51 protein-coding genes and 1 riboswitch (1 of these 52 running past the window's edge) are annotated in these 57,671 nt (G+C 43.6%); of the genes, 24 read left to right on the top strand and 27 right to left on the bottom strand.

What is annotated here, in order from left to right; genetic code table 11:
* Window positions 1–159: the 5' portion of an NAD(+)--rifampin ADP-ribosyltransferase gene (gene arr, locus ACTWPM_RS16585; RefSeq protein WP_443134141.1), read on the bottom strand. It extends 258 nt beyond the left edge of the window; the window shows 159 of its 417 coding nt (coding positions 1–159); the start codon lies at window positions 157–159; the stop codon falls past the left edge of the window.
* Window positions 160–365: 206 nt separating this feature from the next.
* Entirely contained in the window at window positions 366–1,952 is a 1,587-nt protein-coding gene (locus ACTWPM_RS16580; RefSeq protein ID WP_443134140.1) for a solute:sodium symporter family transporter, read from the bottom strand.
* 403 nt (window positions 1,953–2,355) lie between these two features.
* Here ACTWPM_RS16580 and ACTWPM_RS16575 point away from each other — a divergent pair, with 403 nt between their 5' ends.
* The 6 genes from ACTWPM_RS16575 (at window position 2,356) to ACTWPM_RS16550 (ending at window position 8,648) form a co-directional block, all read left to right on the top strand.
* Entirely contained in the window at window positions 2,356–4,614 is a 2,259-nt protein-coding gene (locus tag ACTWPM_RS16575; protein ID WP_443134139.1) for an alpha-galactosidase, read from the top strand.
* 85 nt (window positions 4,615–4,699) lie between these two features.
* Window positions 4,700–5,260, top strand: coding sequence for a maltose acetyltransferase domain-containing protein (locus ACTWPM_RS16570; RefSeq protein WP_443134138.1), 561 nt, complete (start codon window positions 4,700–4,702; stop codon window positions 5,258–5,260).
* A 192-nt stretch (window positions 5,261–5,452) separates the two neighbouring features.
* Complete coding sequence (locus ACTWPM_RS16565; RefSeq protein WP_443134137.1) at window positions 5,453–6,715, top strand: MFS transporter; 1,263 nt, start codon at window positions 5,453–5,455, stop codon at window positions 6,713–6,715.
* On the top strand, window positions 6,669–7,292 hold the full coding sequence (locus ACTWPM_RS16560; protein ID WP_443134136.1) for a TetR/AcrR family transcriptional regulator: 624 nt from the start codon (window positions 6,669–6,671) through the stop codon (window positions 7,290–7,292). Before ACTWPM_RS16565 ends, ACTWPM_RS16560 begins: the two co-directional genes overlap by 47 nt.
* A 132-nt stretch (window positions 7,293–7,424) precedes the next feature.
* Window positions 7,425–7,796, top strand: a complete 372-nt coding sequence (locus ACTWPM_RS16555) for a VOC family protein (RefSeq protein ID WP_443134135.1) — start codon at window positions 7,425–7,427, stop codon at window positions 7,794–7,796.
* A 57-nt stretch (window positions 7,797–7,853) separates the two neighbouring features.
* Entirely contained in the window at window positions 7,854–8,648 is a 795-nt protein-coding gene (locus ACTWPM_RS16550) for an alpha/beta fold hydrolase (protein ID WP_443134134.1), read from the top strand.
* 298 nt (window positions 8,649–8,946) lie between these two features.
* On the opposite strand, the gene ACTWPM_RS16545 is transcribed toward ACTWPM_RS16550, so the two are convergent.
* Window positions 8,947–9,927 carry a sodium:calcium antiporter gene (locus ACTWPM_RS16545; RefSeq protein ID WP_443134133.1) on the bottom strand — a complete coding sequence of 327 codons (981 nt, stop codon included), beginning with the start codon at window positions 9,925–9,927 and terminating at the stop codon, window positions 8,947–8,949.
* A gap of 449 nt (window positions 9,928–10,376) precedes the next feature.
* Between ACTWPM_RS16545 and cls the strand changes: the two genes are divergently transcribed.
* Window positions 10,377–11,879, top strand: a complete 1,503-nt coding sequence (cls, locus tag ACTWPM_RS16540) for a cardiolipin synthase (protein WP_443134132.1) — start codon at window positions 10,377–10,379, stop codon at window positions 11,877–11,879.
* Window positions 11,880–12,172: 293 nt separating this feature from the next.
* Here cls and ACTWPM_RS16535 read toward each other — a convergent pair whose 3' ends face one another.
* The 3 genes from ACTWPM_RS16535 to ACTWPM_RS16525 all read right to left on the bottom strand — a co-directional run bounded on the left by ACTWPM_RS16535 (window position 12,173) and on the right by ACTWPM_RS16525 (window position 13,481).
* Window positions 12,173–12,316 (bottom strand): hypothetical protein, encoded by a 144-nt coding sequence (locus ACTWPM_RS16535; protein ID WP_443134131.1) that lies wholly within the window; start codon window positions 12,314–12,316, stop codon window positions 12,173–12,175.
* Between the two features lie 103 nt (window positions 12,317–12,419).
* The gene (locus ACTWPM_RS16530; protein ID WP_443134130.1) at window positions 12,420–12,599 is read right to left on the bottom strand and encodes a hypothetical protein; all 180 of its coding nucleotides are present in this window, start codon (window positions 12,597–12,599) and stop codon (window positions 12,420–12,422) included.
* A gap of 48 nt (window positions 12,600–12,647) precedes the next feature.
* Complete coding sequence (locus tag ACTWPM_RS16525) at window positions 12,648–13,481, bottom strand: type II toxin-antitoxin system SpoIISA family toxin (protein ID WP_443134129.1); 834 nt, start codon at window positions 13,479–13,481, stop codon at window positions 12,648–12,650.
* Window positions 13,482–14,247: 766 nt separating this feature from the next.
* On the opposite strand from ACTWPM_RS16525, the gene ACTWPM_RS16520 reads away from it, so the two are divergent.
* Window positions 14,248–15,750: a malate:quinone oxidoreductase gene (locus tag ACTWPM_RS16520; RefSeq protein ID WP_443134128.1), complete on the top strand. Its 1,503-nt coding sequence runs from the start codon at window positions 14,248–14,250 to the stop codon at window positions 15,748–15,750.
* Between the two features lie 76 nt (window positions 15,751–15,826).
* Here ACTWPM_RS16520 and ACTWPM_RS16515 read toward each other — a convergent pair whose 3' ends face one another.
* Window positions 15,827–16,663, bottom strand: coding sequence for a MurR/RpiR family transcriptional regulator (locus ACTWPM_RS16515; RefSeq protein WP_443134127.1), 837 nt, complete (start codon window positions 16,661–16,663; stop codon window positions 15,827–15,829).
* Window positions 16,664–16,832: 169 nt separating this feature from the next.
* Between ACTWPM_RS16515 and ACTWPM_RS16510 the strand changes: the two genes are divergently transcribed.
* Genes ACTWPM_RS16510 through ACTWPM_RS16495 form a run of 4 tightly spaced genes read left to right on the top strand, consistent with a single transcriptional unit; the run spans window position 16,833 to window position 20,997 of the window.
* On the top strand, window positions 16,833–17,708 hold the full coding sequence (locus ACTWPM_RS16510; protein WP_443134126.1) for a cell division protein FtsQ: 876 nt from the start codon (window positions 16,833–16,835) through the stop codon (window positions 17,706–17,708).
* Complete coding sequence (locus ACTWPM_RS16505; RefSeq protein WP_443134125.1) at window positions 17,705–19,414, top strand: ABC transporter ATP-binding protein; 1,710 nt, start codon at window positions 17,705–17,707, stop codon at window positions 19,412–19,414. The genes ACTWPM_RS16510 and ACTWPM_RS16505 overlap by 4 nt, the downstream gene beginning before the upstream one ends.
* Window positions 19,401–20,225 (top strand): energy-coupling factor transporter transmembrane component T family protein, encoded by an 825-nt coding sequence (locus ACTWPM_RS16500; RefSeq protein ID WP_443134124.1) that lies wholly within the window; start codon window positions 19,401–19,403, stop codon window positions 20,223–20,225. The genes ACTWPM_RS16505 and ACTWPM_RS16500 overlap by 14 nt, the downstream gene beginning before the upstream one ends.
* A 25-nt stretch (window positions 20,226–20,250) precedes the next feature.
* Complete coding sequence (locus ACTWPM_RS16495) at window positions 20,251–20,997, top strand: PHP domain-containing protein (RefSeq protein WP_443134123.1); 747 nt, start codon at window positions 20,251–20,253, stop codon at window positions 20,995–20,997.
* An 857-nt stretch (window positions 20,998–21,854) separates the two neighbouring features.
* Here the strand turns inward: ACTWPM_RS16495 and ACTWPM_RS16490 are convergent.
* From ACTWPM_RS16490 to ACTWPM_RS16480, 3 genes are all read right to left on the bottom strand, one after another.
* Window positions 21,855–22,652 (bottom strand): C40 family peptidase, encoded by a 798-nt coding sequence (locus tag ACTWPM_RS16490; RefSeq protein WP_443134122.1) that lies wholly within the window; start codon window positions 22,650–22,652, stop codon window positions 21,855–21,857.
* Between the two features lie 259 nt (window positions 22,653–22,911).
* On the bottom strand, window positions 22,912–24,360 hold the full coding sequence (locus ACTWPM_RS16485; protein ID WP_443134121.1) for an esterase/lipase family protein: 1,449 nt from the start codon (window positions 24,358–24,360) through the stop codon (window positions 22,912–22,914).
* Between the two features lie 159 nt (window positions 24,361–24,519).
* Window positions 24,520–24,873 (bottom strand): hypothetical protein, encoded by a 354-nt coding sequence (locus ACTWPM_RS16480; RefSeq protein ID WP_443134120.1) that lies wholly within the window; start codon window positions 24,871–24,873, stop codon window positions 24,520–24,522.
* Between the two features lie 149 nt (window positions 24,874–25,022).
* On the opposite strand from ACTWPM_RS16480, the gene ACTWPM_RS16475 reads away from it, so the two are divergent.
* Window positions 25,023–25,715 carry an LppM family (lipo)protein gene (locus tag ACTWPM_RS16475; RefSeq protein WP_443134119.1) on the top strand — a complete coding sequence of 231 codons (693 nt, stop codon included), beginning with the start codon at window positions 25,023–25,025 and terminating at the stop codon, window positions 25,713–25,715.
* Between the two features lie 99 nt (window positions 25,716–25,814).
* Here ACTWPM_RS16475 and ACTWPM_RS16470 read toward each other — a convergent pair whose 3' ends face one another.
* Both ACTWPM_RS16470 and ACTWPM_RS16465 read right to left on the bottom strand, forming a co-directional pair.
* Window positions 25,815–26,720, bottom strand: coding sequence for a ferritin family protein (locus ACTWPM_RS16470; protein ID WP_443134118.1), 906 nt, complete (start codon window positions 26,718–26,720; stop codon window positions 25,815–25,817).
* Window positions 26,721–26,841: 121 nt separating this feature from the next.
* The gene (locus tag ACTWPM_RS16465) at window positions 26,842–27,468 is read right to left on the bottom strand and encodes an NUDIX hydrolase (protein ID WP_443134117.1); all 627 of its coding nucleotides are present in this window, start codon (window positions 27,466–27,468) and stop codon (window positions 26,842–26,844) included.
* A 97-nt stretch (window positions 27,469–27,565) separates the two neighbouring features.
* Between ACTWPM_RS16465 and ACTWPM_RS16460 the strand changes: the two genes are divergently transcribed.
* The gene (locus ACTWPM_RS16460; protein ID WP_443134116.1) at window positions 27,566–28,075 is read left to right on the top strand and encodes an O-acetyl-ADP-ribose deacetylase; all 510 of its coding nucleotides are present in this window, start codon (window positions 27,566–27,568) and stop codon (window positions 28,073–28,075) included.
* An 86-nt stretch (window positions 28,076–28,161) separates the two neighbouring features.
* Here ACTWPM_RS16460 and ACTWPM_RS16455 read toward each other — a convergent pair whose 3' ends face one another.
* The 5 genes from ACTWPM_RS16455 to ACTWPM_RS16435 form a co-directional block, all read right to left on the bottom strand.
* The gene (locus tag ACTWPM_RS16455; RefSeq protein WP_443134115.1) at window positions 28,162–30,102 is read right to left on the bottom strand and encodes an FtsX-like permease family protein; all 1,941 of its coding nucleotides are present in this window, start codon (window positions 30,100–30,102) and stop codon (window positions 28,162–28,164) included.
* A complete protein-coding gene (locus tag ACTWPM_RS16450) occupies window positions 30,092–30,853 on the bottom strand; it encodes an ABC transporter ATP-binding protein (RefSeq protein WP_443134114.1) in 762 nt (253 codons plus the stop codon). The genes ACTWPM_RS16455 and ACTWPM_RS16450 overlap by 11 nt, the downstream gene beginning before the upstream one ends.
* 221 nt (window positions 30,854–31,074) lie before the next feature.
* Window positions 31,075–32,079, bottom strand: a complete 1,005-nt coding sequence (locus ACTWPM_RS16445; protein WP_443134113.1) for a sensor histidine kinase — start codon at window positions 32,077–32,079, stop codon at window positions 31,075–31,077.
* A complete protein-coding gene (locus tag ACTWPM_RS16440; RefSeq protein ID WP_443134112.1) occupies window positions 32,076–32,765 on the bottom strand; it encodes a response regulator transcription factor in 690 nt (229 codons plus the stop codon). The genes ACTWPM_RS16445 and ACTWPM_RS16440 overlap by 4 nt, the downstream gene beginning before the upstream one ends.
* Before the next feature lie 111 nt (window positions 32,766–32,876).
* The gene (locus ACTWPM_RS16435; protein ID WP_443134111.1) at window positions 32,877–33,125 is read right to left on the bottom strand and encodes a hypothetical protein; all 249 of its coding nucleotides are present in this window, start codon (window positions 33,123–33,125) and stop codon (window positions 32,877–32,879) included.
* Window positions 33,126–33,439: 314 nt separating this feature from the next.
* Here ACTWPM_RS16435 and ACTWPM_RS16430 point away from each other — a divergent pair, with 314 nt between their 5' ends.
* Window positions 33,440–34,507 (top strand): branched-chain amino acid aminotransferase, encoded by a 1,068-nt coding sequence (locus tag ACTWPM_RS16430; protein WP_443134110.1) that lies wholly within the window; start codon window positions 33,440–33,442, stop codon window positions 34,505–34,507.
* An 84-nt stretch (window positions 34,508–34,591) separates the two neighbouring features.
* Here the strand turns inward: ACTWPM_RS16430 and ACTWPM_RS16425 are convergent, their stop codons facing one another.
* Window positions 34,592–35,398 carry a LysM peptidoglycan-binding domain-containing protein gene (locus tag ACTWPM_RS16425; RefSeq protein WP_443134109.1) on the bottom strand — a complete coding sequence of 269 codons (807 nt, stop codon included), beginning with the start codon at window positions 35,396–35,398 and terminating at the stop codon, window positions 34,592–34,594.
* Window positions 35,399–35,595: 197 nt separating this feature from the next.
* On the opposite strand from ACTWPM_RS16425, the gene ACTWPM_RS16420 reads away from it, so the two are divergent.
* The gene (locus tag ACTWPM_RS16420) at window positions 35,596–36,501 is read left to right on the top strand and encodes a hypothetical protein (protein WP_443134108.1); all 906 of its coding nucleotides are present in this window, start codon (window positions 35,596–35,598) and stop codon (window positions 36,499–36,501) included.
* A gap of 660 nt (window positions 36,502–37,161) precedes the next feature.
* Here the strand turns inward: ACTWPM_RS16420 and dapA are convergent.
* Window positions 37,162–38,055 carry a 4-hydroxy-tetrahydrodipicolinate synthase gene (gene dapA / locus ACTWPM_RS16415; protein ID WP_443134107.1) on the bottom strand — a complete coding sequence of 298 codons (894 nt, stop codon included), beginning with the start codon at window positions 38,053–38,055 and terminating at the stop codon, window positions 37,162–37,164.
* 118 nt (window positions 38,056–38,173) lie between these two features.
* Window positions 38,174–38,352, bottom strand: a riboswitch (Lysine riboswitch).
* A gap of 440 nt (window positions 38,353–38,792) precedes the next feature.
* On the opposite strand from dapA, the gene ACTWPM_RS16410 reads away from it, so the two are divergent.
* On the top strand, window positions 38,793–39,620 hold the full coding sequence (locus tag ACTWPM_RS16410) for a SurA N-terminal domain-containing protein (RefSeq protein WP_443134106.1): 828 nt from the start codon (window positions 38,793–38,795) through the stop codon (window positions 39,618–39,620).
* 60 nt (window positions 39,621–39,680) lie between these two features.
* On the opposite strand, the gene ACTWPM_RS16405 is transcribed toward ACTWPM_RS16410, so the two are convergent.
* The 3 genes from ACTWPM_RS16405 to ACTWPM_RS16395 all read right to left on the bottom strand — a co-directional run bounded on the left by ACTWPM_RS16405 (window position 39,681) and on the right by ACTWPM_RS16395 (window position 42,605).
* Window positions 39,681–40,280, bottom strand: a complete 600-nt coding sequence (locus ACTWPM_RS16405) for a response regulator (protein WP_443134105.1) — start codon at window positions 40,278–40,280, stop codon at window positions 39,681–39,683.
* Entirely contained in the window at window positions 40,277–41,413 is a 1,137-nt protein-coding gene (locus tag ACTWPM_RS16400; protein ID WP_443134104.1) for a sensor histidine kinase, read from the bottom strand. Before ACTWPM_RS16400 ends, ACTWPM_RS16405 begins: the two co-directional genes overlap by 4 nt.
* A 142-nt stretch (window positions 41,414–41,555) precedes the next feature.
* Complete coding sequence (locus tag ACTWPM_RS16395; RefSeq protein ID WP_443134103.1) at window positions 41,556–42,605, bottom strand: fatty acid desaturase; 1,050 nt, start codon at window positions 42,603–42,605, stop codon at window positions 41,556–41,558.
* 251 nt (window positions 42,606–42,856) lie between these two features.
* On the opposite strand from ACTWPM_RS16395, the gene ACTWPM_RS16390 reads away from it, so the two are divergent.
* From ACTWPM_RS16390 to ACTWPM_RS16380, 3 genes are all read left to right on the top strand, one after another.
* Window positions 42,857–43,234, top strand: a complete 378-nt coding sequence (locus tag ACTWPM_RS16390; RefSeq protein ID WP_443134102.1) for a YbaN family protein — start codon at window positions 42,857–42,859, stop codon at window positions 43,232–43,234.
* A gap of 824 nt (window positions 43,235–44,058) precedes the next feature.
* A complete protein-coding gene (locus ACTWPM_RS16385) occupies window positions 44,059–44,385 on the top strand; it encodes a PadR family transcriptional regulator (RefSeq protein WP_443134101.1) in 327 nt (108 codons plus the stop codon).
* A 2-nt stretch (window positions 44,386–44,387) separates the two neighbouring features.
* Entirely contained in the window at window positions 44,388–45,140 is a 753-nt protein-coding gene (locus ACTWPM_RS16380; protein ID WP_443134100.1) for a DUF1129 family protein, read from the top strand.
* Between the two features lie 87 nt (window positions 45,141–45,227).
* On the opposite strand, the gene ACTWPM_RS16375 is transcribed toward ACTWPM_RS16380, so the two are convergent.
* Window positions 45,228–45,605, bottom strand: a complete 378-nt coding sequence (locus ACTWPM_RS16375) for a hypothetical protein (protein ID WP_443134099.1) — start codon at window positions 45,603–45,605, stop codon at window positions 45,228–45,230.
* Between the two features lie 267 nt (window positions 45,606–45,872).
* Complete coding sequence (locus ACTWPM_RS16370; RefSeq protein ID WP_443134098.1) at window positions 45,873–47,549, bottom strand: CoA-disulfide reductase; 1,677 nt, start codon at window positions 47,547–47,549, stop codon at window positions 45,873–45,875.
* 234 nt (window positions 47,550–47,783) lie between these two features.
* On the opposite strand from ACTWPM_RS16370, the gene ACTWPM_RS16365 reads away from it, so the two are divergent.
* Window positions 47,784–48,218, top strand: coding sequence for a universal stress protein (locus ACTWPM_RS16365; protein WP_443134097.1), 435 nt, complete (start codon window positions 47,784–47,786; stop codon window positions 48,216–48,218).
* Between the two features lie 136 nt (window positions 48,219–48,354).
* On the opposite strand, the gene ACTWPM_RS16360 is transcribed toward ACTWPM_RS16365, so the two are convergent.
* Window positions 48,355–49,623, bottom strand: a complete 1,269-nt coding sequence (locus ACTWPM_RS16360) for an MFS transporter (RefSeq protein ID WP_443134096.1) — start codon at window positions 49,621–49,623, stop codon at window positions 48,355–48,357.
* Window positions 49,624–50,484: 861 nt separating this feature from the next.
* Between ACTWPM_RS16360 and ACTWPM_RS16355 the strand changes: the two genes are divergently transcribed.
* Window positions 50,485–51,651: a lactate 2-monooxygenase gene (locus ACTWPM_RS16355; RefSeq protein WP_443134095.1), complete on the top strand. Its 1,167-nt coding sequence runs from the start codon at window positions 50,485–50,487 to the stop codon at window positions 51,649–51,651.
* 71 nt (window positions 51,652–51,722) lie between these two features.
* On the opposite strand, the gene ACTWPM_RS16350 is transcribed toward ACTWPM_RS16355, so the two are convergent.
* Both ACTWPM_RS16350 and ACTWPM_RS16345 read right to left on the bottom strand, forming a co-directional pair.
* Window positions 51,723–52,946, bottom strand: a complete 1,224-nt coding sequence (locus tag ACTWPM_RS16350; protein ID WP_443134094.1) for a dicarboxylate/amino acid:cation symporter — start codon at window positions 52,944–52,946, stop codon at window positions 51,723–51,725.
* An 856-nt stretch (window positions 52,947–53,802) separates the two neighbouring features.
* Window positions 53,803–55,230, bottom strand: coding sequence for a sodium/glutamate symporter (locus tag ACTWPM_RS16345; RefSeq protein WP_443134093.1), 1,428 nt, complete (start codon window positions 55,228–55,230; stop codon window positions 53,803–53,805).
* A 168-nt stretch (window positions 55,231–55,398) separates the two neighbouring features.
* On the opposite strand from ACTWPM_RS16345, the gene ACTWPM_RS16340 reads away from it, so the two are divergent.
* Both ACTWPM_RS16340 and ACTWPM_RS16335 read left to right on the top strand, forming a co-directional pair.
* Complete coding sequence (locus ACTWPM_RS16340; protein WP_443134092.1) at window positions 55,399–56,832, top strand: NAD(P)H-binding protein; 1,434 nt, start codon at window positions 55,399–55,401, stop codon at window positions 56,830–56,832.
* Between the two features lie 86 nt (window positions 56,833–56,918).
* Window positions 56,919–57,092, top strand: a complete 174-nt coding sequence (locus ACTWPM_RS16335) for a hypothetical protein (protein WP_443134091.1) — start codon at window positions 56,919–56,921, stop codon at window positions 57,090–57,092.
* Window positions 57,093–57,671: the final 579 nt, after the last annotated feature.

The following is a 57,671-nucleotide window of genomic DNA, read 5'->3' as shown; positions in this document are numbered from 1 at the left end:
CTTGGCAGCTTCCAAGGTAGCGGTAAAATAAATATAGTTCGATTTTTTGGCCTGATAGTTTGAGAGATATTGAGGTTTTAACAGGTCACTAACATTCAGTTCAGCTTTTGTACCGTGAAAGAAAGGACCATGATCTAAGACATCTTTTTTGTCATTCATATGGATACACCTCTCAGGTTATTAGACTTGTCTATAACAGTATAGAGCAGGGTTCATAGAAAGAGTAGTCTATAATTTAGTACCAGCTCGCGGTATAATGGAAGTAGAGAGAGGGATGCCAGCCGTTCTCAATTAAAGGGTATTTATTACCATAAAAAGGGAACTCAAAAATATTGAGTTCCCTTTTGTGATAGATTGAATTCGTTTTATAAAATTCCAACCGGTGATAGTAGGGTGTAGATAATAATCATCGCGATGGTTGCGGCAATTCCAACTGGATATAACAGCTTCCACGGCGTCATATCTACTTTTGATTGTTCTTCCAGATAGAAGTCTTCGTTTCTTGGATAAAGCTTTCCGATAATTAACATAAGCGTTGCACATACAACGAACAATATACCCAGGATATGAAGGAAATGTAACCCGGTATCCCACACTAACTGCGTGGTTGCGTATGTGGAGATAAATACAAACAAGGATATTTTCGCTGCAATGGCTGGCACCCGTTTGGTCAGATAACCCACGATCATAATCGTGAAGATGGGTACGTTATAAAAGCCATTGACCATCTGCAGGTATTGGAAAAACCCTTGGGGTACTAAATCGATTAATGGCGCAATACTGATCGCGAATAAAGCAATGACCGTACCAACGTACTTACCTTTACGAACCACTTCTTTATCGGACGCTTGTGGTTTGAAATAGGGCTTGTATATATTTAAAGCAATCAAGGTAACGGATGAGTTTAACGCTGAGTTGAATGAAGATAGGATAGCTCCAAATAACACTGCAGCGAAAAAGCCTACTAAAGGTGTCGGCAGAATCTCATTCACCAGTCTTGGATAAGCATTAGTTGGTTCCATATCAGGACCGAACATATTGAAAGCGATGATTCCTGGTAAAATAAGAAAAACGGGTCCCAGCAGTTTTAAAAATGCCGCAATCAGGACTCCTTTTTGTCCTTCTTTCAAGCTTTTAGCTGAAATAGCCCGCTGCATAATATGCTGGGCCGTACCCCAGTAAAACAGGTTCACAAGCAGCATCCCGGTAAACATGGTACTGAATGGGACGGGGCTGTCAGAATCGCCGATGGAGTTCATCTTCTCTGGAGAATTTTCCAGAATCGTAGAGAAGCCGGCACCAATGGAACCATCACCGAGGACAAACAGCCCAATGACCGGGATCATTAATCCGCCGAATAAGAGCCCGATTCCATTAATCGAATCGGAGACGGCAACCGCTTTCAAACCTCCGAAAATGGCGTAAATAGAGCCGACAATCCCTATAGCTAATACGGTCACATATAAAGAGGGGATTCTGCCTATGCCAAGCGCTTCCGGGATGTTGAATAATCCGTTCATGGCAACGGCTCCGGAGTATAGAATCGGTGGTAACAGATTTAATATATAACCAAATAAGAACAAAATCGTTACAATTTGCTTGGTACCAAAATCATAGCGGTCTTCCAGGAAGTCCGGGATCGTTGTAATGCCGCCTTTTAAGTATCTTGGTAAAAGGAAAAAGGCCACGACGACTAATGCAATAGCAGCACCTACTTCCCAGCCCATTACCGCAATGGTGTCGGAATACCCTTGAGCGTTCAGCCCAATTAGTTGTTCCGTTGACAGGTTGGTTAACATGAGAGAACCTGCAATCGTCCATGCCCCCAGGCTTCTACCTCCTAAGAAATAGCCATCCTGCGAATTCAAATCTTCTTTTCTAGTAATAAAATAGGAAATCAGAGCAACTAAACCTGTGAAAAATAAAAACGATAGGATCGTAAATGGATTCATATTTTCCTCTCCTTTTATTGGGGTGTAAATTTTCCTTTTATGTACGCGAGCACTGAATTTCCTATACCACGTATGTAACGCTGCCTCGGTACATGGGGTTGTTCGTGTTTCTACTGCAAACTTTCTAGACCATTTTTGTTCTATAAGTACCCTTTCGTTTTACTCTAAACTCAGATATACTGAATGCGTTTGCAAAGAAGTTTATAAATTTATTTAATTAACTACATGCAAAAGTAACATATGAAGCAATTATTTAAAAGGTTTTATCAAAATTTTTGGATATTTCCCAAAATATTGTTGCTAGCTTTGTTAAATTACTTTACTTTTAATATATGATACAGGTCCTTAAACGGAAGACCTGGAGCGGTTATTTCAATGAATAATAAAGGAAGGTGTAGAGGGCATGATTCTAGTAAATGAAAATAAAAAACAATTTCACCTACAAAACGATCAAGTAAGTTATATTATCCATATATTAAAGAATGACCACGTAGGACATCTCTATTTCGGTAAGCGCATAAGCCATTCAGAGGATTTTTCTTATCTGTACAACGAGGGAGAGAGAGCTGCCACCTCTTATGTTTATGAAGGGGATCTAAATTTTTCATTAGATTTAGTTCAACAGGAATATCCTGTTTATGGCACGACGGATTATCGTTATCCTGCCCTGCATATCGAACAGGAAAATGGCAGCCGCGTTAGTAATTTCACCTATCAATCACACCAAATCTATCAAGGGAAGCCTGAACTAACAGGACTTCCTCAAACCTATACAGAGGATGAAAGTGAAGCAGAAACGCTGGAAATCTTATTGTATGATTCTCTACTTCAAGCAGAGCTAGTGTTATGTTATACGATTTTTAAGGACTATGGGGTGATTACCAGGTCTTCCAGGATAATAAACAAAGGCCCGCAATTCTTTCAGCTTGATCGTGCCTTAAGTGCTTCCATTGATTTCTTTGATTCCAATTATGATATGGTCCAGTTATCTGGAAGCTGGTCGCGGGAGAGGCATGTGAAAGAACGTGCCTTAGAAAGTGGGGTCCAATCCATTGGGAGTACGCGAGGAACGAGCTCCAGCCAGCAAAACCCTTTTTATGCATTGAAAAGGAAGCATACCACGGAAGATCAGGGGGAAGTGTATGGCTTTAGCCTCGTTTATAGTGGGAATTTCTTAGCACAAGTCGAAGTGGACCACTATGATATGGCTCGTGCCTCCATCGGCATCCAGCCTTTTGATTTCAGCTGGAAACTAGAGCAAGGGGAAAGTTTTCAAACACCTGAGGCTGTCCTCGTGTATTCAGATGAAGGGTTGAATGGCATGAGTCAGACCTATCATCAGTTATATCGCAACCGTCTGGTAAGAGGCGAATGGCGTGATCAAACCAGGCCTGTATTAATCAACAACTGGGAAGCCACGTATTTTGATTTTGATGAAGAAAAGATTCTCCAAATAGCTTCGGAAGCGAAAGACTTAGGGGTAGAACTATTTGTTCTGGATGATGGCTGGTTTGGAAATCGTAATGATGATACAACGTCCCTTGGCGATTGGTTTATCGATGAGAGTAAACTTCCCAATGGGATTAAAGACTTGTCGGAAAAAGTTACAGCACTTGGGTTAGATTTTGGGCTTTGGTTTGAGCCGGAAATGGTTTCTAAAGTTAGTGAACTCTACAAAGCTCACCCTGATTGGTTAATTTCTGTGCCTGGGAGAGGAATGTCTCACGGTAGAAATCAATATGTGCTGGATTTTTCGCGGCAGGAGGTCGTAGATTACATCTACAACCAGATGGCAGCTATCTTACGTGAGGCGCAAATTACTTACGTGAAATGGGATATGAATCGTTATATGACCGAAATAGGTTCCGGGGTGCTTTCTTCTGAACGTCAGAAAGAAGTTCCGCACCGCTATATTCTAGGAGTCTACGATTTATATGAAAGGTTGACATCAGAGTTTCCTCACATTTTATTTGAATCCTGTGCCAGCGGTGGAGCCAGGTTCGACCCAGGGATGCTTTATTACGCTCCGCAAACATGGACAAGTGATGATACAGATGCGATTGAACGGTTAAAAATTCAATATGGAACCTCTATGGTTTATCCATTAAGTTCTATGGGAGCTCACGTTTCTGAAGTGCCCAACCATCAAGTTCGAAGGGTTACCTCTTTGAAAACCCGGGCCGAAGTTGCCTTTTTCGGGATGTTTGGCTATGAGTTAGACCCTACGAAAATGAGTGAGGCAGAAAAGGAAGAAGTGCGCGCTCAAGTGGAATTTTATAAACACTATCGTTCTCTCATACAAACAGGGAATTTCTATCGCTTACTTACTCCATTTGAGGGAGACCAGAACCAAACAGCGTGGATGGTGGTGGCTGAGGATCAATCCACTGCTTTAATAGGGTATTACCAAATTCTTGCTAGAGCTAACGATGGATTTAAGCGCCTGCAGCTCAAGGGGCTGGAACCAGATGCAAAATATAACATACAGGAGAGCCATTCTTATGAAGATTATCGAGTGGAGCCGGGAGCTATGGAGCGATTTGGTGATGAGATCATGTATGCCGGTCTTAACCTTGGCCCGGGATACTCGGGAACCCAGGCGGGTGGAATTGAAGAAACCGGAGATTTCACTTCTAAATTGTGGGTGTTAAAGAAAGTTTAAATGAGTTATTTAAAAGGGGGAGTGCTTTCTAACGATGAGTACTCTCCCTTTATTTTTACGTTATTCATTCGACTAGGAGGAATAAATGAAAACAGAAAAAGAAAAGATGATTGACGGAGAGTTGTATGATCCAGGTGATCAAGAATTAGTGAGTGACAGAACTCGCTCAAGAATTTTGGTGCGTTCCTTCAATGAGACACGTGAAGATGAAGAAGACAAGCGCATGTCTTTATTGAAAGAGTTATTTGGTTCAACGGGGGAACGGATTTATATAGAATCTAGTTTTCGTTGTGACTATGGGTATAACATCCATGTCGGTGAAAACTTTTATGCTAACTTTGACTGCACCATTTTAGATGGAGGTCCAGTGACGATTGGAGCGAATTGCATGATGGCTCCAGGGGTTCACATTTATACCAATACTCATCCAGTAAATGCGGAAGAGCGGATCTCCGAGATTGAATACACAAAACCAGTTACGATAGGGGATAATGTGTGGATTGGCGGACGAGCCGTCATTAATCCGGGAGTGTCCGTTGGAGATAACTCTGTTATCGCGTCTGGTGCTGTGGTTATTAAAGATGTTCCGGCTGGAGTCGTCGTTGGAGGAAATCCGGCGCAAGTCATTAAGGAGCTGGAGCAATAATGTAAAGGTTTGGATATCGGAGTCTTAAAATAGCCGGGGTTCAATAAAAACCTTCCAGAGGCGATCACTTTAATTAAGTGACCGCCCTTTTTTAATCCTCATACAAAAAAAGGTTGCAAAACGACACCAGTGTCAGTATAATAAAAATTACCAAAACGACACTGGTGTCTTTTTAGGGAGAGGGGCTATTACATGAAACGTTTATTGAAAAACAAAGGGTACATCACCTTGATGTCCGCCCAGGCCATTTCCAGCATCGGCGACTGGCTAAGCATTGTCGCGATTATTACTCTGGTCGGCTTGAAGTGGGAAGCTTCCCCGCTTGAAGTTTCGTTCGTATTTTTATGCTTAGCGGTGCCTATGGCGTTGTTTGGCCCCGTAGCGGGGATTGTGGCTGACCGTTTCAACCGGAAAACGCTTATGATCGTTTCTGATGTCGTCCGGGCGGGTTTGATTCTCCTTTTAACCGTCGCTTCCTCGCTCTGGATGGTGTATGCCACGCTCTTAGCGGTCGGAATTTTTTCCTCGCTGTTCATTCCAGCGAAAAACGGGAAGCTGAAGGAAATAGTGGCAGAGGAAGATATGAAAGGGGCGATGTCGATCACCTCGATGATCGATTCGTCGACCAAAATTCTCGGTCCGCTTGTGAGTGGCTTGCTTGTCACCGTATTCGGTGCCCAGCAGGTGTTCATGATCGACTCAGCCACCTTCGCAGTTTCGGCAGTGATCCTGCTATTCATTCCGAACGCCGTCCCTCATGAACTTTCGAAAACGGAAGGTGCGCAGGAGTCCTTCAAGAAGGAATTCGTTTTAGGATTTTCTTTTATCAAATCAAGCCGCTTCATGTTGGTCGGTTTGACACTTGTGGGACTCAGCCTGTTGATTCTGCAGATGGCCGATTCACAACTGATCGTCCTGATCAGAGAGCTGACCTATGCCTCTCCTGATTTATTCGGGTACCTTGTGACAGGATCGGGTCTCGGCATGTTCACGGCTGGCTTTTTACTAGCGAAAAAAACGGACTACAATCCTTATCCGCTAATGCTCCTCGGGGTTTGTGGAATTGGCGCGAGCTTTGGCATGATGGGATTACTCACCCATTACGATTTCGGATATTCAATCCTCTGGGCGCCAGGACTGGGGTTCACCGGCGGTTTCTCAGCAAGCCTGATTTTCGTCCCTTTCCAGGCAACCGTTCAAGTCAGCTCACCTGTCCATATGACGGGCCGCGTGTTCGGCGTTCTCAACAGCGTGATGACCACTGCGACCATCATTGGTCCGCTGCTTGGAGGATGGATCGCGACGATCATCGGCGTGGTGCCGACGTTTACGATTACGGCGAGTCTTCTCGTCCTGGTATCACTGATTGGATTTTTAACAAAACGAAAAGTAGAGCGAGGGAATGCAGATGTCTCCACGAGTAAGCAAAGAACACCTGAAGCAACGACGAGCTGACATTATGGAGGCCGCAACCAGCGTCTTCATCGAGCATGGCTATGAACATACGACGATGAAGCACGTTATGGATGCCGCCAAGGTCAGCCGGGGCGGTCTTTATCAATACTTTTCCAACAAAGAGGATCTGTTCGAAGCGATACTTGAAGACGGACTTAGTCAGGAAGCGGAAGAGACTGATTTTTGTCTTGAAGAAGTAGAATCTCAGCACTGGACACTGCTCATGAAGCTGATGTTCGGTGAAGATGGAAGTCCGGATGCGAATATGGACCCCCTTGCCCCGAGCAAGCTCGAATTCTTTATCACCGGCCGCAATGATGAACGCCGTCGTGCCTATGGGGAAAAGCGATACGAAATGGGCGTGAGCATATACGAAGAAGTCATTAAAGCCGGTCAGGAAGCCGGAGAGTTCAGCGACCGCTATGACAGCGAGTTGTTAGCGAGATCGATCATTACATTTGTGGATGGTCTGGCTCTTGACCATGCGATTCTCCCTGAGGAAAAGGTGAAAGTGAAGGAGCAGTCGGTGTTGTTTGTCGACTATTTAAAGATGGCGCTTGATGTATCCTCCTCTTAACGAGGGGGATTTTTATTTTAGCTTGTTGATCATGCTGGTCATGGACCTTTTGCATAGGGAGAACGTAATAAAGGATTTTCAACCAGTAAAGGCGAACCTTACAAGTACTAATAAATATCCAGGAGGGATTTTATGCATTTAGGTGCTTTTTCTATCAGTTTAAGCGTGAAAGACATTCATAAATCGAAAGCCTTTTATGAAAAATTAGGGTTTGAAGTAGCCGGAGGCGACATTACTCAGAATTGGCTCATGATGAAAAATGAAAACAGTGTGATTGGTCTATTTCAGGGAATGTTTGAGGACAACATCATAACCTTCAATCCTGGCTGGAATCAAAATTCAGACGACGTGAATCCGTTCACAGATGTGCGGGAAATCCAGAAGCAGCTGAAGGAACAAGGAGTTAACCTGGTGTCTGAAGCCGATGAAACGACTGAGGGACCGGAAAACATTACTATGGTGGACCCTGATGGGAATCCGATCCTGATCGATCAGCACAGATAGGTTGGTAGGTGCAAAGGGCATACGTGTGGAACGCAATGGGTGTGGGGGAATAGAAGCATGGATAAAAGCTTGCCTGTAATGGTTTGTCTCCACGGGATGACGGGGGACTCCAGGAGTTTTTGGGAACTTAAAAATCAGTTAATGGAAGATTTCGACCTTATTCTATTAGATCTGCCGGGGCATGGAGATACGGAGCCATTACCTTCAGAGGAAGATTACCATTTCACATCACTCTCTAAACGCATTTTCGAAGACATCCATACGCGGACACATGAGAATTTCTATATTTTGGGCCATTCCTGGGGAGCTGACCTTGCCTTACACATTGCCAAAGAGTTCCCGGATAGAATCAAAGGTCTGGTTTTAATCGATGGCGGGTATGTATTTCCAGAAATGGTGGAAGGTTTGACTAAAGAAAAAGCCCTTTCAGATTGGGCCAATTATATAGATTCAAGCAAATATCATTCCTGGGGTGAAATCGTTAACGTTTACGAGGCGTACACGACAAGACCGTGGGATAAAAACCTGGATTCGATCATCTTAACAAATTTTAAGAAAGTGGATGATCACTACGTTTTGAAAGCAGACCGTCAGAGTCTTTTGGCCATCATTAAAGCATTCTATTTAGAACCATGCTCCATTACCTATCCACACATTGAATGTCCGGTTTTATTGTTCCATGCAACACTACCTCCTACTGATCTCCCAAGACAAAAAGGACTCGAAAAAATGAAGAACGAGTTACAAAAGGTCACCGTTACAGGGATAGAAAATACCAGACATAATCTTCATTGGGATCGGCCGGAGAGAGTAGCAGCTGAAATCAGGGACTGGAAAAAACGTAGGAAATGATTTAATTTATGATTTTCAGGAACAAAAACACGTCCTGAGACGTAATTTTTAAATCCTTATAGGCCCACGTGGTGGACAGGAACTGCTTCTAAACAAATCTATAGGTGGATTTCGTACTTAGCCTCAGCTGAAAGACCCTTTCTTCCACCATCTACCTAATTAACAAGCGGTTTAAATTGCTCCATAAAGTTCATCAGCAAAGAAGAAGACGTCAAAATTTAAATGTCCGGATGGCTTTATTTGAATTTCATTAAATGATCCCTTCGAAAACTGCTCCTCTTCCATGATCAAAGAGGAATTAAAACAGAATAAAGCCTAGAACGATCAAGTACATAACAACGGCTGTCGAAGAGGGAAGAATATAGGTAAAAGTGTTCCGAGTATGATCTCTTTTCACTATGATCATCACCAACGCGGTTAGTATAAAACCCACGATGGACATGTACATTAAATCGCTACTTGTGTCCTGCCAGATATCCCCTCTAAAATAAAACACATCTCCAATGGCAATTACTAAAATATTGAAAACGTTACTTCCAAGGATTGTGCCTATAGCCATATTGACATTGGCTAGCTTCAAGGCAGTATAGACACCCATCGCGTCTGGGATAGATGTAGCAAAAGCAACTAGGATGCTTCCTATCGTTGAAGCGCTGATGAATGTATTTTGTGCAATCGCATCTCCAGATAGAGAAAGAGAGCTTCCGAAAACAAGTATTACAAGGGCGTATAAGATGAATCTTTTTACGGTCTGACGAATAGAAGTACTGGCTGTGGGTGGCTCGTCCTTTTGTTCTGAATCATTCTCTGTTTGAATTTTAGAAATAAGCCACATCCCGCCTCCATAAATAAGGGCGATGAGGAAACTTGTAAGGCCAATATTCAACACGGAAAATGAAGCGTTCACCGCTAAGCTGACAGCAGTGACTACACTTAGTAGTAATGCTATGACTCCCGTATAGACATGACTATGGGCGACCCGAAGGAACAGGCGTTGTTTTCGGAAATAAAGATCTAAAACGAATAAAACAAAGATGTTGAATAACACACTGCCAAGTCCGTTACCTACGGCAATATCAGCGCTGCCGATTAGACTGGCTGAGATGGTAGCTGTTAATTCGGGTAATGACGTGGCTACAGCTAGGAGAATGGTTCCTGTTAGAACCCCTCCGAGCTTGGTTTGTTTACTTATTGTATCAGCATGCTTTGATAATTTAACGGCGGAAAAAGCTGAGATAACAGCTGAGAGAACAAAAATACCTATATATATCCAAGTCATGTTGGTTTATGAACTCCTTATGTTACTTAGTTAAAATCTTTCAATAATTAATGAATTATATAATCCTTACCTTTAATTCAATCACATTGAAAAACTTACCCATTTCTTTTCTTTCTAACACATTTTCAGGGCAGGTCTTAGGACCGCAAATTAATGTTAACAAAATATACTCCAATGGGGAGCAGCTAACAATGATGTCGACAAAGCGTGACCAATTTAAATTGAACGCAGGCTAAACTGGCAACTTGATGTTGCTAGTGAGATCTTTGTGATTGGGGGTAAAAGTTAGATAGGAGGAGCTAACAGACCTTTACCTACAAAGATGACTAAAGGTCTGTTATTCTATAATGATCTCGATGACGACTCATGTTTATTTAATTTTTTTGACGGGTAAGTTTTGTCTATGTTACAGAACTTTTACAAGGATCGTAAAGGGAGAAGGACATCTAATGAAGCAAACGAGACAAATCATTTTCGTATTACTACTCAGTGTTACGTTTTATCTAACGTTCTTTAGTGAGCAGCCCTCTCTGATCAGGACAGGGGCCGCCGCTGTTTATTTAATAATCGTACTGTCGGTCTGTTATGTATTGATTCTGGAAAACCGTTCCCCTTACAAAACACTTGTCTGGATGTATGCGATCTTATTTTTCCCGGTAGTTGGGTACATTTTCTTTATTTACTCAGGTCAATTACAGGTCAGAGGGCATTTATTTGATAGTAAAAAGAAGGATAATCAAAGGTATTTAGAGCCCGTGATCGATAAAGACACCTCTAATAACTGGAAACAGTTAAACAGGGAGGAGCAGTTTATTTCCAGCAGGATTGAAGAAGAAGCTGGTTTCCCGATTAATTTTTCTTCCGAAGTGTCGGTGTTGAAAGATGGGAATGAGACGTTTCCTGCTATCAAAGAACGTCTAAGGGAAGCTAAAGAATTTATTCATATGGAGTATTATACGTTTCGTGACGACCAGATCGGTCAGGAAATTATTGATATTTTGAAGGAAAAAGCGGAACTTGGCGTTGAGGTTAAAGTAATTTATGATGCGGCAGGAAGTATTGGGATGTCGGGAAACGCGAAGCGCAGCATGAAAAAATCCGGCATCGAAATGGCTTGTTTTCACCCTATAAAAAGCGGGTTTTTCACCCAGAAAATTAATTTTCGCAATCACCGGAAGATTTTTGTGATCGATGGCGACACAGCGTTTGTCGGCGGCTTGAATATTGGTGACGAATATCTGGGCCGGGATCCTAAAATAGGTTTCTGGCGCGATACGCATTTGAAGGTGGGAGGCGAAGCGATACGAAGCCTCCACACCATTTTTTTAATTGACTGGTCCTATTTGAAAGATGAGGCGTTAGACTTGGATAAATACACGTCTCTTCAGAGCAAAGTGGAGAGCTCTGGAGGCGTACAGATATTGGGCAGTGGTCCGGATGCCAATCGAGGGATGATTAGCGAGCTTTATTTCAATATGATTGCTAATGCCAGGGAATCTGTGTGGATTGCCACACCTTATTTCGTGCCCGATAAGGACATTCGAACGGCCCTTTCTTTGGCGGCGAAAAAAGGGGTCGACGTTAAACTAATGGTCCCCGAGATCAGTGATGGTTATTTACCGAAATACGCCACCCGGTCTTATTTTGGCAAGTTCCTTGATAAAGGAATAGAGGTTTATCAGTATGAGAAAGGGTTTATGCACCAGAAAATCATGATTGTAGATGGTCAGTCTGCTTCGATCGGCACGGCTAACGTCGATTTTAGAAGCCTAAACTTAAATTTCGAAGTGAATGCCTTCTTGTTTCGGACTCCAAGTGTCATAAGCCTGATTGAAAACTACAAGAAGGACCTCGAGCACAGCCATAAGGTTGATGCAGATGCCTTCCGTAATAGAGGGATCTTGGTTCGAACCAAGGAATCTTTTGCCCGTTTATTTTCCCCTGCTTTATAATAGTGGAGACCATGACCAAAATGACAAACCATTGATAAAAAAAGGAGCTTCCATGTAAGTGGAAGCTCCTTTTTAAGTACTGATTTTGGAGAGGTTATTCAATCAGGAACGTCGTTTGACTCGTACTCGCTACCTTTCCGAAGATAACAGAGTTGCTCTGTTCCGCTTGAGCTCTAGAATCAAAGGCAAGCGATCAAAACCAATTGCCTTACCATTCGTTATGTAAAAGTTTGATCGAAGAGCGGAGAGATCCGTTGAAACCAAAAGAAGAGGGATTTTTTAAAATCTATCTATCAACCAAATCTCCCTTTATAGGCAAGGATCTTTTTCATTGCTTCTTTATGGAACTTGGCCATCTTTGAATTCTCCAACGTTTCTTCTGAAAAATGAGTAATGCCGCGCTTGAATTTTTCAATTCGTTTGGAATCGTTAGCCATGGGGCTTGATCTCCCTTCTCCCTTGTTTTTACTCATTCTATTCAAAGGACAGGAAATCTATACAAAAAAACAGGGTGCTCTTGAACAGCAACCTGTTTGTACTCTATCGATTTAGATACGACATTACTTTTTTATTCAGTCTTTCAAGTTCTTTGGTCGTTTTACTTTTGGAATGCTCCGATAACGTGGTCACTTGTCCTTCCCTGGAGAAGCGGGCATGGCGATTATTAGCATCTTTCCCTTTGCCTCTTATTTTTGTTTTCTGAGGAAGTTTGATATTCATAGTAAGCCCTCCTTTTACAAGTGTTCTTACACTTATTATAACACATAGCTAACGATGCAGGTGATACAGAGTGGTTAGATTAACGATGTGAAGAGCGTCTATTTCTAATACTTCCCCGTGTTCACTCTTCAAAACTATTAAATATTGCTCTTCCCTGTTGATCACGGGAACAATCATACCTTCTCCCTCCATTAGAGACACCACTTCATATTGGAGAAGGAAATCTGCATATTCCTCCTTATACCTTCCCATCTCAAAATTATGAGTGGCTTCAATGGTGTCCAACTGTCTTAAAATAGCTTCATATACAGGTTGGACTTCTTCATATTCATATATTTCTTCTTCACTCATACCTTCCCACCCAGGATTGTACTCAGGTGGAACCACATTCAAGGGAGACACTTGAACAGATATTCCATACAGGTCTGTGTACTCTTGTAAGTACTTTTCTATATCTTTCGCGCGACTTAGCATCGGAAAGTAATCTTCTGTAAAATAGTTATGCGCATCTTGAATCATGGCAGACATGGTTTCAACACGTCGGTAATTTGCTTTTCGCACCTTTTCATATGTCAGAATAATAGTTTGCAAATCGTTCGTGTGTTCAAACTCTGCTTTCCATAGCTTCATAATGCTTGGAGTTAGTAATAACGCTAAATCCATAAATATTATGACAGCCGTAAGTGTTAATATGAACGACCAATTAGACAGGTCTGTCTCCCCCATTAACACTCCTGCAGCGAGTCCACTCACAAAAAGAGTGTACAAAGCCTTTCTAATTTTCGGTAAAGAAAACCAATACTTTTGCTGATCCCATAAGAAAAACAGATAGTTTCCTATAGCAAAAATCAATAACACCCCTACAAAAAAATTAAAAGCCAAGTAATCATTTCCCTCCCAGTTTAAAGATTTGCAGATTCTCCTTTGTTAAATAGCATCTCCGCCTCCTGATGTATTGAAAGTGATACTAGCAAACATGCTCTTCCATTTTACCATTCCAGAAATTGGTCCTCTATGTAAAAGAAACCATTCATAAGAATGGGAGAGTTGTATAAGCAACAGGGCTCTAGGATCTCCGTTCTTTTAATGCTTCTGATAGGATTTCATAACCAGCGGTCCATCACCTTCTCATTAGAATTTGTTACTTATTGGGTGTAAACTATCTTTGGAAGGTTTTTTACTATTCATAGATATCTGTCATTCATCAAAACTGAATATTTAAAAAGGAAGCACCGAATAAGAAACATCGACTTACCCACTGTCTTGAACCGAACAGGAAAAAATAAGGTAATCAACATTGAAAACACGCGGTATCGGAAATACAGGAATTCAAGTGTCTGAGGTTGGTTTTAAAGCGTGGCAATCAGGTAATGAGAAAGAACAGAGCGTTTGGGGCTTCGGTAGATACGGGAAAAGATAGACTGGTGAGACCCCGGAAGTCGAATACTGAGTTATCCGCCAAGAGTCCCTTAACGGATAACTAAACCTTTTTTTACCAGTTATGAATCGTGTATAATTGTTAACGGAGCATGACTTTTTCACTGTTAAAGCGTTATCATATAATTAGTTAGTCAATGAACATTGGAGAGGTGCGACAAAATAATGCCCGCAGCTTCTCTGCAAAACTCAGGAATAAGGATGGTTAACAATGACCAACAGAGAAACGAGTAAGGATATTATCCTGATCGGCGCTGGCATCATGAGCGCCACATTAGGATCACTTCTGAAAGAATTAGCACCCGATTGGAATATTAAAGTGTTTGAAAAGCTCGATAAGACAGGTGGAGAAAGCTCGAACGTATGGAATAATGCCGGGACAGGCCATGCGGCACTTTGTGAACTCAATTACACGAAAGAACAAAGCGATGGATCGATTGATATCAGCAAGGCGATTAAAATTAATGAACAGTTTCAGATTACGAAGCAGTATTGGTCCTATCTACTTAACAAAGGCTACATCAATAACCCGGAAGAATTTGTGCGCTCGCTGCCTCATATGAGCCTCGTGCACGGGGAAGACAACATTAACTTTTTGAAAAAGCGTTATGAAACGATGACCGATCATCCACTATTTAAAGGAATGGAATACTCCGAGGATCCTGAAAAGCTGAAGGAATGGATTCCACTGATTATGAAAAACCGCACCCTGGATGAGCCGGTTGCGGCGACAAGAATGGAAACAGGGACCGATGTGAACTTCGGAACCTTAACCCAGAAGTTGTTTGATCACTTGGAAAGCCAGGATGTACAACTGTACTATAATCAGCGCGTGGACGACGTGAAACGTGCGGATGATGGGTCCTGGATGGTCAAAGTCCAGCATATGGACAGTGATCAAACGGCGCTTCATTCCGCTGATTTCGTATTTGTCGGCGGCGGTGGCGGCAGTCTGCATCTGCTGCAGAAATCCGGTGTGCCTGAAGGAAAAGGCTTTGGTGGTTTTCCAGTAAGTGGACAGTTTATGGTCTGTAACAATCCGGAAGTGGCCAAACAGCATGAAGCTAAAGTCTATGGCAAGGCTGCAGCTGGCGCTCCGCCGATGTCGGTACCACACTTGGATACGAGGTATATCGATAACGAGCAGTCGCTGTTGTTCGGTCCGTTTGCCGGCTTCTCTCCGAAGTTCTTGAAAGCTGGTTCGCTCGCTGATTTATTCACTTCGATTAAAGTGAGTAATATCTTGACCATGCTTGCGGCAGGTGTGAAGGAAATATCCCTGACGAAATACTTAATTGGTCAGGTTATGCAGACAAAAGAACAACGGATGGAAGCGCTGCGCGAATTTATCCCGGATGCGAAAAGCGAAGACTGGGATCTCGTGGTTGCCGGGCAGCGTGTGCAGGTCATTAAGGATACAGAAGAAGGCGGCAAAGGAACACTGCAGTTCGGTACAGAGCTTGTAAATAGTGCCGATGGATCGATCGCGGCTCTGCTTGGTGCTTCGCCGGGTGCCTCTACGGCTGTGCATGTCATGATCGACGTGCTGGATCGATGCTTCCCGCAATATATGAACCAATGGGAGCCGAAGCTTACCGAAATGGTTCCTTCTTACGGAAAGTCGCTGAGTGAGCATCAGGATCTTCTTGACGAGATTCACAGCTCTACCGCGAGAAATCTTGGATTGAAGGAAAAAGAACCGGTTCATCAGTAATTCACAGCAAAAGCAATAATAGGGAAATAAAAAGGATGATCTCTGCTTCAGGCAGGGGTCATCCTTTTTTATGATGTTACTTAGGTATTAAATGCTTATACGTTTTTCTTAAACCACTCAAAGACTTTAAACGTTCCAGTGACTCTTCCTCTAATGCCAGCCCCACGCCCATGACCATCGCTTCCAGGACAGCGACGGGGGCAACCATCGTATGGAATTCCCACATTTCCCCGCGGTGTGTGTACAGCGCATAGTCCACATACTCATGCATGTTCGATACCAATTGATCGGTAATTAAAATGATTTTCATTCCCAGGGAATTGGCATGTTCAAATAAGGCCTGTGTTTCGGAAAGCATATCGACGAATTGAAAAACGATCAGGGTAGAAGCTGAGGACATGTGCAGCATCGATTCATAGACTTCAAACCCGCTTTTAGCGATCCGTTCCATGCGAATACCAAATCTTTTCAGACGAAATTCCAGTAAATCCCCGAGTCCCTCCGAAGAGGCGGGGGCGTAAATATAGACGTCTGAAGCCGTACATATGGTCTGGATCGCTTTTTGCATATGATCTTTGTTCAGATGGTTGCCGGTCTGAACCAGATTTTTAAAATGTTGTTCAATGAGTCGATTTAAGATGTGATCTTCATCAAGCTGCTCGGCGAAGTTCTTAAATTTATTCTCCGGGGTCACTTCGATCCGGCCCTTCATCACCTGCTTAAAATCCTTAAAATTAGTATAGCCGATTAACGGCCAGAACCTTGATACCGTTGGGACGCTGACGCCCGATTTATCGGCTATTTCCTTTTCCGTATGATAAACAATAGAAGTTCCCTGTTTTTCCACCACATCGGCAATTCTTCTCTGCTTCGGAGTTAAATGAACTCCTTCCAATGAAAATAATGACTCCATATCCACCCCTCCCACGTGAAGTATAACCCGATTTCTTTTTCGTTTGAAAAAAAACTTTCATTCTTATAAAAATGTTTACTTTATTTACAAAGCTTAAAGAAAAATTGGGGTTTAACTTAATGTTTCTTCTTTACCATAAGCATTAGAAAACATTAGGGAGGTACTATTTATGAACCAATTAAACCGTCAGCAGTATTCACAGTCTCAGAAGATGATGATATTTATTTTATCGATGTCTTTGTTCGGACTAGCTAATTTATTTACAGAACTATTACCTGAATTTGTAATAGGTCCTGTAGAACTTTCCGTTTCGTATCTTGCTTTTATTCCATTGTCATTAGTTATGCTGTTTCATCCTTTGTACGCAGCGGTTGGAGCTTCTGTTGGGGAAATTATTTTTGGTGATTTACTGTTAGGTGATTTTGGAGGAATAGGAGAATTAGAAGGATTTATAGAATTTACGCTTGCGATGTACATTGCTGGTTTGCTGGTAACTAACCTTAAGAGTAAGAAACAAATTGGTATTGCTGCAATTGTCGGAATTGGCATTGATCAAATGTTAAGTACGATCGTCGATGTTGGTAAGGTCTGGTTTGGAATTGAAGAAGTAGAAGCTGTGCCTGGACTGCCAGAATCGATTCTAGCCATTGAAGGGGTCAGCTTCCTGACAGAAATGGTTATCTCCGGAGTTATTTTTGGTCTGATTCCTACCCTGTACTTAATTCCAAGATTGTATGGAAAAATTGAACCTCTGCTCGGGATTAAGCCGCGCGAAGGCCGTGTCAAAGCCTCTATGACGGGATGGCTGTCGGTAAGGTTTGTCATCCTAGCGATTTTCCTGACCTTCGTAGGAATGGTTGCCGAATTCATGGCAACGATGGATATCAACTTTGCTGTATGGGAGCCTGAGTTCTTAGAACAGTTTGGTGAAGGGTATATTTGGCTGCCGATTTCTGCCGCTGCCATCATCTTCATTGTCGCTGTGTCAATCGCGGTAAAAATGATGGGATCTTCAAGCCAGTCTAAGGCAGGGAAGTCAGCATGAAGGAACCAATCATTACCATAGATCAAGTATCTTTTAAATATCCTGGAGGCTCCGAGTGGGTCCTCCAGGATTCCTCTCTTAGTGTGAATAAGGGGGAATTCTTAGCAATTATCGGCGGCAATGGAAGCGGCAAGTCCACGTTGTGCAAAACCATCAACGGACTGATTCCACATTACTATACCGGTGATTTCGAAGGTTCAGTACTAGTTGACGGGATTAATATGTATGATTCTGCCGTCTCCGTTTTGAGTCATAAAGTAGGTTACGTGTATCAGGATTTCGAAAACCAATTAATGCGTCCGACGGTGTTTGAGGATGTTGCTTTTGCCCCGCTAAACTTCGGGAAACCTGATTTTAAAGAAAAAGCCGCGTGGGCTTTAGATGTGCTGGGACTGACAGATATTAAAGACAAAAGTATTTGGCAGCTTAGCGGCGGTCAGAAGCATTTAACGGCGATTGCGGGCGTTCTAGCCTTAAATCCGGAGATTCTTATTATAGATGAGCCCGTTGCGCAGTTGGACCCCCATCACGCCAAAGAAATCTACGAAAAATTAAAATACCTTCAGCAAGAGCATGGCAAGACGATTATCGTTATTGAACATCATACCGAATTTATTGCTGATTTCTGTACAGACGTCGCGCTGCTCGATCAGGGAGGCGTATTATGGAAACACGATGTGAAAACGGGCCTTCAACGAATTGATGATCTTCTGGTCCGCCAGATTTTCCCGCCTCAGGTAACCCAGGCAGCTGTCGGAGCCAGGAATCCGGAAAGAAACGATCTGCCTATTACCATCAATGAAGCGGTGAATTACTTTGGGGATTACAAGAGGAAAGATGCTGCGAGAGGGAAGAGGATGCCTTCATTTGATGAGGATACAGAGGAAATTGTAAGTCTTGAGCATGTGAGCCACTATGCCAAGTCTTTGAAAAACCAGAAGATTACCATATTAGATGATATTGATCTATCGATTAAGGAAAAAGAGCGGATTGCTTTAGTCGGCACGAACGGAGCTGGCAAGTCAACGCTCATGAAATGTCTGGCTGGGATTATCAAACCTTCGGAAGGTTCAGGACAGATTGGACCGTATGAGCTTGAGAAGACATCGCTTGAGAAACTATCACAGGTCGTAGCGTACGTGTTTCAAAATCCGGAAGAGATGTTTATCGAGGATAGCATATCGAAAGACTTATCCTTCTTTGCCGATTCAAGAGAACTGAAAATGAATGACTTTCTCCAGCAGCTAGTGACTTCTTTCCGTCTGGAAGAGGTTATTGAGAAAGACGGCCGTTTACTCAGCGGCGGTCAGCAAAGGAGGTCCTCGCTAGCGATCGGACTTGCCATTCAGCCTTCGCTGCTTATGTTAGACGAACCGACCGCAAGCCTTGATGTGAAAAGCCGTCAGGAGATGGTCAGAACCCTGCATCAAGTCAGCGAACAAGTGAAAAGCGTGTTAATTGCTACCCACGATATGCAATTAGTCGCCGAGTGGGCCAGCCGAGTGATTGTTATGGATAAAGGAAAAATTATGTTTGACGGAGCTCCCGTGGACTTATTTGCACAAAAACAGATTTGTGACCGGGCGGGATTAATTCCTCCGCAAATTGTACAGCTTTCCAATCAGTTGAAATTAGATCCTGTAGCTTTATCCATCTCAGATTTTATGAACCATATAGAAAGGGAGGAGAGCTATGGAGTTCGTTAGCCGTTTGAAGAAAACATACAATTTAGAATGGATCAAACTGGAGCTTTTGAAAACAGCTTTCGGTAAGAAAGATTCCTATATGGGAAAAAAAGATCCACGATTAATCATGATCTGGTATTTTATTGTCAGTCTGCTGCCCTGGTTTACGTTTAACCAGACAATTCTTGTCGGTCTACTTGTCTATACGACGGTTATTTCGTTAGTTTCGCGCGTCAGTCCACTGATCATAGGCTTGTTAACTATAGGGGTCATCAGTGAATTATTTTACATTATTGTCTTAGTGTTATTGTTCGGAGGGGAATGGGCGGCATTTTCCTCACTAATTACCTTCACGATGAAAATAACGATTATGTCGATTGCAAGTATTGCTGCCTTTGCCAGCATGGACCCGGAGAAGCTGAGTGATGCGTTACTAAGCTTCGGTGTACCAGCTCAGTTCAGCTTTGCCGTATCTTATGGGTACCGCATGCTGCCTATTTTATTAGATGAGTACCAGCAGATTATCCTTTCGTTCCGCTTAAGAGGGAAAGCGCCTGTGAACGGCGGCTTCCTGAAGTGGAGAACCGTCTATTATTATTCTAAAATCGTTGTCAAAGCATTCTATCCGATGATGCTGAACACCGCGAAGAAAACTCGTACGACGGTAGAAGCTTTAGAGGTCAAAGGGTTTTCGTATTCCCTTCATAACAAAGAAGCCAAGAAACAAAAACTTTCGCACCTGAAACTGAAAACACAGGATTATAGATTTTCTCTGCTGTCCATCGCTATCTTACTCGTCATCTATGCAGCCGGAAACTATTATCCATTATAAATAGAAAAGAAAGAGGGATCTGATCATGAATATTGATTTCCACACACACGCCAATTTATCCAAAAAAATCGCCGTATCTACGGAAGAATTTAAAGAAAAAATGGAATCAGCCCATGAAAATGGACTTGATGCTGTGGCCATTACCGAGCATTTTAACGCCGAGAATTTCCTATCCTTTTATGAAGAAATGGAAGAGGTCTTTCCTTATCAAGGGGACCATTACCAGGTAGGTGAGTTAAAGGTTTTCCCTGGAATTGAGATTGATGTAAAAGAAACGGGCCACTTTTTAGTGGTGGGAGATCGTGACAGCATTAAGGAAATCAGAAAACGATTAATCGGTCACGAAGAGGAAGATCAGTTTATAAACGCGAAGGATTTAGTAGAATTCCTGGCTGACTATGATGTTCTTAAAATTGCGGCCCACCCTTATCGAGAATCTACACCGTGGGTGCACCACGATGAGGAGATCCTGCGTCAGTTTGATGCCTTTGATATTAATGGCAAGGATTTATTCAAGTACGGCAAGACGATGAAACAGCGAGTAGAAAATCTAGGCAGACAGTATGACACGCCAGTAGTAGGCGGCAGTGACACGCACCACTACCTGCAGTATGGATCGATCTACAATCGCTTCCCGGATTGTGATACCATTTCCGAGTTAAAAGATGCTCTTGTCAATCAGAACTATGAAACCGAAGTCTCTCCGTGTCTGGATACGAAAGTGCATTCAGCTAAAGTTGTGAAGAAAATGCTCAAAAAACAATCATCTTAGGAAAGTAAAAGTTATGGGAGATTTTTTAAAAGAGGATTATTAAGGAATAGGGCCGGATTGGTGGAGACTCAGGTTCGAGATAAATTGGGTCCGTTACTTAAAAGGTATAGGGTTGGTGGGGAAATAACTCGTCTTGTTCCATCACCCAGACACTCGAGACATAAGCCGTTCATCAACGGACGGTAATACCACCATCCTTTTGATGCTCGGCTTATGCTGTTCGTGTCTTTCGGGGTGATTGCACATTTAAACACTTTCCTATGGGGGAACGGTGAGCTTCCTCGCTCGTTTCACTCCCTGCGGGATCTCACCTAGTCCCTTCTCCCATGGGAGTCTCGCCATTTCCCCACCAACCCAGCCAAGGGAGAATAACGGACCCTTCCAGAAGAGAGAATCCTCGCCTTCTTAACTGGCCTTAAATGCTTCTATGACAGGCTATTTTTAAATCTTTATAGCATGAAAATAGCCTCATATTCACATGCTCTTTTTGCTCATCAAGAAGATTTCTTAAGTGGTTTCGAGTTTCAGATTTGGCAAGGTCCGGAGGGGGACGATGCAGACTCCTGTGGGATGAACATGATCGGTAAGATCCCGGAAAGCTTTAGCTTGAGGAGGCTCAGCATAGTAGAGGAGGTTCGACTAAGAACGCCACGTCGTGTGGCAACGTCGAACGACCCTGCGTCGTGCAGGGCCGGAAAGCGAAATCGTCCCCCGCAGGACCTAATTCTCTCAAAAGTCTCGAAATTGAGTCTTACAGTATCGGGAGCTTTAGTGTAAATCAACATGGAAGTTTAATAGAGCTATGTAATCAAAAAGCTGACCCCAGCTTCATGCAGGGGGTCAGCTTTTTCTAATTATTATTCAAAAGACTTCGCGCCTAAATAATGGTCCTGCCAGTAGTCATTCGTCAGGTCGGCGTATTCAATGCCGTCACTTCCGGCGTGAACAATCTTGTTATCTCCTACATAAATGCCGCTGTGAGAAGCGCCATCTACGTCATAAGTGCCTTCAAAGAAGACGAGATCCCCAACTTCGGGTGAATCAACGAATTCGCCGTTATTACTCCAATTCGCACGGTGCGTACGGGATAGGTCGATTCCGGCTTGCTCATAAGCATATTGAATGAAGCCGCTGCTGTCGAACCCGTCTGGTGTCGTACCGCCCCAGACGTAAGGGACGCCAATAAGATCTTTGGCAACCTCAGCTACTTCGCTGGATTCGGCATCCACTTCTCCAGAAGCTGATACTTCTTCTTCAGGGGCTTCTTCCGCTTCCTCTTCTACTTCATCTCCATCGTCATCTGACTCTTCGGTGGATGATAGAGCGGCCATTGTATTCGGTCCTGCTAATCCATCGACCTTGAGACCTTGATCAGCTTGAAACTCTTCCACGGCATCTTCCGTGATCGGGCCGAAAAGGCCGTCCAGGCTATATGTATAATAACCAAGCGATTGAAGTTCGGATTGCAGTGCCTCTACACTTTCGCCTTGATCTCCTCTATGGAGGAAGGAAATTTCTGAGGATTCACTTTCCTCTATTTGGTCTGGGTTCGCCTGCGCAAACACACCTTGAGTTGCCATAGGTGAGAGGACAATGGTCGCGGCCACGGTGGACGAAACCACATATTTTCGTACGGATGATTTAGATTTATACATTCAAACTCCTCCTTGTTGTAAATTCCTGTGGACGTTGGACAATTGAAGTTTGAAAGATGGTTCGTTTTTTATCGAGATTATGTATGGCATTTCACTTTGTTCTGATTTCTTTATGGATGCTGCGTATCTTTCAAACTAATCCTTAGTCTAACAGAGGAGTTCCTTCAGGAGGTTTCAAGCAGATTAAGCTAAGATGATAATAATTTTACAAAAATCTACAAAAAATTACAGAAGCGGTTTAAACACCGCTCCTGCAGCTTTAATAGAGATTTCCCTTGTCATCCGCATAAACGGATTGAATGATCGTACGCCGGAAAGGGTCCTTTTCATAGATTCCGTGAATATTCATCGTCATATTATACATTCCTTCGCCATGCTCAGGGAGAAGGAAGGTTGCTTCATTCGTTTGAGGAGCTGGCATATTTCCTAACTGGAGCTTGCCGTTTTTATAATAATTGATCGTGACTTCGGTTTGAAATTCCAGGTTGTGAGCGTTGATTTTGATCTTTCGGTCCTCACTGGAAAGAGCCGTGCTGAGTAAATCATTGAGCGGGCTCGTAAAGGTGGCCGTCAATAAGTAATGCTCTTGCTGGGGAGAGCTTGCTTCTAATGTCCACGCTCCTGGTTCAGGGTTTTCAACGGTCATCGTATGATGATGAGCTCCTTCGAAAAAAGTGGTTTCATCTTGAGTGGTTGTGAAATCCTCATGTGTGACGCCGCTCGGATCGGTGAGGCTTAAATGGGTGAAAGCCAGAGCCGTTGACCAGTTGAGGACCAGTTCCTGAACCCCTTGTTCCACATAGATGGTTTCTTTCTTTGTACCGATAAATTCTCCACCGCTTGTATAATTGCTGGCAGCGGGCTCCTGCACAACATGAGCTGTGCTCGCGGCCTTGTGATTTTCAAATGACGCCACCTGTTCCTGTAAGTAAGGGGCAAACACGTTGAACGTGGACGAGCCTTCTTTAATGGTCGTGTGGTTCCAGTCGCCGACCTGGATCTCGTTCGCATATTCGAGCTGAGAACTTGTTACCGTAACGGCTCCATCATTACTGCCGTACGATCGTAAGTATAATCCACCCCAGTATAAAGAGCTGCCGAAGCGGCCCCATTTCGTCCCGGCCAATGTGTAAATCGGAGTTTGATACACATTGGGCTGATTGTCCGTTTCAGAGCGGAAGTGGTTCATGCTGCCCGTCTGCAGGGAGTAGGTGGCTTCATTTTTACTTCCCAGTATATCAGCCAGCCAGCTGCCCCAGCGGCTATATGCTAAATCAGCTAATTCGGAGCCGTAATAAGGAGTGGCAAGGGTGATCATTCGTTCGATATAGGGATCTGCGCCATAGTGAACCAGAGCAGTCTGCGTATCCAGGCCGCCTTTACTATGGGCGACCACCACGAGTTTTTCTCCAAAATGCTGGTAAATTTCCTGCAATTTTTGAGCGAGAAGTGCTCCATTTTCCCACATATTCCGGTCCGGATATACATCGATAAAGGCGGTTTCGTAGCCGTTCTCGTAAGCGGTCGCGTACATATCATTGTCCTCATACCAGGTGTCAGCGGATCGATTAAATCCATGAATGAACAGGATCGGGCGTTTGGGGTCAGAGACGGGAGCGGGGGTTTCCCCGAGATACCACTCGCCGGGAGTGCCGGTAGCTTTATTTTTAAAAGTCCCTGTATAACGAAGGGGGAATCGCTTTTTCATATTGATCTCCTCTTTCATGAAAGTTTAGTGGTTTCATGAAGTATATCTAAGAAGGTTGCTACTTCTAGTATCGGGTGTGGAGGGGGAGAAGTGCAAGGAATTCCGGCCGTCATTTTCCACATAAAAAAGCGCCTGTCCGTCCGGGACAAACGCTGCGCACTAATAATGGATAAGTTGAATCGTGTAGGTGCCTCGATCGGTTACGAGGGAGAAATGATTATCGCCAAACTGGTACTGGCTAGAGTCCTCCAAAGGAATCTCATAGTACGTTGACGGGAGCGGCTGGACACTCACGGCATCCGTTTCCGTTCTGCCTGTGCCGTGCAGATGTAAAGCATGCATAGGCTCATAATCATCCATCCGTCTTGTATCTTTCGAATAATCAATGTGGTCTAAGTTCATATATACGGTATCCTGGTCACGGAGTTCATGCTTCGTAATTCGGATGGTCTTCCCGCTCCATTGCTGCAGGAGTTCGTTGAATTCTTCAATTGATAAGTTGCGCTCGTCCATGATGATCCCTCCTGCTTTTATAATCTCCAAGCTTTCAGGGAATCATGCGTGACTTGCACCGCGCAACGATTTTTTCGTTAAGTCTTCCGCTGCCATCAAGTATAATGATATGTACATACATATACCATCATTAAATGGGGGAGATGACCGTGAAAAAAGTGTGGATGCTGATAGCTGCCGGCCTGCTTGTTCTGTTAACTGCCTGCGTGCAGGGAGACGTAGCTGTAAAAATTAATAAAGACGGCAGCGGGGAAAGTACGATTACCCTCGGAATTGAAGAGGAGTCCTACAACCGGTTCGGTCAGCGTGCAGAGACTATGCTAAGCTCCGTGAATGATGAATTGGAAGCTCAGGGTTACACCGTTGAATCCTACACGGAAGACGGATACAGGGGGTTCAGAGCCACGCAGTCGTTTGAAGATGTTCAGGATATGCAGGTGATCCCTTCAATGGGAGCTGTTAGTGAGACGGGATCAGGAGCTGCCGTGAGTAATGTACCGCTCGATGTGTCGATGGAGGATGGATTTTTTACGAAAACGTACCGTGTAGAAGGGGAATTGGATCTTGAAAATTCCGGGTTGTTAGGCGGGATGCAGCAGCTCGTCTCGAATCAGCTGGATCTTACCTTTACCCTGGATTTGCCTATTTCGCCTAAGGATCATAATGCCGATGAAGTCAATGGCAATGTATTAACGTGGAATATCCAAACTGCCGGAACCACAGAACTCATGGTGGAAGCTGCGATTCCGAACGTTCGAAATATTATTTTGACCGCCGTTGGGGTTCTTCTGGTAGGTGTAGTAATATTCTTTGTGATTCGTAAGCGGAAGCGAACATCGTAAGTATCCCAGACGCCTCCGCCGGGAGGTTTTTCTGGGTCGCTTTTTAAAAAAATCCTCTGCATTGCTGCGACGTGTTCAGTAAGCTGCAGGCACGGCTCTTTATTCGCGCTCAAGTCCTCTTTCAAACGCAGCCAAATGGTTCACCGATGCATCCCTAAGCTGCGTAAACACCACTCTTATATCAGCAGGAAGTTCATAAGTTAAAAATTTATTATACATCGCTATATTATCAATTTCTCCTCGAACACCAGCCCCGTAGGCTCTTTTAATATTTTCAGGAGTGACTATGAATAGCTGGGAAATGTCTTCAGGTAATGGCACCTGATAACGTGCAAAAAGTGTGTTTAAAGCAGCGATGTGACGCATTTCGGCTTCTTTGATTCGTGCAAATGTACGTACATATCCAAACGTGTTTAAGATATCCTGGTACCTTGCCTGGGCGAGATATTCGTCCTGCATGGCATAGGTAAGCATCTCAGGAACCGTTAATGTGGCAGCATTCATCGCCCCCTGTGCTCCGAATTCCTCGATATTCTGTCTCTCATCTTCTGATGGTCCAGCACCCTTCATTTGAAAAGATAAAAACCATACCGCGTGATTCTGCTCATCAGCAGCTGCGCGCCGGAATATTTCTTTTACAGAGGGGTCCTGAGCGTGGTCTGCTATGTCTAAATAAAAATCAACCGTCTCCTGTTCATCATTGAAGGCAAAGGCAATGCCTTTTTTAAAAGAATCGGGGCATTGCTCTGTGATTTGCGGTGTAGGCTGGCCGCCCCCGGTTAACTGCGTATAGAGCCTGCGGAACTCGGTATAGTGCCGCTGTTCATCGTTGCGTATTTCCTCAATCCGTTTTTTAGTCGGTTTGTCCGGTGCAAGCTGGGCCAGCTTCTTATAGCAGGCGAGCGCGCTGTATTCACCGTTGATCGCTTTTTCAAGATCCTGGATTAATTTTTTTTGTGAACGCATAAGGGCGTGGTGGTACGAAGGGTAAGGATAGTAATTCATAAATAATGGTCCTCCCGGTAATTAAAGGTCCATCTATCTTATGCTTTTTTCTGGGTAAAGCGTGCAGGATTGTTAGTAAAACGAAAAAAGCAGCTTCCGTGTTTGGAAGCTGCTTTTCTGTTTAGTTCTCAGAAGAAACCATGTCAATAAAGTGAGAGAGAATGCGAGCGGTCAAGCCCCAGATCACTTTATCCTCATACTTGTAAAAATACTCCTCAAATTGGCGGGTCTGCCAGTTGTAATCCTTGCCACCTTCGATCAATTCAAAAGGGAAATTTTCCTTCGGTTTTGCCTCAAACCCCACGTGATGAATTTCAGGTTCAGTTTCCATTAAATAGGATAAGGGAACCGTAAATACATCACCGACTTCATCTGGGTTCGGATCCACGGCACTGTAAGGCTGATTGACGTAACCCGCATAAGGATAAACAATCATCCCAAACGGGGATACCATGTAATCCAGAGGATGAACGTGAAGCAGATCCCGTTCAGGTATGCCCAATTCTTCCCTTGTTTCCCTTAGGGCTGCCGCTTTTGAGTCGGGATCCTGCAGATCAATCCTGCCGCCGGGGAAACAAATTTCGCCCGGCTGTCTTCTCATTTTTTGAGAACGAACTTCAAACAGGACGTGTGTTTCATTGTTTTTCTCGATAAGCGGAAGCAGGATAGCGAATTTCACGAAATCTTTACTTCCAAGGATGGACGGGGTGTGCTTGCTTACTTTTTGGAGAAGGATTTCCGGATCCATAACTTCACCTCAAACTTTCTCTATCCTTACTATAACAAATGAACAACCTTCCGTAAGTCGGACATGCTTACATTATATTCAAAAGGAGTGGGTACATGTGAATGATAAGATCGAAGTCATCCAGGGGGATATTACCAAAATGGAGGTCGACGCGGTCGTGAATGCCGCAAACAAAAAGCTCGCAGGTGGTGGCGGTGTCGATGGTGCGATTCACCGGGCCGGCGGTCCAGCGATTATGGAAGAGAGTAAGAAGTTTGACGGATGCGAAACAGGTGAATCGGTGGTTACGACAGCGGGGAACATGCCTTCTGAAAAAGTGATTCATACCGTTGGACCGGTTTGGAACGGCGGTCATAAGAATGAGGCTGATCGGCTGGCAGACTGCTATCGTAATTCCCTTAAGCGTGCTTCAGAACACGGCCTACGAACCGTGGCATTCCCGAATATCAGTACCGGCATTTATGGATTCCCTAAGGATGAAGCTGCCGATATTGCGATTCGCACCGTTCAGGACTATTTACAGGACCACGAAGAAATCGAACACGTCTATTTCGTCTGCTTCGACGAAGAAAACAAACAACTGTACGAGGACCGACTGAGCAAATGATAGGAAAAGTCCCCTAACTAAAATATTCCACCTCAGGTCATCCAGATTCTGGATGACCTGAGGTGGAAATAAATGGTCTGATTTCCTTAGAGGGCTTCTTTGATGACGCGTTTGTAGTAAAGGACGGAAAGAAGGCCGAATATGGAGTACAGACCTGTATAAACGCCCATTACAATGAACATTGGAGTCCATAGTTCGGTTCCAAAGAAAAACCATCCTGATTGAACGGCAAAGTAGCTATGCAGAAGTCCAACCAACAGTGGAATGCCAAAGTTGAAAACCTGTTTGCCCTGGATGCCTCGCAGTAAATCCATATTAGTATAGCCAAGCTTCCTTAGAATCGTATAATTCGGACGCTCTTCTTCGCCTTCATCCATTTGTTTAAAGTAAAGAATGCAGCCTGAGGTAATGAGGAACGTGAGTCCTAAGAAACCTACGATGAACATCGTCAGTCCCATATTCTGTTTCAGATTTTTGGTGCTCGCATAATCGGACGTAGTCCCTACCTTACTGCTAAGGTCCAGACTCTGAAACACTTCATCTGCTTTTTTTATCTGCTCTTCAGACTCCAGATTAATACCAATATATTGGGAATGCTCTCCCTGTATCTTCGGATCTAGATCTTGAGACAGGCGGTTATAGACTTTTTCATCTACCACCGCAGTCGGCAGACCCCCTCCAGAAAAGTAACCAGAAAGGACGCTCTGTTTCGAAACCCCTAAAAAGTTTAAAGTAAAGGATTCTTCTTTTCCATTAAACACTAACTCACCGCTGTCATCCAATTGCATCATTTTCTGCAGAGCATCGTAAAAGCCAGTAAAAATCGTCTGGTTTTCACCCACGTCTATGCCTTCAACTTCCGTATCTTTTACTACGGCGAGCGTCATTTCACTAGCATCAAAAGCGAGGCCCTCCATATCAGCTCCAACAATATCCTCCACATTAACAGCAACCCTTAGAACTTCAAGCTTTTCTTTCGTGTAAGGAATCCCGTCGAGCTCTTCGGTAAACTCTTCCGCCTGCGCTTCTGTAACAAACGAGAAATCATCTGGAGTGCCATTTCCTGCTGAGTTTTCGGCAGAAAAGTAAGAAATATAGCTTAAGGACAAGAGTCCAATCGCAAGAGCGGAGACTGTGGTAATAATCGTCAGCAGCATCGCATTGGATTTCATACGGAACATGACCGACGACAGAGACAGCACTTCATTAATATTCATATAGCCCTGCTTGTTCCTGCGAATGATATTAGCGATGAAACGGACCGACCCTTTATAAAAGAAGTACGTGCCAATGATGACCGAAGCCAAAATAAAAACCATCGAGCCAAATAAGCTATTCATGGAGGTAATATTTCCAGAAAAAAGCTGGGAAGAAACATAATAGCCCGTGGCAATGAGTCCTAGCCCAAGAACCCCCATAATAATTTCGAATACGGAGATTCGGCCCACTCTGCTTTCCGTTTTGGAAGAGGTTCGGAACAGTGAAAGAATCGTCTGCCGCTGAATGAACAGGTAGTTCATCCCCATAATGAGCACATAGATACCGCCAAAAACACCCAGCGTCTGTACCATAGCTTTGAGCGAAAACCGCAGGCTGGCCGCCGTTTCTACATCCGTGATTTGGAACAGGATCATTAAAATCAGTTTCGAGACGGCAAAACCAAAAAAGATGCCCACGATCAATGAACCAAAATAAATGATTAAGTTTTCTGCGCTAAGAATGCGGAAAATCCGGTTTTTCGTCAGGCCAATCAGCTGGAACATCCCAATTTCTTTACTTCTCCGTTTAATAAAAATGTTATTCGCATAAATGAGGAAAACCGCGACAATACCGATTAATAATACGGATGCTGCACGGACAGCCGCGCCTCCTTTAAGTGTCCCCTTCGTACTATCCATAGCTGGATCATATTGCAAGGTGACGAAAGCAAAATAAAGAGCCACACTGAAAATCAGCGCGAATACATATAAGTAGTAATTTTTCAGGTTCTTTTTCAGATTGCGGAGAATGATCTGGTTAATGTTCATACTGCACCCCGCCGAGAACCCCTTGAGTTTTCATGATGTCTTTCAGAAAGGCGTTTCTCGTTTGGTCGCCTTTATTTAACTGAGTATAAATCTGGCCGTCTTTTATAAAAATGACGCGGCTAGAGTAGCTTGCGGCTACAGGATCGTGAGTTACCATCGCAATCGTTGAGGACCTTTTCTCATTCAATTCGCTCAGTTTATTCAAAAGGTCAGAAGCTGACTTCGAATCAAGCGCTCCGGTTGGCTCATCGGCGAAGATGATGCTCGGTTCGTGGATGAAAGCACGAGCCGCAGAGGTACGCTGCTTCTGCCCTCCGGAAATCTCGTTCGGATATTTATGCTGAACGTCTTCAATCCCGAGCTCTTTCGCTACCGCATCAAATTTCTTGTTCGCTTCTTTTTTGGAAACCTTAGCAATCGATAAGGGCAATAGAATGTTTTCCTTCACCGTAAGGGTATCGAGTAAGTTATATTCTTGAAAGATAAACCCGAGGTGATGCTTTCTGAATTCCGCCAGCTGTTTGTCTTTTCGGCCGGTAATTTCTTCTCCACTGATGGTGATGGTTCCGTGGCTGACACGGTCAATGGAAGAGAGGACGTTGAGCAAGGTCGTTTTGCCGGAGCCAGATGCGCCCATAATGCTGACAAACTCTCCTTTTTCAATGCTCATGTCGATTCCCATGAGGACGTGCTGCTTGGTAAATTTGTTGCCGTAGCTTTTATGAATTTTGTGCCCTTCTAGAATATTCATCTCGCTTCCCCCTTTATTGGTTAATTCCATTGTATAAATCTTCTTTTCATTTTTCCTTTTATTTATCTAACAATAGGGCGAAAGAAAGTGACATTTTTGTCACACCAGTCTATAATCTATGGTGCTTCAGGAGAGTCTAAAAAGCAAAAAAGCTTGTAAAAGAAGTTGGTCTTTTTACAAGCTTGATCACTCTGTACCTTATTCTTGTATTATTCAAAAAATTAGATGCCTCTGATATCCACAAAATCATTCCGTTTAGGAAATGTCAGCGTAAACGTCGTTCCCTGTCCAAGCGTAGAGTCGACCTCTATGTTGATGTGCAGGGAATCCGCAGCTTTTCGAGTTAAATACAGCCCCATCCCAGTGGCAGCATGATCATGGTGAGCCATCGTTGACGTGAACCCTTTATCAAAAATCCGCGGCAGATCTCTTGAATCAATCCCGCGTCCTGTATCGTTGACGGAAAGCTTCGTTTGTCCGTTCTCTTTAAAGCTTCGCACTGAAATGTCAGATGCTTCGCTGTATTTAACCGCATTACTTAGAAGCTGGCGGAGCATAAAAGCGAGCCACTTACTGTCGGATAATACGGACTCCACTTCCAAGTCGATATCAAAGCCAATTCCTTTTTGGATACACCAGGATTGCAGCGTTTTTAATTCAGAGAATACCAGGGGCTCCAGCTTGATTTCTTCCATGTACAAATCATTTTCGATAAAAGGCATCCGTTTTCTATGAAGCTGCTGATCCAGCAGTAAGTGAATTCTCAACCATTCGTAGGTGAGCTGGGAGCGTGTTTTTTGATCGCTGATTCGATCAAAGATTAAATGCATCGACGTCAGCGGAGTCTTGACTTCATGAATCCAGGCGAGCATGTCGTCTTTTTCCTGCTCTAACATCGATTGGTTGTGGGCCGATTCCTTTTTAAATCGTTCCATTTGTTCAATCATATTGGTCTCGATAATTTTTTCGAAGGGGCTTTCTCCGTCCGGCAGGGTGGTCAAATCCAAATCTGGCACTCTATGTTCCATCTCTTTAAAGAATTTGGTTTCCTTTTGATACCGGATAAATAAAAAAATCAGAAATACGAGAGACGATAAAAACGTGTAGTAGTACATGGAGCTTAGAGGTACGTTCTTATCTACATAGGCTATTAAGAGAGCGAGAAGCTGCAGAGTGAGAAAGAAAATAATCCAGCTGATTTTTTCTTTGAGAAACTTGCGAATCATGATTCTGCCTTTTCGACGGCCGTATAGCCTTGCCCGACTTTTGTTTGGATTGAATCGCCAAGGCCGATGTCAGCTAGTTTTTTTCGTAAACGATTCACGTTGACCGTAAGCGTGTTATCACTGACAAAGCGCTCATCTTCCCATAAGCTTTTAATTAAATCCTCGCGGCTGACAATTTTATTTTTTCGTTCGACGAGCAGCTTCAGGATCAACATTTCGTTTTTGGTAAGTTCAATGATTTGCGCGTCATATTGAACCCGGTTGCGCTCGTAATCAATGGTCGCGCCCAGCCACGTTTTCAGAGCAGGAGGCTCCGTATTGTAATTATAAACACGTCGGAGGACGGCCTGAATTTTTGCAATTAAGACTTCAAAATGAAAAGGCTTCTGTACAAAATCATCGGCGCCAAGGTTCATAGACATGACCATATCTGTCGGATGGTCACGGGAAGATAAAAAGATAATCGGGACGTTGGAATGTTCCCGGATCATGCGGCACCAGTGGAATCCGTCGTATTTGGGCAGCTGGATATCAATAATCACGAGATGCGGCGTGGTGGCGGTGAATGCTTCCATCACTTTATTAAAATCAGTAATCCCATGGACCTGGTAGGACCACTGGGCTAAACGTTCTTTCATTTCGGAGAATAGGGTCGAATCGTCTTCGACTAATAGGATTTTAAACACGAAGGGTCACCACTCTTTTCCATTTTTCTGACTAAGGAAAGTATAGCAAAAATTTGGGGAGTTGCTATAGAGATGGAATAGGATTTTGACGAGAAGTTTGTTCTGCTAAAATCAGCCAGTCATTGTCATAATCAACATGAAAAGTAGCATCGTTCCCGTTGCGCACATAAACAGAAATCCGTTGATTTTCCGATCTTCTTCAAAATATAGTCTATACCCTTGTGTAAACGCAAAGATCATACTACCTGTAGACCAGTAACCCACTAGAGAGCCAAAGTCGCCGTTTACTATATCAATAATAAATAAGATAGTAGAGAGGGTCATAATAATTTGCCCTAAGTTCTTCATGAACCTGTTCACTATATAACCTCTCCTTGTATTTTTAAGCTAAAATAATAAAGCTGAAGATCTTTGCTTTGAAACGTTCTTTGTTTATATAAAAATACCATAATATAACAATAATTAAAAAAGAGATCTCCATACAATTCTCTCTATAAAAATTGCGATTGGCTCTGTTAGCTTACACATTCACTAACTTTAATTGAAATTTTCTAAAAATAGAGACCTCACTCTTTAAAAGTACCTTCGTTACACGTACAATGAATACTAATATCTAATCCTTTGTTCATTTAAAGAATAGATGTAAACAAAGACACGAAAAGGAGATTTGTCCTATGACTCATTCATTAACTACTGTAGAAAGTCGCATTAAAAAGCAAAAACCAGATAGCGGCCAAATCCCTTTTGGCAGAACATTCACGGACCATATGTTTGTGATGGATTATGAAGAAAGCAAAGGGTGGCATGAGCCGAGAATCGTACCTTATGAACCTTTGACTCTTGATCCGGCTGCCATGATTTTTCATTACGGTCAAACTGTGTTTGAGGGCTTGAAAGCGTATCGTACCGATGATGGCCGTGTACTGCTATTCAGACCGGAAAAAAACTTTGAGCGTTTGAATCTTTCCAGCGAACGTTTGAGCATTCCGCCGATTGATGAAGATGCAGTCATGGATTACTTGAAGAAGCTGATCCACTTGGAGAGAGAATGGGTGCCGGAATTTGAGGGGACGTCCTTATACATCCGTCCGTTCATCATTGCAACGGAACCAAGTCTTGCCGTGGCTCCTTCAAAATCGTATAAATTTATGATTATTCTTTCGCCGGTAGGACCTTACTTTTCTGGAGGCATTCGTCCGGTTACGATTAACGTTGAAGAGGAATTTACGCGTGCGGTTAAGGGCGGAACCGGAATGGCAAAAACGGCAGGGAACTACTCTTCCGGTTATCAGGCGCAGGCGAAAGCCAGCAAAGAAGGGAATGCTGATGTGCTTTGGCTGGACGGCGTAGAGAAGCGATACATTGAAGAGGTAGGCAGTATGAATATCTTCTTCAAGATTGATGGAGAGATCGTGACGCCGGCTTTAAGCGGGAGTATTCTGAGAGGGATTACCCGGACATCTATCCTTGAGTTGTTGGAGGAATGGGGCTGGACCGTGAACGAGAGAAGAATCTCAATCGATGAATTGTATCAATACTATGAAGAAGGTAAATTGGAAGAAGCATTTGGGGCAGGCACAGCTGCTGTCATTTCTCCGGTAGGGGAATTCAATTGGCTCGGCAAGAAAATGGTTATCAATGACCATGAGATCGGACCAGTAGCTCAGAAGCTCTATGATACCGTAACCGGAATCCAGCGAGGAAGAAAAGAAGACGATCACGGCTGGACCGTCGAAATCTAAAACCTAATTTATCCATACAAATAATTCCACCTCAGGTCATCCAATATCTGGATGACCTGAGGTGGAAATTTTTTGCTCTTTTAGTTATTTCATATAGTTGCTGATGTCTCCGGTTTTTGGATCGACGAGGTACCAGCCATGGGTAGCGGTATGGTTATCTACGACCTCATAGACGTGCACGAGATACTCGCGATCGACCATACGGTCATATTCTACTTTCATATTCGGTTCGTTTTCCAGATCTTTATATTTCCTGACCATTGTTTCTGCCTCTTGCTTCGTTACTCCATCAGCTACAGGACCAGATTTTTCCCCATCCTCATATACTTGCACTTCGGATCCGATTGGGAGATTGCGAGGGTTTATGCCCGGGTTCAACTCGTACAAGTCTTCAAGCGTTACTCCTTTATGAAGGTTCGCAATGCTGTACAGCGTTTCTCCCGGCTCTACGGTATGATAAATTTCCTGTGAACCTTGATCATCAGGCGGGCTGACTCTCACTTCAGAACCAATCTGCAGATTCCAAGGGTCGATGCCAGGATTCCATTCAAATAATTCTGTGAGTGTAACTCCCTCGTGAAGGTTTGCGATGCTGTACAGGGTACTTCCAGGAGTTACGGTGTGGAAATCTTCTGTAGGCTCTTCTTCACGTATGGTTTCATCTGTTTTAACTATAATTTTCGAACCTGGCTGAATGACATCCGCATCAATACCTGGGTTCCATTTGTATAAATCTTCTACGGTCACATCACTATATTCCTGAGCAATACTCCATAGCGTGTCTCCCCGTTCAAAGGTCACCTTCGAATTCTCTGCTGATGCACTGGTTGCACCAACCCCAAACGTCATTCCGGCCGCTAATAACGGCACAAGATATTTTGTTTTTTTCATACAGGACCCCTCCTTGAAAATATTTCAAAAGTGTTACATTAATTGTGTTTCGGTTTTTGTTGTAATCTAAACGTAATATTTTAAATTTTTCCAATTAAAATTTGATCGTCTTCAAGAATTCAGCTTATGATGACCTTAGGCATGCCGATATCAATAAAGAGGATGTGTCATTAATTCCGAAATAAGAGTGCAGGAGGGTGAATAATGAAAAAGTTTCAACAGGCTATAAAGAGAATAATGGTCGTTACCGCCATTGTGATGTTGTCTGGTACCACTCTTTCCTTACCATCGACTACAGTTCAGGCAAAAGGTTTAAAACACGAACTCTATCAGGCAGAAAAAGAGGAATTGAAGTACTCGAAAGAGATTATACGAGAGGTTTTCAAAACCCTAAGACGAGAGAGGACAGCCCGCTCAGGTATGACGAAGCAATTTCAATCATCGAGAAGATGAGTAAAGTGGAGGTCATGGATCGGTATCTGGACTCGAATGGAAAAAAAGTAAAATCTACAGACATTCCGAGAATCGTTAACCAGATTTATTCAATTGAACTTGAGCGAATTTCTGCGCTGGGAGCGGGGAAGCAAGGTTATCCCAAGGAAATTATTAACGGGGTGAAAAAATCGCTGCCACAATGTGCGGATGGGGAAGACATCCAGGCATTCTCTAAATTAAAAGTACTGGATTTATACTTAAAGTCTTACGGCAAGAAGATAGATGGCCCTGAAATTCGAAGAGTTATCAATCAAATTTTTGGGATCAACCTAGATGGCATTTCGTCTCTGGAAGGTTCAGGGGTTTCGTTGTATTCGAAAGACCAGTGGATTTCCCAGTATGATCAGGACTTATTTGTCGTTCACACAGGTTTAACGGATGTAGATGTATGGATCTATCCAACCGAATATTTTACAGAGCAGACTGGCTTGAAGCAGCTGCCGAAGGGTTTACAGAACCAGCTTAAAAACCTCGGGTATAGGTACCACGAAGAAGTAGGAGCGCTTTATTACGCTGACCCTAAAGGAGAATCTGTCCCTGATGAGTTCAAAGGTCAGACGCTCGGAACACTGATTCAATACATCCAGGCAAATAATCAAAACTTATAAAAATGACTCTATTAAACTTCCGTGTTCATTTTAAAGTTAAGCTTCCGTTTCTGTAAGATCGGTTTCGAGATAAATGGGCCCGTTACTCTAAATGGAATAGGGTTGGTTGGGAAATAATTCGCTTTCCTGTGGGGGAACTGGCAAGCCTCCTCGGTCGTTATCACTCCCTGTGGGGTCTCGCCTAGCTCCTTCTCCCACGGGAGTCTCATCATTTCCCCACCAACCCAACTTTTATTAGGGTGAACGGACCCTTCGAAAAGAGAGTATCCTTTCTGCCTTAACCTGCCAGAAATGCTTATATGACAGGCTATCCTGCATAGTTCCAGTCTAAAAAATGTATATACGTACATGTGATTATTTTTTCTCAAGCGGAGGAAAGACGAAACCGTTTCGAGCTTCTGATTTGGCAAGGTCCGGAGGGGGACGATGAAGACTCCTGTGGGATGAACATGATCGGTAAGATCCCGGAAGGCGAAGCCTGAGGAAGCTTACCACATGCCCACGGAAAGCGAATCGTCCCCCTCCGGACCTTCACCGCAACAAATATTTCAAAGCTGAGTTCTTACACAATCCGGCCCTATTGTGTAATAAGTCTCTTATGAAAAAAGCCATAAAAATCCCCGTGCTCGTTAAGGTGAGCACGGGGATTTTCTTATTTATTCAGCTATAAGCACGCTCTCTAGGCTGCACGGAAGTTAGAATCGTTTCTATTTCATTGGCTTCTTCTTCTGTTAATGGAAGCAGCGGCAAACGAACGCCACCAACTTCAATGCCTTTTCTATTCAAAGCGGCTTTAACAGGAGATGGACTTGGTGCAGAGAAAATGGCATGCATCACCGGAAGCAGGCTGCGGTGCATAGCTGATGCATAGCTGCCGTTACCGTTCCGATACCCTTGAATCATGGCTTGCATCTCATTTCCAATCACATGGGCAGAGACAGAGACAATTCCAGTACCGCCAATCGATACGAACGGAAGCGTATTGGAATCCTCTCCACTGTACACCGTGAATTCATCCGGTGTCCGACTGATAATCTCAGCAGCAGCGTCTAAATCACCACTCGCTTCTTTGACAGAAACGATATTATCCACTTGAGAAAGGCGGACAATGGTATCCGGCGACATATTAACGACACTGCGTCCTGGAATGTTATAGAGCATAATTGGCAGAGAAGTAGTCTTGGCTATCGTCGTAAAATGCTGATACAGTCCCTCTTGTGTGGGTTTATTGTAATAAGGGGTTACCAGCATAATCGCGTCGACGCCGGCTTCTTCTGCTTGTTTTGTTAATTGAATGGAAGCTCTTGTATTGTTTGAGCCCGTTCCTGCAATGACTGGAACTCTGCCGTTTACGACTTCCACAACAAATTTATACAGGCTTACTTTTTCCTCTGTCGTTAATGTTGGGGATTCACCCGTTGTTCCTGCGATCACTAAACCGTCAGAGCCGTTGGAGATCAAGTGATTGACCAGGGAATGAGTCGCATCGAAATCAATATTTCCTTCAGAATCAAACGGAGTTACCATGGCTGTTAGTACTTGACCAAAGTTCATAACCTCACACCTTTACTTAGTTTTTTATACGTTCGAGGTTTGAGGGCTCTGCAGCAGTAAAGCACAAAAAAGCAGCAACGAGGGTTCGCTGCTGCTTAGAACTTTGATATCCGTTCCTGCATAAGATAGCCCTCCATATAGTCTCCTATATGACAGTCCTGCACCTCTTAAGCATCAGAACCAGCGTCGGGAACATGAGATTCCGTCAGCTTCGGCAAAAACCCCTTTCCTCATGTGTCACAGGATCTCATTCTCCTTCACATGCGTACTCTTGGAATTTGCACCTCTATCCTTACTTCAAATAGAATTGAAATAAGAAAATATTTAGTTCCTTGTACCTTAACAGAAATTATTGAAAAATTCAAGGTTTATATTTTGTGGAATTTATTGTAAGTTGTTATAGTTAGAGGGAAACAGCATCCGTTCATTGCTTATTGTATTTACTATGTTCTCTTATAACTCAACCACAAAGTTTAACAAAGCTATTTAGTAAAAAGGTGAAAGATTCCTTCCACGTTTGGCAAAACTGAAGAGGAAGGGTCACTTTTCCCTGCGTATTAATTTTACACAAAAATTCCACATTTTAAATTATGGTGGGAATGGTAAGGTCGCAAAGGCTTTGTGATGGGGTATAAGTGTATTACAGATGTTACAATGGGCATACACACTAAAAAGTGATGGATGTACAGTAGGCGGGCACGTGTTACAATGACAAGCATTAGGTATTCGAAAGGGGAATGACATTGAATAAGAAATGGTTATTAAGCTTATCACTTGCTTTATTCATAGCGTTATTAACAGCATGCGGTAACGATGAAGGATCAGGTGGAGACAGCGAAAATAATGAAGAAGCGTCTCAACAGGAAGAATCTTCTGAGAACAGTGAAAGCAATCAGGAAGGTGAAGGCAGCAGTCAAGAGGGCGAAGGTTCTGAACAGGCTCAAATGCCTGAGCCTAACTTAGAAGGTGTTCCGGAAGTAGTTGCTACCGTCAATGGCGAAGAAATTAAAAAAGAAGAGTTTACTCGCACGTACGAAAGTCAATTCCAACGATCAGCCATGCAGTCTCAAATGTCTGGACAGGAAGTGGATCAAGAACAGTTGAAGCAGCAGACAGCAGAAGGTTTAGTCGGACAGGAGCTTCTCGTACAGGAAGCAAATGACCGCGGACTTGAAGCAACGGAAGAAGAAGTCAATGAAAGAATTACCGAGTTGGTTGAATCCAATCAGGGGGTAGAGTCTAAGGAGCAGTTCTTCTCTACTATTGAAGAACAACAGGGAATGAACGAAGAACAAGTTAGATCCCAGCTTCAAACCCAGATTAAAGTAGACAAGCTCTTAGCGGAAGAGAACGGTGATCTAGAGCCTACAGAAGAAGAGCTGAAAAAAGCGTATGATGAAGCTAAGGCCGCACAGGAAGAATCCGGAGGCGGTCAGGAAATGCCATCCTATGAAGAAGCTAAACCAACGCTTAAACAACAGCTGACTCAGCAAAAAGAATCTCAAGCTTATCAAACTCTTGTAGAGAAGCTTCGTGAAGATGCAGACGTAAAAGTTAATCTATAATTCATTAAAAAACCAGGTCCTTCCCTCAGGACCTGGTTTTTTTAATGGATTTTACTGGCTTCACTTGAACCAGCCTCTCTCCTTAAAGCGCGAGATGGCTTCAATTCGATTGGAAACCTCAAGCTTATCCAAGATGACGGACACGTAATTTCGTACCGTACCCGGAGTAATATATAGTTCTTTTGAGATGTCTTTTGTATTTTTTCCCTCGGCCATTAACTTAATGACCTGACGCTCTCTTTCCGTAAGCGGATCTTGCTGTGTGTAAGCGAGATCAACTAATTCAGGAGAGAAAATACGCTGGCCGTCGATAATCTTGCGAATCGCTTCTGCCAGATCTTCACTGGGACTGTCTTTGAGCAAATATCCACTGATCCCGGCATTTCTGGCCCGTTCAAAGTAACCGGGACGGGCGAATGTGGTGAGGATAATGATTTTGCATGGTTCGTCTGCCAGCTCCTCCGCTGCCGTCAGGCCATCCTTCACGGGCATTTCGATATCCATCAGGCAAATGTCTGGCTTATGCGTTCGAACCAGTTTGCAGGCTTCTTCGCCGTCCCCTGCTTTTCCGACTACTTCCATTCCATCTTCTAAATCAAGTAAGGCTCCAAGCGCCCCTAAGAGCATACGCTGATCTTCTGCAATTACAATTCGGATCATACAGACTCCTCCTTATTGGACTGCTTTATTATATTCGGCACGTGCAGACGCAAGGTGGTGCCATGGGAGGAGTAGATTTCGAGACTTCCATTGACGAATTCCAAACGCTCCCTCATTCCCTGCATACCATTACCTTTAAAGGGCTCGATGTTCTCGGGCAGCCCCCGACCATTATCTTCTACAACTACTAAAATCTCTGTGCTGGTCTGAGTAATCGTCACTTTACAATGCGACGCTTGACTGTGCTTCACGATATTGGTAGCCGCTTCCTTCAGGCACATACTGAGGACGTTTTCCACGAGTAAGGGCGTGTTTTCAAGCTTTGGGCTGCCTTCATATTCAAAGCTCATTTCCGCTGCTTCTATAATCTGCTGCACACGAATCAGCTCGTCCTCAAGCTTCGTTCCTCTCATATCGGAAACCATTTCCCGAACTTCTTTCAGAGCTGTACGGGCCGTTTGGCGAATGTCCTGGACTTCCTGCACAGCTTTATCCGGTTTAACAGGAATGAGCTTACCTGCCAGGTCACTTTTCAAGCCGATCATGGAGAGCTTCTGACCCAGCGTGTCATGCAGGTCACGTGCAATTCTCTCTCGCTCTTCCAGCACCATTAACTGTGAAATGCGCTCATTGGCATCTTGAAGTTCTCCTTCGAGTTTATGCTGTTGATTTCTATATCTAACGGTAAACGGCAGTAAAATCACACCGATTATGGTAATAACGATAAAGGGGAGGTGGGGAAATATATCGTCCACTTCTGTAATAAAAGTCATCGTTACAGCAGCAACTGTAGTCGTCAAATGGACAATATAAAGCGACAAAAATCCTCCCATATGTTTGATGTTTCCAATAAAAAAGGCCAAAAATAAAGCGAAGTAAATATAGCCGAATAAAAAAGTCATCACCAGACTTATGGCCATCTCGATGCTTACCCACAAATAAACCAAACGGCTGTTGGAAATAAAAGATAATCGGTAGGATAAGAAAAAAAGCAAGGTCATAAAGATGCCGAACGTGATCTCAAGCATCGAGGAAGAACGGAATATAAAGAAAAAGGGCAGTAAACAAAAAACAATCCATACATAAGTGCTGAGCCCTGTATTTTTTGGTATGATGTGATACCAATTCTGCACGTAAAATCATCTCCTTGTACCCTCATTTTACTACATTCAAAATAATTATGATATTGGCGCCGGGGCTGGTAGAAAAGATGTAAAAAAGCCCATTCCTTAAAGAAATGGGCTTGAATAAGGACCGGCCGGTCAAACCATCCTTTTATTTGTCCTGGAATTCAGGATATCTTCGCTCTGGAAGGGTCAGTTTATTTCTTTTAAGCATTGGTTTCACGTCTTTAAAAGATACAAAGGTTTTATTCGCTGTATCGTATAACCGAAAACGAATGGATTCAAGACTCGTTGCCAGTGTAATCGTCGTGGCATGCTCCAATGGAGGAGTGTTATCATGAGCTTTCTCCAGGTTGTAGTTCGGTACACGTGGGCTCAAGTGATGGACATGGTGGAATCCAATGTTACCGGAGACCCATTGCAGTGCTTTTGGCAGCTTATAGTATGAACTGCCATCTACCGCAGCTTTTACAAAATCCCATTCCGATTCATCTTCAAAATAGGAATCTTCAAACTGGTGCTGCACGTAGAATAACCAGATTCCAAGCATTCCGGAAACATAAAGGATTGGAAGGTGAATAATCAGGAAGGACTGCCATCCAATCGCCCATATGATAAAGGAATACAAGACAACGATTGCCGCGTTAATCACATACGTATTCATACGCTCTTTACGCTTCGCGCCTTTACGGTTGAAGCGGTTAGAGATCAGGAATAAATAAATAGGACCTAATCCGAACATGACGAAAGGGTTTCTGTAGATACGGTACGCTATTCTCGTTTTTAGAGGAGCTTTCATATATTCCTCTACCGTCATTACCCAAATATCACCGGTTCCACGCTTGTCCAAGTTGCCGCTTGTGGCATGGTGGATGGAATGGCTTCGCTTCCACTTATCGAACGGAAAGAGGGTAAGAATACCTGTAATTGTTCCGACAATTCGGTTGGCTTTATTGTTTTCAAAGAAGGACTGGTGGGTACAATCGTGAAAGATAATGAATAGTCGTACAACGAATCCTCCCGCAATGAACGCCAGCGGAATCGTAATCCAGATGGACCATGACAGGCTTTCGTAGGCCAGGTACCATACAAGGAGAAAGGGAAGCAGAGTATTCAGAAGCTGGCGGATGCCCGCTTTATTATCAGGTTTGGCGTATCGTGCTACGCTTTTTTTCAACTCTTTTTGTTTATCTTTGTTCATGATAGGACTCCTTTGTTGTGTCTCTTGTATTCTTAGCATAAGGAAAAATCGTATAGTTTATAAGACATAAACGTCAGGGAGCACCCATGACACTTGTCATGGGTAGCAGCCTTCCAGTGGGTTAAAAGAAAATGGTAAACTTAAATAAATGCCTAAAGGTTTGCGTGAAAAGGTACATGGGGAAGCGTATATAAAGCACCGTGACCGGCAAACCATTGTGAAGAGAAAGTGTAATAGTAAGGGAGTTCAAAATGAAGCAGTTCACTAACATTCTTCTTATTATAATCGGAACCATATCACTGATCCTGGGAGTGCTGGGGATTGTACTGCCGCTAGTTCCCACCACCCCTTTTTTATTATTGACGGCTGCTTGCTATGTAAGGAGTTCTGATCGTCTGTATAACTGGTTAATGACGAATAAGTGGTTCGGATCTTATATAGAGAACTACAAAGCGGGAAGAGGAATTCCTGTAAAAGCAAAAGTATCTGTACTCATTATGATCTGGAGCTCTATGCTTTATTCAGCTTTTTTTGTTGCTCCTAATCTGCTGTTGAAAATTGGCTTTATCTTTGGCGCCTGTTTCTTTACCGTGGTTATCTTATTAACGAAGACTTTGCGGAAAGATTGAGGAAAAAATTTTAAAATAGCTATTGTGAGTGTTGACCTTACAGATAAGCTCCCGATACTCGAAGAATTGATTTCGAGATAAATGGGGTTCGTTACGAGATGGGGAGGTGGCTGGTGGGGAAATAACTCGTCTTGTTCCATCACCCAGACCCTCGAGACATAAGCCGCTCATCAACGGATGGAAAAACCGCCATCCTTTTGATGGTCGGCTTATGCTGTTCGTGTCTATCGGGGTGATTCCACATTTGAACACTTTCCTATGGCCCTACACGATGTAGGGTCGATCGACGTTGCCACAGGACGTGGCGACCTTAGTCGATCCTCCTTTTACCATCAGCTCCTCGCTCGTTTCACTCCCTGCGGGATCTCACCTAGTCCCTTCTCCCATGGGAGTTTCGCCATTTCCCCACCAACCCAGCGATATCTGGAGAACGGACCCTTCTATAGGAAAAAGGAGACATGGTGAATCTGCCTCAAATGTTTCTATAGCAGGGTCATTCACGTGGTAACGCTATAAATCCAATGTGTCCAGAACATTATCTCTTTCTCGTAATTTTGCTCTACTCCAAAGGGGTTCGAGATACACTTATCGCAGGACCTTTATCTTGTCCAATATCTCGAAACGATTAAACACCCCTGCCCGATTGTTTAATAACTCTCTTATGAAAATTCATAACAAAGCTTAAATTAATTTCAAAGTAGTACTTGTATATGTTGGAAAGGGATGGTAATCTTTAACTACATTGTATTGCAAGTTAGTTGCAATGCATTTGTTTTGATGTACTATCATGCATAACAAGGTAGTGAGGTAAGGGGGCATATGAATTGTCATCAAGTCAATTGCTGAAAGGGATCCTGGAAGGCTGTCTGCTGTCGATTATTTCCCAGGGAGAAACCTACGGATATGAAATGATCGAGAAGCTTAACCAGCATGGGTTTACGATGGTGAAGGAAGGGAGCATCTATCCACTTCTGTTACGTATGAAAAAAGAAGGGTGGGTAGAAACCAGCCAGAAGCAGCTGCCTTCTGGCGGCCCAAAAAGAAAGTATTATAAGCTGACGGAAAAAGGCGAAGTCGAACTCGAGGAGTTCAAGGAAAGATGGGACACCGTTTCAAGTAGTGTTGAGCGATTATTGGATAAGGAGGGGTAGAATTGGAACTTTCTAAAGAAAGTAAAGACTTTATCGGACGGTTACAAATGTACTTAATGGCGAGCGGTAAAAAGGAAAAGGAGATCGAAGAAATAACGGGAGAATTGGAAGATCATTTGCTTGAGGCTGAGCAAAGGGGCAAGAGTGTGGAAGACGTTGTCGGCAACTCTCCTAAAGAGTATATGGAACAATTTTCACAGGAGATGAAACTGGATAAAGGTATGATCTTTAAGGTTATTCCTGTGATTTATATCGGAGCCCTTGCCTACCTCCTGATTGGAGAAATCTTGGATGGGGGAGTAGAATTTTCTCTAATAGAGGCTGTGGGATATCCCGTTATTTTTCTTTTCATTATTGGAATATACTCGGTGGGGCTGAGGTATATTAGCAGTCACAAGCCCGCCAGATGGAAAGAGTGGCTGGTTTATGGTGTGGCCGGGATAGTGCCGGTAGGTTCTTTCATCGTCCTGATATTCTTAGATAAATATTTAGATCCCCCAGCGTTCGAATTCGGAACAGTCGGTAATACCATCGCTTTTTTTGTGGCGGCGGCTGTCTTTATCGGCATGGCTTTATGGAGTAAATTATGGGCTCCGATTATTATTCCGCTTCTCTTATTCGTGCCAGAGTATCTCATCGGATTAACCGGACTATCGACATCAACACAGCTAACCCTGACTAGCCTCCTCATTTTTGCGGGCCCCCTGATCTACTTTTTGATCGTATATAAAAAAGATCATTCGAGCTCGGCTTAAGGAAAGTAATAAAAACTAGTAAGCCATATCTCAAGCAAAAACGCCTGGACTCTAGAATCCAGGCGCCTTTTGTATAGGATAGCTTGATTAACTATTCAAAGCAGTCATTAAAAAACAAATCGCTGTGATAAAAGATAAGGAAGTCATCACTAACTTTTCCTTATTACTTTTCGAAAAAAGGTTCATGACCGTATTCAGGAATAAATAGAAAGCGAAAAAATAACAGGCTCCACTTGCAATGGGGGCTATTAAACTTATAGAAATTATATTCCCCGCTTGTAATATAAACATGATGGCAACCAATTGAATAAGTACAGAGAATATACAAGCTATTCGCATTTGTTTCGGCAGTACTTTATATTTTCCTCCCATGGCAAAATCTCCATAAGGTAATCCTAAAGCCAATAATACGTACAGAATAGCTACTGCTAAAAAAGTAATACTGCCAATCCATGCTGTTATCACGCTATCTCTCCTAATCAATAATATGCTTAGTATCAAAACGTTCCTGACTTATTTCAACATTAAATCCTAATCACCTTCCTATTTCATTAAAAATGCATAGTAAACAGCAAGATTGATAAGGGCTATGGTCATGAGATTAAATGTTAAATCTTAATAATAATTGGTCCAGAAGGGAAAAAGAGACCAAATCATATCTAATTTGGTCTCTTAAATAGTCCTTTTATTTCGTATGTTTTCTCCCAAGACTGGAGTTCGACTTCTCTTTTATTAGGAGAGCAGGGCTGGTTCTTGATTTTTAATCCTCAGAACCATTTCATACGTTTTATACCCGCCACTTAGATTAATAGCCTGGTACCCATAATTCATCAAGGTTTTAACGGCTAAATATCCACGCATTCCTACTTGGCAATTTACATAAATGGGATGGTTCTTAGGCAATTCATGTCGTCTTTCTCTCAGCTGACCTAAGGGAATATTAATGGATCCTTGAATAAACCCGCGTTCTCTTTCTTCCGGCTCTCTTACATCCAGTAAAATTCCGCCCCAGGCTACAATTTCATCGATCTCATCGTAATGAACGACTTTCAACTCTTTATCTACTACATTCGCAGCTACATACCCTGCCAGATTTACCGGATCCTTAGCAGATGAATAAGGGGGAGCATAGGAAAGTTCCAAATCGGCTAAGTCTTCAACCGTCAAGTTGCCTTTAATAGCTGTGGCAATAACGTCGATGCGTTTTTCGACTCCTTTGACTCCAGCCGCCTGGGCTCCAAATATTTTTCCTGTGTTAGCATCAAAAAGTACTTTGAGCGAAAGCGGATGTCCTCCAGGATAATAGGAAGCGTTTGAAGAAGGATGAACATGGACAGATTCAAAAGGAACCCCGAGTTTTTTTAGTAATTTTTCGTTGTTGCCTGTAGCTGCCACCGTCAGGTCGAACACTTTGGCTACAGACGTACCAAGCGTGCCGTTATACGAAACGGTCTTTCCATTAATATGGTCTGCAACGAGTCTTCCCTGGCGGTTGGCGGGCCAGGCAAGAGGCACCATTGTTTGAGTCTGATGAATATAATCTTTTACTTCTATGGCGTCGCCAATCGCATAAATGTTCGTATCCTCAGTTTGAAGATATTCATTGACGATAATCCCGCCCCGCCCGCCAGTAGCAAGCCCGGCAGATTTGGCTAACTCGTTTTCAGCTTGCACCCCGATCGAGAGAATAGTCAGGTCGCTTGAGAGAATTCGTCCGCTCTGTAGTTCCACCGTGTTTCCCTGGTCGCGAAAAGCTTTGACCCCGTCCTCTACAATTACATTTACTCCTTGATCTAGAAGTTCTTGATGAACGATAGCGGCCATCTCATAATCCAGCGAAGACATCACTTGATTCCCTAATTCTACAAGGGTGACTTTAATTCCCCGGTGCATCAGATTCTCAGCCATTTCAAGACCAATGAAGCCCGCGCCTATGATTACAGCTTCTTGCGCGTTTCGTCCATCGATCCATTCCTTGATTTGATCCGTATCCGGGACGGAACGTAAAGTGAAGATATTGGTTGCTTCCTTGTATCCTTCCAGGTTCGGAATAATGGGTCTTGCTCCGGGAGAAAGAATCAATTTATCATAGCTTTCTTTATATACGGTGCCGTTTCTTAGGTTTTTGATGGTCAAGGTTTGTAATTCACGATCGATCTCTGTGGCTTCACTTAGGTTCCGAATATCTAATTTGAACTTTTTGGACATGCCGTCTACGGTCTGAACCAGCAGAGCTTCCCGGTCTGTAATGATACCGCCAATATAGTAAGGCAGCCCACAGTTTGCGTATGAAATGTATTCTCCCTTTTCGAGTACAATAATTTCATCTTCTTCGCTTAAACGGCGAAGTCTCGCTGCTGCTGTAGCCCCGCCTGCTACTCCACCTACAATAATAATTTTTCTGCCCATCGTCATCTCTCCTTTATCTTCACCTTACACATTGATTGTGATACATTTCACAATGTGATTGATAACTTAATCTTACTCCTTTACAGATAAAAAAACAACATACCCCTCTGTGTATATTTTGTGGCAGTTTGGTGGAATTTATATAAATCTTTATTGGAATGTTGGGAAAACGCTTTCAACCATGGTAAAATAGTAGTGTAAAAGAAATGCTTATCCATGAATGGAGGTTTTCCTATGACTAAGAGAATCCTCGTGGCTTATGATGGCAGTGAACCTAGCAAACAGGCATTATTGGAAGCGAAAACCCATGCTATTGAAACATTAGGCAGAGAAATTCATGTAGTGTCTGTCGTCAAGCCATCTGGTCCATTTACCAATGCTGCTGTCTCCAAAAGTATAGGAGACGAAATGGCTAAGAAGTATGAGAGAGAACTGGAAGCAATTAAAGAAGCAAATGATGATGAAAACATTACGATTGTGACCCACGTTCTTGTGGGGGATCTTGATAATAACCCCGGGGAAGATGTATGCGCTTACGCGGAAAAAGAGGGAATTAATATGATTATTGTCGGAAGCAGAGGGCTTGGCAATGTGAAGCGGATGTTTCTTGGAAGTGTAAGTAATAACATCGTCCAGCATGCGACGTGTCCTGTTTTAGTAATGAAATAATATAAGGATTACGCCTTTCCTCTCTTGGGAAGGTGTTTTTTTGGTTTTGACGGACGCTTTTGTTTATTAAGTGACACGCTTTTAATTATGCTCACTAAAATCATAGACGCCAGCCTTTGCAGGGCCGGCGTCTTCATCAATCAAGCTCTCTCAATTCTTTAAAGGTCAGGAATACAAAGGCGGCAAACAGAGTTACTAATATAGAGCCGGCGGCCATAATGTGATGGATGGATATTCCTAGCGATAATACTGCAGATGTAATGGCATAGCTCACAGGAATGAGCCCCATGGAAGCTAAGGAGATCAGCCCCATCACGCGCCCCAGCACCTTTTCTTCTATGATGCTTTGAATTGCTGAGATGGAGGAGATATTGGAAACGGAGAGAAAAGTTCCAAATAACCCAAGCATGACCATGCTTTGCCAAAGTTCTGCTGTGAAGCTCAGTCCTATAAAGGAGATGCCGGCAAGAACCAGCGTCATCAAGGTTAGTCTGCCTCGGTTTTTCTTCACATTTAAACTTCCGATCACGATGGAGCCCACCAGCATTCCACCAGCTAAACCAGCTTCAAGAAAGCTGAAGTCCACTGCCGTGCCTTCCAGGATATTTTTAACAAATAATGGGAGTCCCATCGTCATCGGCCCAACGATAAACAGATTAAGAAATACAGAGGCTAAAACGATAAGGGTCAGTACGCGGGAGTCTTTAACGTAGACAACTCCTTCCTTGAAGGTCTGCCAAAATTTCTTATTTTTATTGGCTTCTACCTCTGCGTCTTTTTTCGGTTTCATAGAAATGACCAAGAGACTGGCTATAAGCAGCATGGCGGCCGTAACTGCAAATACGATTTCATAATTTCCAAAGGCGATGAGCACGCCTGCAAGCATAGGAGCTAGAATAAAGGAGGTCTGGTTGGTCATCTGAATGATGGAATTACCCCGAGTCAGGTTTTCTTTTTGGACAATTGTTGGAATAATGGCACTCTCTGCTGCCCAGAAGAAGGCGTCTAATATTCCGAAGAAAAAGGCGAATCCGACAAACGTCCAAAGAGTGATACTTCCGAACAAAAACCACAGGACAAGTCCGGCTAACAGCAGCCCTCGTATAAAATCCGATAGAAACATAATTTTCGTCTTATCGTATCGATCCGCCACCGTACCGCTGATAATCATAAACAGCAGTCGGGGAATACTGGCTGCGATATAGAGGATTCCAAGGGAAGCTTCAAGATTCAATACATTGACGACATACCAACTTTGAGAAAATAAAAAGAAAGAAATACCGAAACTGGATAGCAGGGCAGCTCCCCATAATAATAGGAAATTGCGGTTTTTAAAAACGGAAGGGGTACTTTCTTCTTGAAGAGTGTCCGTACGTTCATGTACTGTAGCTTCTTTAACTGACATTATTATCACGCCTTTATGATTATTGGATTACATTAATTGTATAGCGGATCAGGGAATGCCACGATGAACTGCAGAAGGAATTTAGTTCCGTCTTGAGACCGAAATTGAGACCTAAAGACTTTGTGGTATGCTTTGTCAATATTTGGTGAAATGTTGATAGGCAACTTATTTCACTAACGTGCCGGTTAGTTGAAGACTTAGTTTCGAGATATCTTGGGTCCGTCAATGAAAATAGATGAGGGCGGCTACGGAAACAACTCGCTTTCCTGCGGGGGAACTGGCAAGCCTCCTCAGTCGTTTTCACTCCTTGTGGGGTCTCGCCTCGCTCCTTCTCCCGCGGGAGTCTCCTTGTTTCCTTCGCCTCTCTATGAATGAAAAGTGGACGGACCCTTCTATAGGCGACATAGGGGTGCTTAATCCGACTCAAATGCTTCTATAGCGGAAATTTATATATATTCATTGTTATAAGCACCTGCGCGTTTCAAACAGGATTTCGAGCGCCATATATCGCAAGGTCCGAAGGGGGACGATGCAGACTCCTGCGGGATAAACATGATCGGTGAGACCCCGCAGAGCTTGCTCGAGGAGGCTCAGCACAGAAGAGGTTCGACTAAGAGCGCCACATCGTGTGGCAACGTCGAACGACCCTGCGTCGTGCAGGGTCGGAAAGCGAAATCGTCCCCCGCAGGACCTTCAGCTCAACAAATATCTCGAAATCAAGTCTTCAAGTAATGGGAGCTTATCCGTAATAAAATAATAGGGAGATGAATCAGAGTTTGGTATTTATTGAAAACGCATTCATGGAGTGTGATAAAATGAATGTATAACCATATTGTGTAAATTATAAGGAGGAGAAGTTTAATGTCGAACTTCGGTAATCAGATTCAGTTCAAGGTCTATCAGACGATGCCCGATCCGGATCCCGAGAGACTGCCTGTAGTTTACGAGGAATGGGAAAAGCGCGCCAGAGAGGTACTGGAAGATGGTCCTTATGATTATATAGCTGGCGGAGCCGGGGGAGAAAGTACAATGGATGCCAACCTTGAAGCATTCAAAAAATGGAAGATTGTCCCTAGAATGCTCAGAAACGTAGAGAGCCGCGATTTAGAAGTCGAGTTATTCGGTCGTACATATTCAACGCCCCTGATGCTTGCTCCTATTGGGGTACAATCCATCATCCATCCCGATGGGGAACTGGCTGCCGCAAAAGCCTCAGCACAAATGGAAGTCCCTTATATTACAAGCTCTGCTTCCACAAAAACGCTTGAAGAAATTGCACATGCCATGGGCGATGCGCCCCGATGGTTTCAGCTCTATTGGAATAAAGATCCTGAAGTAACAGCCAGCTTCCTGAAACGAGCCGAGAATTCAGGATATTCCGCCATTGTGGTAACTCTTGATACACCTATGATGGCATGGAGGGAGAAGGATTTAAGAAATGTCTATCTTCCATTTCTGGTAGGGGAAGGCGTAGGAAATTATTTATCGGATCCTGTATTCCGCTCTCGTCTTGAAAAAGCCCCTGAAGAGGACCCGACTTCGGCTATTATGCATTGGACGAAGACCTTCGGAAACCCCGGCTTAACCTGGGAAGATCTCGCCTTTATCAAAAAGCAGACGAGCCTGCCTATTCTATTAAAAGGAATTATGCATCCCGAAGATGCGAAGCTTGCTTTGGAACATGAGGTGGATGGTATTATTGTTTCCAACCATGGAGGCAGGCAAGTAGATGGAGCGCTTGGAGCGCTCGAGGCTCTTCCAGGTGTCTGTGAAGTTGTTGGAGGTAGAATCCCTGTACTTATGGACAGCGGCATCCGCAGAGGTTCTGATGCTGTGAAAGCCCTGGCTCTTGGGGCTGAAGCTGTACTTGTTGGAAGACCGTGCATGTATGGACTGGCAGTAGCTGGAGAACGAGGGGTGCGGGAAGTCTTGCAAAATATGCTGGCCGACCTGGATTTAACGATGGCCCTGACGGGAGAAACCTCGGTTAGAGAACTTGAAAGCTCTATCCTAAGAAAATCTGAGTAATCCTAAGTGATGGATAATAAAAACCCTCGTGGCAGCTTATGCACACGAGGGTTTTCCGCTTTTTTTAAAATTTATGAAGCGTTTTGGTTTTTCTCCGTCTTATTGATAACGGAAGAGCCTACTAGATCTCCTGTTACATTCAAAGCGGTTGCTCCCATGCCGACAAGGACATCAACAGCTGTGAGAAGCGCAACGGCTTCCATAGGCAGGCCAACTTGAGAAAAGACCGTAGCAATCATAATAATACCTGCTCCAGGCACTCCTGCCGTACCGACAGAAGCGAGAGTTCCGACAATAACCACTTGAAGAATAGCTGCCATACTCAGCGGATCTCCGACGACATTAGCGGCAAATACAGCGGACACAGCAATCCGAATCGCTGCTCCATCCATATTTATCGTTGCTCCAAGAGGAAGACTAAAGCCGTATAAGCTTTTGGAAATTCCGAGATTATGAGCTGCATTTAAGGTTACAGGCAGCGTACCCGAACTACTCTGAGTTACAAAAGCCGTAAGCATAGGCGTGCGCGCTTCTTTAAAGAAACTTCCTGGGTTTCTTTTCGTAACAAATAGTAAAACGGTATAAAGAGCAAGCTGAACAAGCAGAGCGATATATAGAACGAGGATAAAGTTTCCTAAAGACCCCAGCGTACCGAGTCCCTGAGTACCTATCACTTCGGCAATAATAGCTAGAATCCCGATAGGCACATACTGCAGGATCCCTTTCATAACCGTAAGCGTCGCTGCATTAAGGGCCTCTATAACTTTATAAAGGTTATCTCCTAAATCTCCATAGCTTTGGGTGGATCGTAAATAAGAGATCGCAATTCCAAATACAAGCGCTGTGAAAATAATCCCGAGCAGATTCATTTCTGTAAAGGCTGTAAATATATTGTCCGGTACTATATTTAAGAGTACTTGCGTAACACCAGGGTTCTCCGGTACTTCAAAGCTTTCGCTCCCATCAAGCGACGTACCTGTCCCAGGGTTAAATAAACTGGCGACCAGCACTCCGACCATAATCGCAAAAGCGGAGGTACCTAAATAGTAAAGAAATACCTTTCCTCCCATTCGACCCAGGTTGCCGATATTCGTCTGGTTTACCCCTACAATCAGTGTCAGTAAGATTAATGGAATAATGATAAATCGAAGCAGACGAAGTAGTAAATCACCAAAAGGGGCCAAAACAGAAGCTTCTTCTCCAAAAATAAGTCCGATTATAATACCTAGAATAAGAGCAGCGGTGATTTTTTTAATTAATGACGTTTCCACATATTTCTTCCACAATGATTTCATAATGTACCTCCTTCATCCAGCAGGCTATTGGCTGCTTTTTTAATCCTGACTAAACCACTAAACATTTCCTGAATACAATAAGGTATCACACCACTCATGTCAAAATTAATGCTCTAGGCTCTGTCAAGCGGCTCCTGTAAGAGTATAACCATAATGGGTTCACTGCATGATTAGCCCTGAAAAGTAAACAAGCATCCGCGTATCCTATTGGGCAGATGCTTGTTTACTAATAAACACCGGTTTGCTTATTAAACATAAGTTCCCGTTTGTGGAAGACTTGATTTCGAGATATTTGTTGAGCGGAAGGTCCTTCGGGGGCGATTTCGCTTTCCGGCCCTGCACGACGCAGGGTCGTTCGACGTTGCCACACGATGTGGCGCTCTTAGTCGAACCTCTTCTGTGCTGAGCTTCCTCGGGCTTAACAGCCCTGCGGGATCTCACCGATCATGTTCATCCCGCAGGAGTCTGCATCGTCCCCTTCGGACCTTGCGATATATGGCGCTCGAAATCCTGTTTGAAACGCGCAGGTGCTTATAACAATGAATGTATATAAATTCTGCTATAGAAGCATTTGAGTCGGATTAAGCCCCCCTATGTGGCCTATAGAAGGGTCCGTTTACTCTTCATTCATAGGGCGGCGAAGGAAACAAGGAGACTCCCGCGGGAGAAGGAGCTAGGCGAGACCCCGCAAGGAGTGATAACGACTGAGGAGGCTTGCCAGTTCCCCCGCAGGAAAGCGAGTTGTTTCCGTAGTCGCCCTTATCTATTGGTGGCAACGGAACCGAGGTATTTCGAAATCGAGTCTTCTACAATACGACCCTTTTGTTGAATAAGGAATAGTAAAAACTCCAGTACATTAAGCGGCTTTTTTGTGCTTTTCTTTTCCAAAGTAGAATAGCCCGCTAGTAATTCCGACGGCAACCATTGCGGCTGCAAGAATTAACCCTGGTACCGCACCAAATTGAGCGATGAAAGGTACAGAGAGAGCGGTGACAAAGCCTCCGCCTAGAAAAGGTTCATAGACCAGCTGTTTATATCCGAATGCTTCAAAAGCAGGGGACTCATTGTCTGGATCTACGACTCGCATTAATAATAGTCCGGTAGCCGTAACACCCATGGATTGACCAAAATCACCGATTCCTCGCTCAAACCAGTATTCTGGTATGATTCTCGGTGCAAGGTAGATGAACCCGAATAAATTCCATGCAATTCCGGTAATCGCAAGCAGTAAAAATGGAACGAGGTATTCGCCGATGACATCGAGAGAAACAGTACCAATCGCTGCCAGGATGAGAATATCCAAAGCAAGACCCTGAATGCGATTAATCATTCGCCGATCGACCAGATTGTATTTATCTTTTTTACTGAAGAAGACTTGAAGAATGATCCCGCCCAGCATGGCGACAGGGAACAGAGGAATGTATTCCATAAAGCTCGAGCCCGTCCAGTTCGCGATCGTAACGGCCTCAAGAGCAATTAAGCCTTGAAGAATCAGCCAGCCGATTAAAATGGCGATCATAACAAGTGCAAGGTGAAACGATAGAGGCTCAATGGATTCGGGCCGGGTGGTCATTTGAGCAGCTGGCTCTCTATTTTGGTATTCCATTACACCTCTTTTTCTTAAATCAGAGAAGTCTTCTACGTCTTCAATTACTTTCGTATGATTTCTTCTAACGGCCCAGTTAATGAGGATAATCCCGAAAATAACACCTGAAAGGACGCCGACAGTAGCTAATCCAATCGCTAAATCGAACGCCTCCGCAAAGCCTAATTCTTCAAATGTACTGGCCATCCCCGCTGCTGTACCATGCCCACCTTCAAAAGCTACTTCTATCAAAGCTCCAGCAATAGGAGGAATATCAAAAAAAGGAGTAAGTATAAATATTACTAGAAGAAGACCTATTACATATTGTCCCCAGCCGATCGCCCATCCAAAAGCGAGCTGCGGACCGCCGTATTTCCAAATCTGCTCTAATTTAGGGATTACTGCTCCAAGAAATAAAGAAGCAAACACGACGTTAATCATTAAACCTGGAAGTTCAGCCCATACGTTAACTATTGTCTCGGTCATGATCCCGGAGGTTAAGAAATGATCATCCGGCACAAATAGATTCATGAGCTTACCCAAAACTTGAGGCCCAAGCAGTAAAGCTATAAAACCTCCTATAATAGACGAAGGTAAAAATAAGTTTTGAAGTACTTTTACTTTCACTCTGATGATTTTCCCAAGCAATAGAAATACACCTAAATATAAAATGGCAAACCCGATTTCACTGGGTGTCATCCTTTTCACTCCTCTTTATTTTTTAAATTGCTATTTATATGGGGATATTTCCTTTAATTAACAAGTGTAAAACTCCTTTTGTAAATGAGTTTCAAAGCCCATCCAAAAGTTATTTTCAGGGAATAAAAGGGAATTTCATCAGTATTGAAAATAAAGGAGAGGGTTGTTATGCCAAATCAGAGACCTGTAGTTGCTCTTACGGGGGCGAGTGGTTATATAGGAAATAATCTAATGGATAAGTTGACCGAACACGCGGATATCATTGCTTTATCAAGAAGCGGAGATAATAAAGAGGACAGTGAAAACGTGACATGGCGCTCCTGTGATCTTTATTCTATGGCAGATGCTGAGAAAGGTTTGGAGGGCGCGGACATAGCGGTGTACCTTGTACATTCGATGATGCCTGGAGCGAAGTTAACGCAGGGGTCATTTCAGGATATGGATGTCATTTTAGCGGATAATTTTGCTCAGGCCGCTAAAAAGCAAGGGGTCAAGCAGATTATTTACTTAAGCGGCATCATTCCAAAGAGTTCGAAATCTTTATCCAGGCATTTAAAAAGCAGGCAGGAAGTGGACGAGATTCTGCGTGCCTACGGTGTGCCTGTCACTACGATTAGAGCGGGGCTGATCGTAGGTCCAAAAGGCTCTTCTTTCCCCATTCTTAAGAAATTGGTGAAGAGACTTCCGGTTATGCTTCTGCCTAAATGGACTAAAACAGAAACACATCCAGTCGCTTTACCGGATGTATTGAACGCACTCGATAAAAGTGTGGGCAGCGAGGAGCTTAAAGACCGGTCCATTGATGTAGGCGGACCTGAAGTCATGACGTACCGTTCCATGATGCTGAAAACTGCTCAAGTGATGGGGAGAGACCCCAAGCTGTTCGACCTTCCATTCATGACGGTGAGACTGTCACGTTTATGGGTAAGCTTAGTTGCCGGAGCACCTAAGGAAATTGCTTATCCCCTAATTGAAAGCCTAACGCATCCGATGACGACGCACCCGGAGAATGAAGTACCTGGGATTAGCCGGGGTTCGATCACGTTTGAAGAAGCGGCAAGGTATGCGCTCGAACAAGAACAGGAAAGCCAAGGGAAAAGTACTAAAAAAACGCCAAATCTAAACATCCAGCATGACGTTCGTTCAGTTCAGCGAATTATTGTTCCAGCTGGCAAAGATGCCAATTGGGTCGGCCAGCACTACGTAAAGTGGCTGGAGGATAAATTAAATCCATGGATTAAAACAACCGTAGACGAAGACTTGAATTGCCGCATCGGTTTTTCTTTTACAGAATCGTCCTTGCTTAAGATGAGTTATTCTCATGAGCGGAGTACATCGAACCGTGCGCTTTATTACATTACCGGCGGCGGACTTTCGGATAACCAGAAGAATATAAGAGGGCGAATGGAGTTCAGGCAGATCCCCGGGACTGACGAAGCCATAGTCGCTATTCATGATTTCATGCCTTCTCTTCCGTGGTTCTTCTATAAGTATACTCAGGCCAAAATTCATTTATTGGTCATGGCCATGTTCAGCAAACACTTAGAGCGACTGGAAGATCGCTCGCAGGAAGCGGTGAACAGGAACTTTATTACCGAATAGGTCTTCTTGAAAATCTCATGTATAAATGACCCTGAAATTCAAAGCCTAAACTGAATAGGCATTTACTTTGAAAGGGTGGTTATCATATGAGTAAGAAGGACAAAAAGCCGGATAATCAGTTTAAAGAAAATAAGAACAAAGGTGAGAAAAGAAATGGCCGGCTGGCTCAGTTCAAGAACCATAGCACGGAATTTGGTGCGGCGGAAAATGAGTATATAGATAAAGAACAATTACTTGATCGAGATCCATCTGACATGTAAAGAGGGCTGCACGCCCTCTTTTTTGTGGAAGTCTCTATTAAGTATCCACCTTGCTTTATGCAGTAAAGTTCTCTATTCTGGAAGAAATGATTTCGAGCTATATTGGGTCCGTTATGACAAGAAGGCTAGGGCGTCTACGGAAACAACTCGCTTTCCTGCGGGGGAACTGGCAAGCCTCCTCGGTCTTTATCACTTCCTGTGGGGTCTCGCCTCGCTCCTTCTCCCGCGGGAGTCTCATCGTTTCCTCCGCCACCCCAACGATATCTAGTGAACGGACCCTGCTATAGGAGAAAGAAGCCATGCTGCATTTGCCTCAAATGCTTATATAACAGGGTTTCTACAATTATACACACGTAAAGACCAGTGGGAATTATAGATGATCCTTGTTCATTGGGGGAACGGCGAAGACTCCTGCGGGATGAACATGAACGGTGAGATCCCGGAAGGCGAAGCTGTAATGACCCCCAAATGTTGGACACCTCACGAAACCTAGGAGGGATCCACCATATGTCCAAACTTACTTCCCAAGAAAAACACTTGGCCGTACACCGCTATCTAACGGAAAATGTCAGTTTTCGA

The organism is Halobacillus sp. K22 (assembly GCF_052246795.1).
In the GTDB taxonomy this organism is placed as follows: domain Bacteria; phylum Bacillota; class Bacilli; order Bacillales; family Halobacillaceae; genus Halobacillus.
The sequence above is the reverse complement of the archived record's forward strand: the minus strand, read 5'-3'. Positions and strand labels throughout refer to the sequence as shown.

Coding starts and splice junctions, on each gene's coding strand:
- ACTWPM_RS16580 (WP_443134140.1), bottom strand. CDS start 1,952: ATGAATCCATTTACGATCCTATCGTTTTTATTTTTCACAGGTTTAGTT.
- ACTWPM_RS16575 (WP_443134139.1), top strand. CDS start 2,356: ATGATTCTAGTAAATGAAAATAAAAAACAATTTCACCTACAAAACGAT.
- ACTWPM_RS16570 (WP_443134138.1), top strand. CDS start 4,700: ATGAAAACAGAAAAAGAAAAGATGATTGACGGAGAGTTGTATGATCCA.
- ACTWPM_RS16565 (WP_443134137.1), top strand. CDS start 5,453: ATGAAACGTTTATTGAAAAACAAAGGGTACATCACCTTGATGTCCGCC.
- ACTWPM_RS16560 (WP_443134136.1), top strand. CDS start 6,669: ATGTCTCCACGAGTAAGCAAAGAACACCTGAAGCAACGACGAGCTGAC.
- ACTWPM_RS16555 (WP_443134135.1), top strand. CDS start 7,425: ATGCATTTAGGTGCTTTTTCTATCAGTTTAAGCGTGAAAGACATTCAT.
- ACTWPM_RS16550 (WP_443134134.1), top strand. CDS start 7,854: ATGGATAAAAGCTTGCCTGTAATGGTTTGTCTCCACGGGATGACGGGG.
- ACTWPM_RS16545 (WP_443134133.1), bottom strand. CDS start 9,927: ATGACTTGGATATATATAGGTATTTTTGTTCTCTCAGCTGTTATCTCA.
- cls (WP_443134132.1), top strand. CDS start 10,377: ATGAAGCAAACGAGACAAATCATTTTCGTATTACTACTCAGTGTTACG.
- ACTWPM_RS16535 (WP_443134131.1), bottom strand. CDS start 12,316: ATGGCTAACGATTCCAAACGAATTGAAAAATTCAAGCGCGGCATTACT.
- ACTWPM_RS16530 (WP_443134130.1), bottom strand. CDS start 12,599: ATGAATATCAAACTTCCTCAGAAAACAAAAATAAGAGGCAAAGGGAAA.
- ACTWPM_RS16520 (WP_443134128.1), top strand. CDS start 14,248: ATGACCAACAGAGAAACGAGTAAGGATATTATCCTGATCGGCGCTGGC.
- ACTWPM_RS16515 (WP_443134127.1), bottom strand. CDS start 16,663: ATGGAGTCATTATTTTCATTGGAAGGAGTTCATTTAACTCCGAAGCAG.
- ACTWPM_RS16510 (WP_443134126.1), top strand. CDS start 16,833: ATGAACCAATTAAACCGTCAGCAGTATTCACAGTCTCAGAAGATGATG.
- ACTWPM_RS16505 (WP_443134125.1), top strand. CDS start 17,705: ATGAAGGAACCAATCATTACCATAGATCAAGTATCTTTTAAATATCCT.
- ACTWPM_RS16500 (WP_443134124.1), top strand. CDS start 19,401: ATGGAGTTCGTTAGCCGTTTGAAGAAAACATACAATTTAGAATGGATC.
- ACTWPM_RS16495 (WP_443134123.1), top strand. CDS start 20,251: ATGAATATTGATTTCCACACACACGCCAATTTATCCAAAAAAATCGCC.
- ACTWPM_RS16490 (WP_443134122.1), bottom strand. CDS start 22,652: ATGTATAAATCTAAATCATCCGTACGAAAATATGTGGTTTCGTCCACC.
- ACTWPM_RS16485 (WP_443134121.1), bottom strand. CDS start 24,360: ATGAAAAAGCGATTCCCCCTTCGTTATACAGGGACTTTTAAAAATAAA.
- ACTWPM_RS16480 (WP_443134120.1), bottom strand. CDS start 24,873: ATGGACGAGCGCAACTTATCAATTGAAGAATTCAACGAACTCCTGCAG.
- ACTWPM_RS16470 (WP_443134118.1), bottom strand. CDS start 26,720: ATGAATTACTATCCTTACCCTTCGTACCACCACGCCCTTATGCGTTCA.
- ACTWPM_RS16465 (WP_443134117.1), bottom strand. CDS start 27,468: ATGGATCCGGAAATCCTTCTCCAAAAAGTAAGCAAGCACACCCCGTCC.
- ACTWPM_RS16455 (WP_443134115.1), bottom strand. CDS start 30,102: ATGAACATTAACCAGATCATTCTCCGCAATCTGAAAAAGAACCTGAAA.
- ACTWPM_RS16450 (WP_443134114.1), bottom strand. CDS start 30,853: ATGAATATTCTAGAAGGGCACAAAATTCATAAAAGCTACGGCAACAAA.
- ACTWPM_RS16445 (WP_443134113.1), bottom strand. CDS start 32,079: ATGATTCGCAAGTTTCTCAAAGAAAAAATCAGCTGGATTATTTTCTTT.
- ACTWPM_RS16430 (WP_443134110.1), top strand. CDS start 33,440: ATGACTCATTCATTAACTACTGTAGAAAGTCGCATTAAAAAGCAAAAA.
- ACTWPM_RS16425 (WP_443134109.1), bottom strand. CDS start 35,398: ATGAAAAAAACAAAATATCTTGTGCCGTTATTAGCGGCCGGAATGACG.
- dapA (WP_443134107.1), bottom strand. CDS start 38,055: ATGAACTTTGGTCAAGTACTAACAGCCATGGTAACTCCGTTTGATTCT.
- ACTWPM_RS16410 (WP_443134106.1), top strand. CDS start 38,793: ATGACATTGAATAAGAAATGGTTATTAAGCTTATCACTTGCTTTATTC.
- ACTWPM_RS16405 (WP_443134105.1), bottom strand. CDS start 40,280: ATGATCCGAATTGTAATTGCAGAAGATCAGCGTATGCTCTTAGGGGCG.
- ACTWPM_RS16395 (WP_443134103.1), bottom strand. CDS start 42,605: ATGAACAAAGATAAACAAAAAGAGTTGAAAAAAAGCGTAGCACGATAC.
- ACTWPM_RS16390 (WP_443134102.1), top strand. CDS start 42,857: ATGAAGCAGTTCACTAACATTCTTCTTATTATAATCGGAACCATATCA.
- ACTWPM_RS16370 (WP_443134098.1), bottom strand. CDS start 47,549: ATGGGCAGAAAAATTATTATTGTAGGTGGAGTAGCAGGCGGGGCTACA.
- ACTWPM_RS16365 (WP_443134097.1), top strand. CDS start 47,784: ATGACTAAGAGAATCCTCGTGGCTTATGATGGCAGTGAACCTAGCAAA.
- ACTWPM_RS16360 (WP_443134096.1), bottom strand. CDS start 49,623: ATGTCAGTTAAAGAAGCTACAGTACATGAACGTACGGACACTCTTCAA.
- ACTWPM_RS16355 (WP_443134095.1), top strand. CDS start 50,485: ATGTCGAACTTCGGTAATCAGATTCAGTTCAAGGTCTATCAGACGATG.
- ACTWPM_RS16350 (WP_443134094.1), bottom strand. CDS start 52,946: ATGAAATCATTGTGGAAGAAATATGTGGAAACGTCATTAATTAAAAAA.
- ACTWPM_RS16345 (WP_443134093.1), bottom strand. CDS start 55,230: ATGACACCCAGTGAAATCGGGTTTGCCATTTTATATTTAGGTGTATTT.
- ACTWPM_RS16340 (WP_443134092.1), top strand. CDS start 55,399: ATGCCAAATCAGAGACCTGTAGTTGCTCTTACGGGGGCGAGTGGTTAT.
- ACTWPM_RS16335 (WP_443134091.1), top strand. CDS start 56,919: ATGAGTAAGAAGGACAAAAAGCCGGATAATCAGTTTAAAGAAAATAAG.